The sequence below is a fragment of the Edaphobacter lichenicola genome (assembly GCF_014201315.1).
Classification (GTDB): Bacteria; Acidobacteriota; Terriglobia; order Terriglobales; family Acidobacteriaceae; genus Edaphobacter; species Edaphobacter lichenicola_B.
Map to the genome: position 1 here is coordinate 1,152,308 of NZ_JACHDY010000001.1, position 55,096 is coordinate 1,207,403.

62 protein-coding genes and 2 pseudogenes (2 of these 64 cut by a window edge) are annotated in these 55,096 nt (G+C 59.6%); 44 read left to right on the plus strand and 20 right to left on the minus strand.

Features of this window, described 5'->3' with window-relative positions:
• Positions 1-263: the 5' end (the start) of a tyrosine recombinase gene (locus tag HDF09_RS04865; protein ID WP_183762241.1), read on the minus strand. It extends 721 nt beyond the left edge of the window; only the first 263 of its 984 coding nucleotides appear in the window; the start codon lies at positions 261-263; the stop codon falls past the left edge of the window.
• A 338-nt stretch (positions 264-601) separates the two neighbouring features.
• On the opposite strand from HDF09_RS04865, the gene HDF09_RS04870 reads away from it, so the two are divergent.
• The 8 genes from HDF09_RS04870 to HDF09_RS04905 all read left to right on the plus strand — a co-directional run bounded on the left by HDF09_RS04870 (position 602) and on the right by HDF09_RS04905 (position 6,738).
• Positions 602-1,888 carry a POTRA domain-containing protein gene (locus HDF09_RS04870; RefSeq protein ID WP_183762244.1) on the plus strand — a complete coding sequence of 429 codons (1,287 nt, stop codon included), beginning with the start codon at positions 602-604 and terminating at the stop codon, positions 1,886-1,888.
• Positions 1,889-2,147: 259 nt separating this feature from the next.
• Positions 2,148-3,542 (plus strand): signal recognition particle protein, encoded by a 1,395-nt coding sequence (gene ffh, locus HDF09_RS04875; protein WP_183762247.1) that lies wholly within the window; start codon positions 2,148-2,150, stop codon positions 3,540-3,542.
• 12 nt (positions 3,543-3,554) lie between these two features.
• Complete coding sequence (locus HDF09_RS04880) at positions 3,555-4,328, plus strand: DUF3800 domain-containing protein (RefSeq protein WP_183763388.1); 774 nt, start codon at positions 3,555-3,557, stop codon at positions 4,326-4,328.
• Positions 4,329-4,470: 142 nt separating this feature from the next.
• Positions 4,471-4,761 (plus strand): type II toxin-antitoxin system Phd/YefM family antitoxin, encoded by a 291-nt coding sequence (locus HDF09_RS04885; RefSeq protein ID WP_183762250.1) that lies wholly within the window; start codon positions 4,471-4,473, stop codon positions 4,759-4,761.
• Complete coding sequence (locus HDF09_RS04890) at positions 4,745-5,068, plus strand: type II toxin-antitoxin system RelE/ParE family toxin (protein WP_183762254.1); 324 nt, start codon at positions 4,745-4,747, stop codon at positions 5,066-5,068. The genes HDF09_RS04885 and HDF09_RS04890 overlap by 17 nt, the downstream gene beginning before the upstream one ends.
• A gap of 311 nt (positions 5,069-5,379) precedes the next feature.
• Positions 5,380-5,592 (plus strand): cupin domain-containing protein, encoded by a 213-nt coding sequence (locus HDF09_RS04895; protein WP_183762256.1) that lies wholly within the window; start codon positions 5,380-5,382, stop codon positions 5,590-5,592.
• 492 nt (positions 5,593-6,084) lie between these two features.
• Positions 6,085-6,228: a DUF3309 family protein gene (locus tag HDF09_RS04900; protein WP_123488522.1), complete on the plus strand. Its 144-nt coding sequence runs from the start codon at positions 6,085-6,087 to the stop codon at positions 6,226-6,228.
• A gap of 123 nt (positions 6,229-6,351) precedes the next feature.
• Positions 6,352-6,738, plus strand: coding sequence for a Fur family transcriptional regulator (locus HDF09_RS04905; protein ID WP_183762259.1), 387 nt, complete (start codon positions 6,352-6,354; stop codon positions 6,736-6,738).
• 6 nt (positions 6,739-6,744) lie between these two features.
• Here the strand turns inward: HDF09_RS04905 and HDF09_RS04910 are convergent, their stop codons facing one another.
• Positions 6,745-8,262: a helicase HerA-like C-terminal domain-containing protein gene (locus HDF09_RS04910; RefSeq protein ID WP_183762261.1), complete on the minus strand. Its 1,518-nt coding sequence runs from the start codon at positions 8,260-8,262 to the stop codon at positions 6,745-6,747.
• A 17-nt stretch (positions 8,263-8,279) separates the two neighbouring features.
• Positions 8,280-8,843 (minus strand): GNAT family N-acetyltransferase, encoded by a 564-nt coding sequence (locus HDF09_RS04915; RefSeq protein WP_311718852.1) that lies wholly within the window; start codon positions 8,841-8,843, stop codon positions 8,280-8,282.
• A 76-nt stretch (positions 8,844-8,919) separates the two neighbouring features.
• Between HDF09_RS04915 and HDF09_RS21250 the strand changes: the two are divergent.
• The 5 genes and pseudogenes from HDF09_RS21250 to HDF09_RS04935 all read left to right on the plus strand — a co-directional run.
• Positions 8,920-9,024 (plus strand): annotated as a pseudogene (locus HDF09_RS21250) (NAD-dependent epimerase/dehydratase family protein); the annotation flags it as partial.
• A 50-nt stretch (positions 9,025-9,074) separates the two neighbouring features.
• A complete protein-coding gene (locus HDF09_RS20470; RefSeq protein WP_221269996.1) occupies positions 9,075-9,491 on the plus strand; it encodes an NAD-dependent epimerase/dehydratase family protein in 417 nt (138 codons plus the stop codon).
• A gap of 445 nt (positions 9,492-9,936) precedes the next feature.
• Positions 9,937-10,881: a dienelactone hydrolase family protein gene (locus HDF09_RS04925; RefSeq protein ID WP_183762267.1), complete on the plus strand. Its 945-nt coding sequence runs from the start codon at positions 9,937-9,939 to the stop codon at positions 10,879-10,881.
• Positions 10,882-10,883: 2 nt separating this feature from the next.
• Positions 10,884-11,570 (plus strand): peroxiredoxin-like family protein, encoded by a 687-nt coding sequence (locus HDF09_RS04930; protein ID WP_311718693.1) that lies wholly within the window; start codon positions 10,884-10,886, stop codon positions 11,568-11,570.
• Positions 11,571-11,726: 156 nt separating this feature from the next.
• Positions 11,727-12,590, plus strand: a complete 864-nt coding sequence (locus HDF09_RS04935) for an IclR family transcriptional regulator domain-containing protein (RefSeq protein ID WP_183762269.1) — start codon at positions 11,727-11,729, stop codon at positions 12,588-12,590.
• Between the two features lie 47 nt (positions 12,591-12,637).
• Here HDF09_RS04935 and HDF09_RS04940 read toward each other — a convergent pair whose 3' ends face one another.
• Both HDF09_RS04940 and HDF09_RS04945 read right to left on the minus strand, forming a co-directional pair.
• Positions 12,638-13,189: a DUF1697 domain-containing protein gene (locus tag HDF09_RS04940; RefSeq protein WP_183762272.1), complete on the minus strand. Its 552-nt coding sequence runs from the start codon at positions 13,187-13,189 to the stop codon at positions 12,638-12,640.
• 20 nt (positions 13,190-13,209) lie between these two features.
• The gene (locus HDF09_RS04945) at positions 13,210-14,121 is read right to left on the minus strand and encodes a type I phosphomannose isomerase catalytic subunit (protein WP_183762275.1); all 912 of its coding nucleotides are present in this window, start codon (positions 14,119-14,121) and stop codon (positions 13,210-13,212) included.
• 128 nt (positions 14,122-14,249) lie between these two features.
• On the opposite strand from HDF09_RS04945, the gene HDF09_RS04950 reads away from it, so the two are divergent.
• The 5 genes from HDF09_RS04950 to HDF09_RS20650 all read left to right on the plus strand — a co-directional run bounded on the left by HDF09_RS04950 (position 14,250) and on the right by HDF09_RS20650 (position 18,011).
• Positions 14,250-15,239 (plus strand): acyl-CoA desaturase, encoded by a 990-nt coding sequence (locus HDF09_RS04950; protein ID WP_183762278.1) that lies wholly within the window; start codon positions 14,250-14,252, stop codon positions 15,237-15,239.
• Between the two features lie 173 nt (positions 15,240-15,412).
• Positions 15,413-16,114, plus strand: a complete 702-nt coding sequence (locus HDF09_RS20475; RefSeq protein WP_221269997.1) for a DUF3011 domain-containing protein — start codon at positions 15,413-15,415, stop codon at positions 16,112-16,114.
• Between the two features lie 185 nt (positions 16,115-16,299).
• A complete protein-coding gene (locus HDF09_RS04960) occupies positions 16,300-16,809 on the plus strand; it encodes a DUF3011 domain-containing protein (RefSeq protein WP_183762281.1) in 510 nt (169 codons plus the stop codon).
• A gap of 61 nt (positions 16,810-16,870) precedes the next feature.
• Positions 16,871-17,647, plus strand: coding sequence for a HipA family kinase (locus tag HDF09_RS20645; RefSeq protein WP_183762283.1), 777 nt, complete (start codon positions 16,871-16,873; stop codon positions 17,645-17,647).
• Positions 17,625-18,011 carry a DUF3037 domain-containing protein gene (locus tag HDF09_RS20650; RefSeq protein ID WP_183762286.1) on the plus strand — a complete coding sequence of 129 codons (387 nt, stop codon included), beginning with the start codon at positions 17,625-17,627 and terminating at the stop codon, positions 18,009-18,011. The genes HDF09_RS20645 and HDF09_RS20650 overlap by 23 nt, the downstream gene beginning before the upstream one ends.
• A gap of 25 nt (positions 18,012-18,036) precedes the next feature.
• Here HDF09_RS20650 and HDF09_RS04975 read toward each other — a convergent pair whose 3' ends face one another.
• The gene (locus HDF09_RS04975; protein WP_183762289.1) at positions 18,037-18,807 is read right to left on the minus strand and encodes a class I SAM-dependent methyltransferase; all 771 of its coding nucleotides are present in this window, start codon (positions 18,805-18,807) and stop codon (positions 18,037-18,039) included.
• A gap of 76 nt (positions 18,808-18,883) precedes the next feature.
• On the opposite strand from HDF09_RS04975, the gene HDF09_RS04980 reads away from it, so the two are divergent.
• The 4 genes and pseudogenes from HDF09_RS04980 to HDF09_RS21255 all read left to right on the plus strand — a co-directional run.
• Positions 18,884-19,810, plus strand: coding sequence for a sensor histidine kinase (locus HDF09_RS04980; RefSeq protein WP_183762292.1), 927 nt, complete (start codon positions 18,884-18,886; stop codon positions 19,808-19,810).
• 204 nt (positions 19,811-20,014) lie between these two features.
• Positions 20,015-20,698 (plus strand): MarC family protein, encoded by a 684-nt coding sequence (locus HDF09_RS04985; RefSeq protein ID WP_183762296.1) that lies wholly within the window; start codon positions 20,015-20,017, stop codon positions 20,696-20,698.
• 34 nt (positions 20,699-20,732) lie between these two features.
• The gene (locus HDF09_RS04990) at positions 20,733-21,488 is read left to right on the plus strand and encodes a response regulator transcription factor (RefSeq protein ID WP_183762299.1); all 756 of its coding nucleotides are present in this window, start codon (positions 20,733-20,735) and stop codon (positions 21,486-21,488) included.
• A gap of 103 nt (positions 21,489-21,591) precedes the next feature.
• Positions 21,592-21,957: pseudogene (locus tag HDF09_RS21255) on the plus strand (GNAT family N-acetyltransferase); the annotation flags it as partial.
• A 209-nt stretch (positions 21,958-22,166) separates the two neighbouring features.
• On the opposite strand, the gene HDF09_RS05000 reads toward HDF09_RS21255, so the two are convergent.
• Positions 22,167-22,646: a response regulator gene (locus HDF09_RS05000; protein WP_311718702.1), complete on the minus strand. Its 480-nt coding sequence runs from the start codon at positions 22,644-22,646 to the stop codon at positions 22,167-22,169.
• A gap of 204 nt (positions 22,647-22,850) precedes the next feature.
• On the opposite strand from HDF09_RS05000, the gene HDF09_RS05005 reads away from it, so the two are divergent.
• Positions 22,851-25,238: an LptF/LptG family permease gene (locus HDF09_RS05005; protein ID WP_183762305.1), complete on the plus strand. Its 2,388-nt coding sequence runs from the start codon at positions 22,851-22,853 to the stop codon at positions 25,236-25,238.
• 60 nt (positions 25,239-25,298) lie between these two features.
• Here HDF09_RS05005 and HDF09_RS05010 read toward each other — a convergent pair whose 3' ends face one another.
• Both HDF09_RS05010 and HDF09_RS05015 read right to left on the minus strand, forming a co-directional pair.
• The gene (locus tag HDF09_RS05010) at positions 25,299-25,805 is read right to left on the minus strand and encodes an SRPBCC family protein (RefSeq protein ID WP_183762308.1); all 507 of its coding nucleotides are present in this window, start codon (positions 25,803-25,805) and stop codon (positions 25,299-25,301) included.
• Positions 25,771-26,151 (minus strand): ArsR/SmtB family transcription factor, encoded by a 381-nt coding sequence (locus tag HDF09_RS05015; protein WP_183762311.1) that lies wholly within the window; start codon positions 26,149-26,151, stop codon positions 25,771-25,773. The genes HDF09_RS05010 and HDF09_RS05015 overlap by 35 nt, the downstream gene beginning before the upstream one ends.
• A 120-nt stretch (positions 26,152-26,271) precedes the next feature.
• On the opposite strand from HDF09_RS05015, the gene HDF09_RS05020 reads away from it, so the two are divergent.
• On the plus strand, positions 26,272-27,009 hold the full coding sequence (locus HDF09_RS05020; protein ID WP_183762315.1) for an FKBP-type peptidyl-prolyl cis-trans isomerase: 738 nt from the start codon (positions 26,272-26,274) through the stop codon (positions 27,007-27,009).
• Positions 27,010-27,053: 44 nt separating this feature from the next.
• A complete protein-coding gene (locus tag HDF09_RS05025) occupies positions 27,054-28,820 on the plus strand; it encodes an ABC transporter ATP-binding protein (RefSeq protein WP_183762318.1) in 1,767 nt (588 codons plus the stop codon).
• 140 nt (positions 28,821-28,960) lie between these two features.
• Here HDF09_RS05025 and fliS read toward each other — a convergent pair whose 3' ends face one another.
• The 3 genes from fliS to HDF09_RS05040 all read right to left on the minus strand — a co-directional run bounded on the left by fliS (position 28,961) and on the right by HDF09_RS05040 (position 31,808).
• Entirely contained in the window at positions 28,961-29,434 is a 474-nt protein-coding gene (fliS, locus tag HDF09_RS05030; protein WP_183762321.1) for a flagellar export chaperone FliS, read from the minus strand.
• 4 nt (positions 29,435-29,438) lie between these two features.
• Positions 29,439-30,809: a flagellar filament capping protein FliD gene (gene fliD, locus HDF09_RS05035; protein WP_183762323.1), complete on the minus strand. Its 1,371-nt coding sequence runs from the start codon at positions 30,807-30,809 to the stop codon at positions 29,439-29,441.
• Between the two features lie 153 nt (positions 30,810-30,962).
• Positions 30,963-31,808, minus strand: coding sequence for a flagellin (locus tag HDF09_RS05040; RefSeq protein WP_183762326.1), 846 nt, complete (start codon positions 31,806-31,808; stop codon positions 30,963-30,965).
• A gap of 265 nt (positions 31,809-32,073) precedes the next feature.
• On the opposite strand from HDF09_RS05040, the gene HDF09_RS05045 reads away from it, so the two are divergent.
• The 13 genes from HDF09_RS05045 to HDF09_RS05105 all read left to right on the plus strand — a co-directional run bounded on the left by HDF09_RS05045 (position 32,074) and on the right by HDF09_RS05105 (position 44,172).
• Positions 32,074-32,364, plus strand: a complete 291-nt coding sequence (locus HDF09_RS05045) for a flagellar FlbD family protein (protein ID WP_183762329.1) — start codon at positions 32,074-32,076, stop codon at positions 32,362-32,364.
• A gap of 27 nt (positions 32,365-32,391) precedes the next feature.
• The gene (locus tag HDF09_RS05050) at positions 32,392-33,177 is read left to right on the plus strand and encodes a flagellar motor protein (RefSeq protein WP_183762332.1); all 786 of its coding nucleotides are present in this window, start codon (positions 32,392-32,394) and stop codon (positions 33,175-33,177) included.
• Positions 33,174-33,947: a flagellar motor protein MotB gene (locus HDF09_RS05055; protein WP_183762335.1), complete on the plus strand. Its 774-nt coding sequence runs from the start codon at positions 33,174-33,176 to the stop codon at positions 33,945-33,947. Before HDF09_RS05050 ends, HDF09_RS05055 begins: the two co-directional genes overlap by 4 nt.
• A gap of 70 nt (positions 33,948-34,017) precedes the next feature.
• Complete coding sequence (locus HDF09_RS05060; protein ID WP_183762338.1) at positions 34,018-35,520, plus strand: AlkA N-terminal domain-containing protein; 1,503 nt, start codon at positions 34,018-34,020, stop codon at positions 35,518-35,520.
• Positions 35,513-36,076 (plus strand): methylated-DNA--[protein]-cysteine S-methyltransferase, encoded by a 564-nt coding sequence (gene ogt, locus HDF09_RS05065; protein ID WP_183762341.1) that lies wholly within the window; start codon positions 35,513-35,515, stop codon positions 36,074-36,076. Before HDF09_RS05060 ends, ogt begins: the two co-directional genes overlap by 8 nt.
• Positions 36,077-36,154: 78 nt before the next feature.
• Positions 36,155-36,484, plus strand: a complete 330-nt coding sequence (locus tag HDF09_RS05070) for a hypothetical protein (RefSeq protein WP_183762344.1) — start codon at positions 36,155-36,157, stop codon at positions 36,482-36,484.
• Positions 36,485-36,646: 162 nt separating this feature from the next.
• Positions 36,647-38,044 carry a hypothetical protein gene (locus HDF09_RS05075; protein ID WP_260180923.1) on the plus strand — a complete coding sequence of 466 codons (1,398 nt, stop codon included), beginning with the start codon at positions 36,647-36,649 and terminating at the stop codon, positions 38,042-38,044.
• 470 nt (positions 38,045-38,514) lie between these two features.
• Positions 38,515-39,153, plus strand: coding sequence for a non-canonical purine NTP pyrophosphatase (locus HDF09_RS05080; protein WP_183762351.1), 639 nt, complete (start codon positions 38,515-38,517; stop codon positions 39,151-39,153).
• A gap of 165 nt (positions 39,154-39,318) precedes the next feature.
• Entirely contained in the window at positions 39,319-40,134 is an 816-nt protein-coding gene (locus tag HDF09_RS05085) for a succinate dehydrogenase/fumarate reductase transmembrane subunit (RefSeq protein ID WP_183762354.1), read from the plus strand.
• 424 nt (positions 40,135-40,558) lie between these two features.
• Positions 40,559-42,331 (plus strand): succinate dehydrogenase flavoprotein subunit, encoded by a 1,773-nt coding sequence (gene sdhA, locus HDF09_RS05090; RefSeq protein WP_183762357.1) that lies wholly within the window; start codon positions 40,559-40,561, stop codon positions 42,329-42,331.
• A 303-nt stretch (positions 42,332-42,634) separates the two neighbouring features.
• On the plus strand, positions 42,635-42,835 hold the full coding sequence (locus tag HDF09_RS05095) for a hypothetical protein (protein ID WP_183762360.1): 201 nt from the start codon (positions 42,635-42,637) through the stop codon (positions 42,833-42,835).
• A gap of 95 nt (positions 42,836-42,930) precedes the next feature.
• Positions 42,931-43,695, plus strand: a complete 765-nt coding sequence (sdhB, locus tag HDF09_RS05100; protein ID WP_183762363.1) for a succinate dehydrogenase iron-sulfur subunit — start codon at positions 42,931-42,933, stop codon at positions 43,693-43,695.
• Positions 43,696-43,704: 9 nt separating this feature from the next.
• Complete coding sequence (locus HDF09_RS05105; RefSeq protein WP_183762367.1) at positions 43,705-44,172, plus strand: energy transducer TonB; 468 nt, start codon at positions 43,705-43,707, stop codon at positions 44,170-44,172.
• 58 nt (positions 44,173-44,230) lie between these two features.
• On the opposite strand, the gene HDF09_RS05110 is transcribed toward HDF09_RS05105, so the two are convergent.
• Both HDF09_RS05110 and HDF09_RS05115 read right to left on the minus strand, forming a co-directional pair.
• Entirely contained in the window at positions 44,231-44,656 is a 426-nt protein-coding gene (locus HDF09_RS05110; RefSeq protein ID WP_183762369.1) for a type II toxin-antitoxin system VapC family toxin, read from the minus strand.
• Complete coding sequence (locus tag HDF09_RS05115) at positions 44,653-45,243, minus strand: hypothetical protein (RefSeq protein ID WP_183762371.1); 591 nt, start codon at positions 45,241-45,243, stop codon at positions 44,653-44,655. Before HDF09_RS05115 ends, HDF09_RS05110 begins: the two co-directional genes overlap by 4 nt.
• A gap of 241 nt (positions 45,244-45,484) precedes the next feature.
• Here HDF09_RS05115 and HDF09_RS05120 point away from each other — a divergent pair, with 241 nt between their 5' ends.
• Positions 45,485-45,880, plus strand: coding sequence for a GlcG/HbpS family heme-binding protein (locus HDF09_RS05120; RefSeq protein WP_183762373.1), 396 nt, complete (start codon positions 45,485-45,487; stop codon positions 45,878-45,880).
• Between the two features lie 86 nt (positions 45,881-45,966).
• On the opposite strand, the gene HDF09_RS05125 is transcribed toward HDF09_RS05120, so the two are convergent.
• On the minus strand, positions 45,967-46,167 hold the full coding sequence (locus tag HDF09_RS05125; RefSeq protein ID WP_183762374.1) for a hypothetical protein: 201 nt from the start codon (positions 46,165-46,167) through the stop codon (positions 45,967-45,969).
• Between the two features lie 344 nt (positions 46,168-46,511).
• Between HDF09_RS05125 and HDF09_RS05130 the strand changes: the two genes are divergently transcribed.
• Positions 46,512-47,741, plus strand: coding sequence for a dipeptidase (locus HDF09_RS05130; protein ID WP_311718716.1), 1,230 nt, complete (start codon positions 46,512-46,514; stop codon positions 47,739-47,741).
• Between the two features lie 24 nt (positions 47,742-47,765).
• On the opposite strand, the gene HDF09_RS05135 is transcribed toward HDF09_RS05130, so the two are convergent.
• Positions 47,766-48,095, minus strand: a complete 330-nt coding sequence (locus tag HDF09_RS05135) for a putative quinol monooxygenase (protein WP_433977777.1) — start codon at positions 48,093-48,095, stop codon at positions 47,766-47,768.
• Positions 48,096-48,145: 50 nt separating this feature from the next.
• Here HDF09_RS05135 and HDF09_RS05140 point away from each other — a divergent pair, with 50 nt between their 5' ends.
• The 4 genes from HDF09_RS05140 (at position 48,146) to HDF09_RS05155 (ending at position 50,991) form a co-directional block, all read left to right on the plus strand.
• Positions 48,146-48,703 carry a DUF1440 domain-containing protein gene (locus HDF09_RS05140; protein ID WP_183762375.1) on the plus strand — a complete coding sequence of 186 codons (558 nt, stop codon included), beginning with the start codon at positions 48,146-48,148 and terminating at the stop codon, positions 48,701-48,703.
• A 64-nt stretch (positions 48,704-48,767) separates the two neighbouring features.
• Positions 48,768-49,523, plus strand: coding sequence for a peptidylprolyl isomerase (locus HDF09_RS05145; protein ID WP_183762377.1), 756 nt, complete (start codon positions 48,768-48,770; stop codon positions 49,521-49,523).
• A gap of 79 nt (positions 49,524-49,602) precedes the next feature.
• Positions 49,603-50,124 carry a peptidylprolyl isomerase gene (locus HDF09_RS05150; protein ID WP_183762380.1) on the plus strand — a complete coding sequence of 174 codons (522 nt, stop codon included), beginning with the start codon at positions 49,603-49,605 and terminating at the stop codon, positions 50,122-50,124.
• Positions 50,125-50,229: 105 nt separating this feature from the next.
• Positions 50,230-50,991 carry a class I SAM-dependent methyltransferase gene (locus tag HDF09_RS05155; RefSeq protein ID WP_183762383.1) on the plus strand — a complete coding sequence of 254 codons (762 nt, stop codon included), beginning with the start codon at positions 50,230-50,232 and terminating at the stop codon, positions 50,989-50,991.
• A 536-nt stretch (positions 50,992-51,527) separates the two neighbouring features.
• Here HDF09_RS05155 and mdh read toward each other — a convergent pair.
• From mdh to HDF09_RS05175, 4 genes are all read right to left on the minus strand, one after another.
• Entirely contained in the window at positions 51,528-52,457 is a 930-nt protein-coding gene (gene mdh, locus HDF09_RS05160) for a malate dehydrogenase (RefSeq protein WP_183762386.1), read from the minus strand.
• Positions 52,458-52,491: 34 nt separating this feature from the next.
• Positions 52,492-52,857 (minus strand): VOC family protein, encoded by a 366-nt coding sequence (locus HDF09_RS05165; RefSeq protein ID WP_183762389.1) that lies wholly within the window; start codon positions 52,855-52,857, stop codon positions 52,492-52,494.
• A 10-nt stretch (positions 52,858-52,867) separates the two neighbouring features.
• Entirely contained in the window at positions 52,868-54,271 is a 1,404-nt protein-coding gene (locus HDF09_RS05170; RefSeq protein ID WP_183763402.1) for an NADP-dependent isocitrate dehydrogenase, read from the minus strand.
• Between the two features lie 87 nt (positions 54,272-54,358).
• A protein-coding gene (locus HDF09_RS05175) for an SIMPL domain-containing protein (RefSeq protein ID WP_260180925.1) crosses the window boundary here: on the minus strand, positions 54,359-55,096 show its 3' portion. Its footprint extends 36 nt past the window's final position; 738 of the gene's 774 nt are visible here — the last part of the coding sequence; its start codon lies beyond the right edge, outside the window; it ends in the stop codon at positions 54,359-54,361.

Here is a 55,096-nt window from a genome sequence, read left to right on the forward strand (position 1 = left end):
AACCCACGCAGACAACTCAGCTTGCGCGCAATCGACCGCGACTCCACCGCATGCCCCCGCAGCCTCTCCATAAACCCGCTCACATCCGCCTGAGTCGCCCCCACCAGCAACCCATTTCTTCGCTCGACATGCTCCGCAAACTGCTCCATGTCCCGTTGGTACGCCTCACAGCTAGCCGGCCGAAGGCCCTTTTCCACCCGCAGATACGCCACAAACTCCCGCACCGTTCGCGCATTCCCGTCGGCCTGACCAATCTCGTGCATAGAAGTCGATTATCCCGCTCCGCAAACCTCCGTGCCTGCCGACTCGCAACCCGAACCAACCTAACTACGCACCAAGCCCGTCACTTGCGTCCTGCCGGACGAGCCTCCTGCGCGGAGGGCGGTCACTTCGTGACGTGTATACCGGTCGTGGCAGCATCATCTGCAACGGTCCTCCCGTTGGTCGGCGCAATCTCTCCTCCGACCAACGGGAGGACCACGCGAAGCAGTAAAAAGGCGTGCGAACGCCCGCCCCACGCGCAGTGGGCCCGTCCGGCAGGACAAGCTTCCCTAAAAAAGTCTCTTCTCTCCCATCGCGGCATGGGGTATCTTCCATTCAAATGCGTTCTACCACTTTCAGGCCCGCTCTCCTCGCTCTCTGCCTCTCCGTCCCCACCCTCCAACTCCCCGCCCAGTCCTTCCTATTGCCCCCAATCACCTTCACCGGCGCGCCGGCCTTCTCTCAGGCCGAACTCCTCAAAGTCAGCGGCCTGCAGCCAGGCGCCACCGCCACCCAGGCAGACGTTCAATCCGCCGCCCAGCACCTCAGCGACACCGGCCTCTTCACCGACATCCGCTTCGAGTCCAACGCCACCGGCCTGGTCTACGATCTCAAGCCGATGCCGCCAGAAAATCTCCTCCCCGCCACCTTCACCAACTTCGTCTGGTGGTCTCCCGCCGAACTCACCTCCGCCCTCAAGGCCCGTGTCCCCCTCTACACCGGAGTCGTCCCCACCGCAGGCAACCTCCAGGACAGCATCTCCTCCGCCCTCAAAGCGATGGTCGCCGAAAAAGGAGTCACCGCCAACGTCGTAGCCATCGCCCACAGCGACCAGCCCGGCGCCACCCCATCTTCCATAGCGTTTGCAATCGAGTCCCCCGCAGTCCGCGTCCATTCGCTGACCCTGGTTCACGCCTCTCCGTCCATGCAGGAAAAACTCGACAAAGTCATCAAAGAGCAGACCGGACAACCCTTCACCAGCGACATCACCCGTCCCGCCATCACCACCGCACTCACCTCGGCCTACCACAACGAGGGCTACCTCGACATGGCCGTCCTCAATCTCACCCAAGCCCCACCCCAGGTCACCCCCACCGGCGTCGATCTCGACTTCACCGCCACGCTCAAAGAAGGCCAGCCCTACCAGCTCTTCGAGCTCACCTGGCCCGGCTCCGATATCATCAGCACCGCCGACTTCAACAAACAAGTCAAGATGAAGGCCGGAGACATGGCCTCCGAAGCAGCCCTCCGCCAAAGCCTCGCCATCATCGCCGGCGCGTACTTCGCTAAAGGCTTCGAGGACGCCAAGGTCAAAGCCCCCGCCACCTTCGACCACATCAGCCACCGCGTCTCCTACAACATCACCGTCGACCCCGGCCCCCAATATCACATCCACAGCATCAAAGCCCTCGGCCTCTCCACCGAGCAGCAGAAGCAGTTCGACTCCGCCTGGCATATGAACCCCGGCGACTTCTACGACACCACCTACCTCACCGGGTTCCTCCACAACAACAGCGCCATCCAGTCGCTCGCCGGCTACTCCGCCACCTACAACGCCATCGCCGACCCCAACACCCACCTCGTCGATCTCACCATCACCTTCGCCAAGGGCGGCGTCCTCAACTAGAGCCCACTTCGTGGGGTGTATACCGGCTTCGCCCCGAGCCTTCCGATGGTCGGCAGAGAATTTCATCGCGACCAACGGGAGCGCCAACCGAAGGAGTATACAAGTCACGAAGTGACCGCACCGCGCGTAGCGGACCCGGCCGGTAGGCCATTCTCTTCACCAAAAAAAGAACTTCCCACCAGAGAATATGTCGACACGCCGTAGTCGATCAGCCCGCGCTCACCATCCGCCCCCGCTTCCCTGTAAACTTGAAGCAGTCATGTTTGAAAACCTAAGCGACAAACTCCAGCGTTCCTTCAAGACCCTCCGCGGCCAGGGCACCATCTCCGACGAGAACATCTCCGACGCCATCCGCGAGATCCGCCTCGCCCTCCTCGAGTCCGACGTCAACCTCACCGTCGTCAACGAGCTCGTCGAGCACATCCGCACCCGCGCCATCGGCGAAAAGGTCGCCACCGCCCTCAGCCCCTCCGAGCAGATCGTCAAAATCGTTCACGACGAGCTGGTCAACCTCCTCGGCCGCGACACCGCCCGCTTCCAAAAAAGCTCCCAGCCGCCGAGCGTCATCCTCATGGCCGGCCTGCAAGGCTCAGGAAAAACCACCACCAGCGGCAAGCTAGCTCAGTGGCTCAAAAAAGCCGGCCACCGCCCCATGCTCGTCTCGGTCGACGTCTACCGTCCCGCCGCCCGCGAGCAGCTCGCCATCGTAGCCCGCTCCATCTCCGCCCAGCTCTACGAGGGCAAGCTCACCGACTCCGATATCGCAAAACCCGGCACCGAAGCCGTCCTCCGCCTGGCGCGCGAAGCGCGCAAAGACGCCGCAAACTTCGGCTGCGACATGCTCATCGTCGACACCGCCGGCCGCAACCAGATCGACGCCGCATTGATGCAGGAGATGGCCGAGCTCAAAAAGCTCCTCAACCCCTCCGAGATCCTCTTCGTCGCCGACGCCATGACCGGCCAGGACGCCGTCAACTCCGCCAAGGCCTTCAACGATCTCCTCACCATCACCGGCGCCATCCTCACCAAGATGGACGGCGACGCACGAGGCGGCGCTGCCCTCTCCATCCGCCACGTGACGGGAGCGCCGATAAAGTTTTTGGGAACTGGAGAAAAGCCCGACGCCTTCGAGCCCTTCCACCCCGACCGCATCGTCTCCCGCATCATGGGCCACGGCGACATCGCCACCCTGCTCGAGCGCGCCGAATCCACCCTCGACCGCGGCAAGGCCGAGCAGTTCGCCAAGAAAGCCCTCTCCGGCGACGGCTTCACCCTCGATGACTTCCGCGACCAGCTCCGTCAGATCAAAAAGATGGGCTCCATGAAATCGATCTTAAAAATGTTGCCCTCCGTCGGCCCCTTCGCGGGCATGCAACAAGCAGTAGAAAACGTAGACGAAGGCCAGTTCACCCGCGTCGAATCCATCATCAACTCGATGACGCAAAAAGAGCGCCTCGACCACGAGATCATCAACGGCAACCGCCGCAAGCGCATCGCCAAAGGCTCAGGCACCACAGTCCAGGACGTCAACAACCTCCTCCGCCAATATGCCCAGATGCGCAAGATGTTCAAGTCCATGGGCGGTGGCGGCGGCATCAAAGCCCAGCAACGCATGATGAGCCAAATGCAAGGCCGCCAAAAATTCGGACGGTAATAAGGAGTCTCCATCGCACTAAGAGTTTACTTAGATGGAAGCGGAACCTTAGCGGATGACTACATCACTCTCGCTGCATTTGCGGCAGAGGATAATCTGTGGTCAGAATTCGACAACCAATGGTTACAAATGCTTTCGACTCATTTACCAGCCGCTTCATACATACATATGAAGGAGCTGGCGCACCAGCAGAAAGCTTTCGGAAAAGAACTCGGTTGGGACGACAAATCTGCTTTTGGCCTTGCAATCAAGTGCTTGATGTACATGCAGACCTTGGATAAAAAACGGTTTCGAATGTTCTACTGTGCGGTCGATCTCAAAGCATGGAGACGACTAAAGGCGCTGACATTTGATCTGGTTGATCCGATCGATATTTGCAACACCTGTGTGCCAGAACTAGTTCTTGATTGGTACGCCAAAACTTACCCGTCGTTGACACGTCCTGGAATCGATGTTTTCAAATACTATTTTGATCGCGGCGAGCTGTTCTTGGAAGCCTTCAAGCGGAAATGGATTGCGGAGAGAGATAGACCACATAGCAATTCAGAGCTAAACCTCTGGAGCCTCGTGGAATCTGTAAATGAGACTGACATGAGGCTAGCGCCTGGGATTCAAGCGGCAGACATGCTTGCTTGGTCTCACAATCGTGAGACTAGAAGTCCTGGATCTAAGGGCAACCACTTGTGTCACTTGATGAGAACCGTCATTCCATCACTGCATATCATTTGGGATGAGGCAAAGCTACGTCAGACTTGCCGGCCGCTCATCTACTTACCTCCATTCTAAAAAAGGTGGCCGGTGGCGGGTGGCCCATACATCGGGTGCCCCATTCATGCGGTGTCATAGCATGAGTGGGCATTCGCGCTAAGCGCGAACCGTTCTTTAAATCAAACGGTACGATAAAATACCTCTAAGACGGAGGCCACACATGATCGACATCACCAAAGACATCCAGCCCCTAACCACCTTCCGCAACAACTCCGTCAAGATGATGCAGCGCCTCAAGAAGACCCGACGCCCCATCATTCTCACCGTCAACGGAAAACCCGAAGCCGTCGTCCAGGACGCCTCCGCCTACCAGCGCCTCCTCGACCTCGCCGCCGCAGCCGATGCCAGCGAAGGCATCCGTCAGGGAATGGAAGAGATGCGCCAGGGCAAAGGCCGTCCAGCCACAGAGTTCTTCGAGGAGATGCGCCAGAAACATGGCATACCTCGTTAGAACCATGCCCCGCGCCGAACGGGATTTAGAGGCAATCTTTCTTTACATTCAAGCCGAGAGCACGCCGCCAGCTGACAAGTGGTTCAGAGGACTTGTCGAAGCCCTCGAAAGTCTCGCTCACCATTCCCAGCGTAATCCCATCATCGCCGAAGACCGTACCCTGCGCCATCTCCTCTACGGCAACAAACCGCACATCTACCGCGTCATCTACTCGATCGACGTCTCTAACGCGGAGGTGAACGTAGTTCATGTCCGTCACCGCGCCCGTAATACTTTCGAGCCGTTTGATAGCGATCAGCAAACCTGAATACGGCAGGTGGCCCACACGTGACATAGCGCCGATACCGCGGGTGCCCCATTCATGCAGTCTCATCGCATGAGTGGGCATTCGCGCGAAGGCGCGAACCGTCTCACCCCGAGTGCTACACTCATCGCCAAAAGGAGACATCCATGAAGTCCCTCACCTGAGCCGCGCTGCTCGTCGTTGCTTCGCTCAGCACCTCTGCCGTCATCTCGCAGGTCGCAAACAAAGCGGCCCAGACCCAGCGAACCCCGCAATTCGAAAACGAAGATGTAAAAGTCTGGAAGACAGTAGTCTTTCCCAACCAGCCCCTCGCCATGCACCACCACGATCATCCCCGCGTCATCATCGCCCTCACCGGCGGCACCATGAACATCGTCGAGCCCTCCGGCGCAAGCGAGACCCACGTATGGGAGACAGGCAAAGCCTACTGGCTCCCCGCCATGGCTCCCAACACCCTCCACTCCGACATCAACGCCGGAGACAAGCCAATGGAGGTCATGGTCGTCGAGCTCGAAAAGGAAAAATAGCCGGCAACAAGAGGAGACCATCTTTCATCCATCCAAACTTGGGAAAACAGCCCATAAATCGCATGTCAAGCCCCATACACGCGAAAACCCGCTCCAGACGCGGCTTTTCACGTGGCGTATCCCCCGCTTCAAACAGTTATCCTGTTAACAGGGGTCGTAGAAGTGGCAGCGATGAAGTTGCGCCTAAGTGGGCGAGGTAGGTATTTGGCGCGACAGAATCTCCTGTAACTCATTCAAAACAAGTATTTTACACACAACCAATTTCGTTTGAATACTTTACAGACATAACACCCCTGTAACCATATGCAAACAAACAACTTCCGTACAAGATACCCTAGGGGGAGGGGGAGGGGGAGGGGGACCACCACTCCAAACCCACCCGAAGACAATCGGGATGAGAAGGGGATATGAGAGAAATTGTTATTGCGTCTGTAACAAGATCTGCATCACACCTCCATCGGGCGAAAATTCGCCGAATGGAGAAAACTAAAGATGCTTATCCTTCTGCTCATTCTGATTCTGGTGTTCGGCTTTGGCGGCTATCGCATGGGACCTGGCCTCGGCTACTACGGTGGCGGCGGTATCAGCCTCATCCTGCTCATCGTTCTCATCCTGCTTCTACTGAAAGTGATCTAGCCGGGCAGGCTCATTCCGCGCAGCCTCAAGCTACGAATGGGCCAACCCAGCCTCCGCGCTCTGCCCCTCTAGTTGAGACTATCTTCGCAACACGCTAGGATAAGACGCTAGCGAAGCCTGCTCATGCCATCCACCATCCAGACCCGCAACACCCGCCAGAAAGACGCCATCCGCGCCGCCTTCCTCGAGGCCAATCGCCCCCTCTCCCCGGACGAAGCCCTCGCTCTCGCCCAGAAAGATGTCGACGCCCTCAGCATCGCCACCGTCTACCGCAACATCGGCAGCCTGGTCGACGACAAGTGGCTAACACCAGTCGACGTCCCCGGCCACTCCACCCGCTACGAGGTAGCCGGCAAGGCCCACCACCACCACTTCCAGTGCAACACCTGCGGCACAGTTCATGAACTCGAGGGCTGCGAGATGCAGTCCAGACCGAAGCTCCCCCGCGGCTTCAAGTACTCCAGCCACGAGTTCTTCGTCTACGGCACCTGCTCCTCCTGCGCCAAATAGCCGCCCTTACCTCTTCGATCCACCCAGCAACGATCCCAGTACCCCGCGGATCAGCTGTCTCCCCACCGTGCTCCCCATCGTCCGCGCCGCGCTCTTCACCGCAGCCTGCAGCACCGTATCCCCGCGCCGCGAACTCCCCTGCCCCAGTACCCCGCCCAGCGCAGTCCCCGCCGCCTCCAGACTCCCCATCCAACCCGAGCCCGAACTCGCCGGTGCGCCCGCTGGACCAGCAGCCCCACCCCCCGACACCACAGCCTTCCCCTTCAGCCGCTCATACGCCGACTCCCGATCCACCACCGTCTCATACACCCCCGCCACCACCGAATTTTTAATAATCGCCGCTCTCTGCTCCGGAGTAATCGGCCCAATCTGGCTGTGCGGAGGGCACACCATCGCACGCTCCACAATCCCAGGAATCCCCTTCTCATCCAGAAACGAGATCAGCGCCTCCCCCATGCCCATCTCCGTAATCACCGTCTCCACATTCAACTTCGGATTCGCCCGAAACGTCTGCGCCGCCGCCTTCACCGCCTTCTGATCCCGTGGCGAAAACGCGCGCAGCGCATGCTGAACACGATTCCCCAACTGACTAAGCACCGTATCCGGCACATCGACAGGATTCTGCGTCACGAAGAACACCCCAACCCCCTTCGACCGAATCAACCGCACCACCTGCTCGATGCGATTCTGCAAAACCGAAGGCAGATCGTTGAACAGAAGATGAGCCTCATCGAAGAAGAACACCAGCTTCGGCTTCTCCTGATCTCCAACCTCCGGCAGCTTCTCAAACAGCTCACTCATCAGCCAAAGCAGAAACGTCGCGTACAGTTGTGGCGACTGCAACAATTGATCCGCCGCCAGAATATTCACCACGCCCTTGCCACTCGAATCCACCTGCAGCAGATCATCGATATTCAACGCCGGCTCGCCGAAGAAAAGATCTCCTCCCTGCTGCTCCAGCGCCACCAACCCACGCTGAATCGCGCCGATACTCGCCGCCGAAATATTTCCATACTGCGTCTGATACTCCTTCGCAGCTTCACCGACATGCTGCAGCATCGCCTGCATATCTTTCATGTCCAGCAACAGCAACCCACTGTCATCGGCAATCTTGAAGACAAGAGTCAGCACGCCCGTCTGCGTATCGTTCAGATTCAGAATCCTGCTCAACAGCAGCGGCCCCATCTCACTGACGGTAGCTCTCACAGGATGTCCCTGCTTGCCGAAGACATCCCAGAACACCACGGGACACCCCGCAAAGCTCCACTCCCCCAGACCCATTGCCGCAACCCGCACATCGAACTTTGGCGAACTCTTCCCCGCTTGCGAGATTCCCGACAGGTCTCCCTTCACATCCGCCGCAAACACTGGCACCCCAATCGAACTCAATGCCTCCGCCATCACCTGCAGCGTAACCGTCTTGCCCGTACCTGTGGCCCCCGCCACCAGACCATGTCGATTCGTCATTCCCGGCAACAAGTAAAGTTCATCCGTGCCCTTCGCAATCATCGGCATCTCAATCATCGGTTCACTCCCAACTCTCAATCTGCCTGAAGACTACACGGCGTCGTGCCAACATCAAAGCCATGCCGCTTCACCATCCGCACCACCTCAATCGCCTCCCCACTGCCAACCGGAACCTGCCTCCGTTCCACCTCTCGATATCCCCGTCGCGCATACAGGGACACACCGGTCAAGGTACTGCCCATCTCAAACTGGGTGAAACCTTCCGCCACCGCCGCCTCCTCAGCAGCCGCAAGAATCAGCCCCCCCAACCCCTTCCGCGCATAATCAGGATGCACAAAGATCGCCCGAATCTTCGCCGCATCCACCACCGGATTCAACCTCTCCGGAGCAATCTTCTCCACCTGATGGTCGCCTCCATACAGCGTCTTCCGGAAGCTCCATCCACCACACCCTGCAACCTTACCGCCTTCAGCAATCGCGACAAAGTAAGTACCATCCGCAATCAACTGGCTGTCCACCGTAAACACCGTCGCCAGCGCGCCCTCCCTCTGCACCGCGGAATAATCCTCCACTTGCAGTCCGCGCACCGAAGCCTTGATTAGCTCGCGAATCGCCGCCACATCCTCCGCTGTAGCCACTCTCAATTGAAATCGCATCGTCAGCCAAGTATAAAAGCCCAGAACTAACCTTGGTCATGCACCGGAACGACACTTTGTGAAATTTCTAGTCACGGGAAGTTCAGGTCACCTGGGTGAGGCTCTGGTTCGAACTTTGCATAGTTTGAATCACGAGGTGGTGGGACTCGATATTTTGGAATCTCCCTTTACGACTCACATCGGCTCGATATCGGAGCGGTCTGTCGTAATGCATTGCATGAGCCCAGTCACGTTGCAACCCATAGCCGACAGGAGTTTGTCGACACCAATATCACCGGTACGCTCAATCTGCTGGAAGCCGCTGTCTCCGCAGGCGTCAAGTCCTTCGTCTACACGAGCACAACCAGTGTGTTTGGTGACGCTCTGGTGCCCCCTCCTGGACTTCCCGCCGCATGGATCACCGAAGAGGTAACGCCCGTACCCGAAAATATCTACGGCGTGACCAAGGCAGCCGCCGAGGACCTCTGTCAGCTATTCCATCGCAATCAAGATCTCCCATGCATCGTGCTAAGAACATCTCGATTCTTCCCCGAGGAGGATGACAACAAGGAAGTGCGGGGAGCCTTCTCGGAAGAGAATTTGAAGGCGAACGAATACACCTCTATAGGCGTGTTGATATCGAAGATGTAGTGAGCGCACATTTGCTGGCTGCAGAACGCGCACCGGCTCTCGGGTTCCGAAGATATATCGTCAGCGCAACAACCCCATTCCACCAGGGCGATCTCGAACGCCTCCGAGACGATGCACCCGAAGTCGTACGTGAGCGTGTTCCAGGCTACGAGGTCCCATACCGTCAACGAAGCTGGAAGATGTTTCCAGGTATCGAACGGGTTTATGTGAACGAACGTGCCCGCAACGAACTGGGATGGTTGCCGCATATGATTTCAGCTCTGTCATCAGTCACCTCAACGCCAGGGCTGATCTGCAAAGTCCCCTCGCAAGAGCAATTGGAGCCAAGGGCTATCACCACGAAGCATTCTCTCAGGGACCATATCCCGTGGATGAGGTCCCCACCAAAGCCTGACGAAAACCCCTGCGCCTTGTCGAGTCCTTAGCGCAGGACTAAACTCCTCCCATGCGCCGACCTGCTCTGCACCTCCTAGCCCTCGCTCTGCTCCTCCCCCTCACCTCTACGATCCACGCGCAGGACTGGGCCAAGACCCGTCTCGAAGCCTCACCCCGCCACCACGAATACGTCCCGCTCAAACACGGCGACCGCACCGTTCAGGCCTTCGTCGTCTATCCCGAGGTCAAAACGAAGGCCCCCGTCGTCATTCTCATCCACGAGATCTTCGGGCTCAGCGACTGGGCCAAAGAGATGGCCGACGAGTTAGCCGCGCAGGGCTTCATCGTCATCGCTCCCGACCTGCTCACCGGCTTCGGCCCCAACGGCGGCGGCTCCGACGCCTTCCCCAATCAGGACGCCAGCGTCAAAGCCGTCTCCGGTCTCGATCCCGTCGTCGTCAACGCAGACCTCGACGCCGCCGCAGACTACGGCAAAAAGCTCCCCGCAGCCAACGGCAAGCTCGCCGTCACAGGCTTCTGCTGGGGAGGCGGCAAATCCTTCGCCTTCGCCGCTCACCGCAAAGATCTCTCCGCCGCCTTCGTCTTCTACGGCCCCGGCCCCTCGGACGTCACCACAATCACCGCCCCTGTCTACGGCTTCTACGCTGGCAATGATGCCCGCATCGGTGCAACCCTGCCCGCCACCACCGAGGCTATGAAGGCTGCCGGAAAGAAATATGAACCCATCACCTACGACGGTGCAGGCCACGGCTTCATGCGCGCCGGCGAAGACCCCGGCAACACCGTCCCTGGCAACAAAACCGCACGCGAACAGGCCTTCACCCGTCTCGTCACGCTTATCAAGGAGATGAAGGCAGCCCCCGTTGCCGCCAACGCCAGCCACAGCAAAACCGTAGCGCAAAGATCACAGCCCGCCGTCTCCTGCCACGCCACCACGAATACGGCGAAAGCCAGCCCAACATCACAACCCACAGAGACAGCTGCAATAATGTAACTGTGGCCGCTGCTCTCAACATCTCGCTTCAGGATCAACTGGATCGCATCACACAGAATACGCGTGCCCTCGTCCAGCCAGAACGCCTCGCCATCTCGGAACGGGCGACCGAAGACCTCTTCAACACCGGCATCGAAGACCGCATCCTGAAAGCCGGGGCACAGGCTCCGTCCTTCACGCTCGAAGACGCCCTCACTCACAAGCCCGTCAGCTCAGCCGATCTCCTCGCCCTCGGCCCGCTCGTCGTCAACTTCTTTCGTGGCCGCTGGGACCCCTACTGCGTCACCGAACTCGAAGCCTGGCGCGACCTTCACACCGACCTCCGCAGACGCGGCGCCATCTTCGTCGCCATCTCTCCGCAAACCACCCGCCAAAACAACTTCACCCTCGAGCAGCATGGCCTGCAATACCCGCTCCTCTCCGACCCCGGCGCAACCACTGCAGAAAAATTCGGCATAGCCCACACCATTCCACAGGACCTCCGCAGCTACTACCAGTCCATCCTCATCAATATCCCCTTCAACAACGCCGGCCTCAGCTATCACAACGCCACCGAAGCCAGCTGGCGCCTCCCGATCCCTGCCGTCTTCGTCATCGACCAGACCAACACCATCGTCTTCGCCGAAGGCCACGCCGACTTCCGTGTCCGTCCCGAACCTGCCGACATCCTTGTCGCTCTCAATCGCTAATCAATTCCTCCGCGATTACGACAGCTGGCCAAAATCTTCACGAGGTATCTGAGCCGGCTCACGGCAACATCTTGCGATATTCGAAACGTGCGTTTATCGTAGTGATAGTCCGTCTATCGAACGCCTGGTTTGGTAACGTCACGGAAAGGGAACCGCATGAGCCTCACCCCCCGCCACCCCCTCGCACCGTCCACTGAATCCCTCCCACCCGCTCCTCCCGCAGCACCCAAACCCACCCCCGCCTCCTCTCTCGACATCTTCACCGGCGATCCCAACTTCATGACCTCGTTAGCCCGCGGTCTCATCGTCATTCAGGCCTTCACCCAGCAATCCCCGCAGATGACCATCTCGCAACTCAGCGTAAAGACCGGCCTCTCTCGCGCCGCAGTTCGCCGCTGCCTCTACACCCTCACCAAGCTCGGCTTTGCCGGCGCAGAAGACGGCTCGCGCTACTCCCTCCGTCCGCGCATGCTCACCCTCTCCCACACCTACACCACTTCAAACACTCTCTCCACCGCCGCCCAGCCCATCCTCGAGCGCATGTCCGCCGCTCTCCGCGAGTCCTTCTCCGTCGCCACGCTCGACGGCGAAGACATCGTCTACATCGCCCGCACCCAGGTCAACCGCGTCATGGCCGTCGACCTCCACATCGGCAGCCGCCTGCCCGCCTACTGCACCAGCATGGGCCGCATTCTCCTCGCCTATCTCCCGCCTGAGCAACTCGAGCAGTATCTCGCCAAAGCTGTCCTCACCCCCCACACCACGCGCACCATCACCTCCGTCGAGAAGCTCCGCCTCACCCTGCGCAACGTGCGCCGCAACGGCTACGCCCTCGTCGACCAGGAGTACGAGGTTGGCCTCCGCTCTCTGGCCGTCCCCGTCTTTGCCGCCTCGGGCCGAGTCGTCGCCACGCTGAACCTCAGCGGCAACGCCCCCCGTCTCTCCGTCCTCGAGATGCAAAGCCGCTTCCTCATCCACCTCCGCAATGCCGCGAACGAGCTAAGCGCCTTCCTCAACTAGCATCGGCAACTAGCATCAGCAAAACTCCGGCGAACGAAGCTCGCGCGTCAAGCCATCATCTCCGCAAGCTTCAAGACCGTCCGCCAGTTTCGCATCGTGCTCACGGTCTTCAGCTTCGAGTCAAAATACGCATTCGTCAGCTTCGTCTTCGCCGCTCCGGTCACGAGCTTCATATAAATCTCCCTCCCGATGACTGCAAACTCGTCCGGGGCTGACCGCATCGCATCTAGCCCAGCCACCAGATCCGGCCCCGGCCGATCCGCCAGAAATGAAACATGCAGCATCTCTTCCGCAGCTCCAGCCTTCAAGAACGGATTTCCCCGAATCGCCGCCTGCATCTCCGAAGCCCTTCGCAGCACCACCGGCACCTTCAATCCGAACTGTAACTCCACCTGTTGCGTAATCGCGCTCTGCAGTCTCCCCACCACGTTGTCGTCAGCGCAGAAGACCACATTCCCACTCTGAATGTAGGTCGCCACCTCGCCACATCCAGCAGCGACGAAGAGCCCCGCAAGCTCCTTCATCGGCAGCATATTCTTACCGCCAACGTTGATGCCGCGCAGCAAAGCAACATATTTGCCAGTCGCTTTCGCTTTCATCACGTCACCTCTTAAACCTCTTAGACCGGCGCCACGCAGCGCGCAAACGAAACTCCGGCCTTCGTCTCCACAACCACATCCCCATCTCCCATCGGCACCACCACAGCCCTCCCGGGAGTCAACTCCAACTCTCCGTCCGGTGTCCTCACCACGCCGCTCCCCGCCAGGCCAACAAGACAACCCGCTCCCGCAAAAGCAACCGTCCGTTCCCTCGTCGCAGAGATCTCAAATCGATCCACCACAAAATATCTCTGCTCAATCAACCTCGTAAAGCCGCCCATCTCCTGCGGCACCACCTTACCCGCCTGTGTCTCAGCCTTGATCACCTGCAAGCCCTTCTCCAGATGCAGCTCCCGAGGCCGTCCATAGTCATACAGCCGATAGGTCACATCGCTGGTCTGCTGTGTCTCCAGCAGCACCACCCCAGGCCCGATTGCGTGCACGGTCCCAGCATCCACAAACAGCATGTCCCCCACCGACACCGGCACATGCTCCAGCAGCAACTCCATCGTCCCGCTCTCCACCGAAGCCGCAACCTCCCTCGCGCCCACGCCCGCCTTCAACCCCAACGCGACCGTCGCACCCGGCTCCGCCTCCAGCACGTACCAGCACTCGGTCTTTCCCCGCGTCTCCCCCATCGCCTTCGCCTGCGCATCATCCGGATGCACCTGCACCGAAAGCTTATCCGCCGGAAACAGAATCTTTACCAGCAGCGGAAACTCGCCCCCCATCTTCTCCGCAACCGAAGCCAGAGTCTGCCCCTTTAACGGTCCACTCTCCACCAGACACTGCGGCCCAGTCAGCCAGGCCTCCCCTACCAGTTCCGTCGTGCCGGTCTCTTCATACCAGGGCTTCAGATCGCTCTTCCCCCACACTCTTTCGCTAAACCACGGCTTCAATCCAAACGGCGCAACTCTGGTCCCAATTGTCATACTTCAAGGGTATCAACTCCCACCTTTGGGTGGCATTACAAAAGTCTTACACCACGTCTCCCTTCACCCCTGATAGCGTCAGTATTAGCAGTTCAGAAGCACTCGAAACACAAGGACAGCGATACCATATGACCCCCCTTAGCACCATCGAAGAGGCCCCGGTAAAGGCGCCCAAGCTCGCCGCCGTAGTTCCAGCCGTCGCCGAAGTCACCCATAAGATCAAGCAGGACCTCCGCATGGGCCGCGAGCACCAGGAAGGCCGCATCAACTGGATCACCACCATCGCCATGGGGCTCTTCCACGTCGGAGCCATCGCTGCCCTCTTCTTCTTCTCCTGGAAAAATCTCGCCGTCTTCCTCGTCATGTACTTCTTCGCGATCAACGTCGGCATCGGCGTGGCCTATCACCGCCTGCTCACCCATCGCGGCTACAAAGTTCCCAAGTGGGTCGAATACTTCGTCACCATGTGCGGCTGCCTCGCGCTCGAGGGAGGCCCGATCTTCTGGGTAGCCACCCACCGCGTCCACCATCAGAACTCCGACCAGGAAGGCGACCCGCACACGCCGCACGACGGCACCTGGTGGGCTCACGCCGGCTGGATCCTCTCCGGCCGCGCCCTCCACTCCGAGACCGCTCTCCTCGGCCGCTATGCCCCCGACCTCACCAAGGACCCCGTCCACGTCTGGCTCAGCAAATACCACTACGTTCCTCTCGTCGCCACCGGTCTCCTCCAGGTAGCACTCGGCGCAGCCCTCGCTCCGGCAGGCCATCACGCAGTAGGTGCGCTCGGTATGGTCCTCTGGGGAACCTTCCTCCGCGTCACCATCGGTCTCCACGCCACGTGGCTGGTCAACTCCGCCACCCACCTCTGGGGCAAGCGCCGCTTCGAGACCAAAGACGACTCCCGCAACAACTGGTGGGTCGCCATGCTCACCGGCGGAGAAGGCTGGCACAACAACCACCACGCCCATCCCGTCAGCGCCCGCCACGGCCTCGCCTGGTACGAGTTCGACATCAACTACTACTGCATCTGGCTCCTTGGCAAAGTCGGGCTCGCAGAAAAAGTCCAGATCGCCAAATTCGATCCCAAGAATCCCAAACCCGCCGGCGTCCTCTAAAGCGGTCTTCTAAACCGAACGTCAGCAAAACAAAAAGGCCGTCCTCCGAAAGGGGTGACGGCCTTTTAAATCTCTGCATCCAATCTCGACAAGCATCCAACTCCGCGCTATCCTCATCCGGAACTGCAACCGCTTCAAGGGCCACTGACAATCTTCAACGCGAAAGAGGCAAAATGAAGCGCACAACGAAGCTCCTCCTGACAGCCATCTTTCTTATCGCCGGCGCCTGCGCCACACCCACCCCCGCAACCGCGCAACCTGGTTACGGCGGCCCACCCCCCAGGATTACTTGCTCCTCCGACGACGGCCGCAGAAACTGGTGCGATATCGGCCCCTCTCGCGACGTCCGTCTGGTCCGGCAGATCAGCGACTCCCCCTGCGTCCAGGACGACACCTGGGGCGTCGAACGCCGTGGCCTCTGGGTCGACCGTGGCTGCCGCGCCGAGTTCTTCATCGGCCGCAGAGAACCACCTCCTCCTCCCATTACCGTCACCTGCTCCTCCAACGATGGCCATAGAAACTGGTGCGACATCGGCCCCTCTCGCGATCGCGATGTCCGCATGGCCCGACAGATCAGCGGCTCCCCTTGTATCCAGGACGACACCTGGGGCGTCGATCAACGCGGCCTCTGGGTCGACCGTGGCTGCCGCGCCGACTTCCTCGTTGGTCGCTTTGAACCGCTACCTCCTCCCGTCACCGTCACCTGCTCCTCCAACGACGGAGAAAGAAACTGGTGCGACATCGGCTCCCGAAGCGAAGTTCGTCTCATCCGGCAGATCAGCGGATCTCCCTGCGTCCGCGGCCAGACCTGGAACGTCGACAATCGCGGTCTGTGGGTAGACCGAGGCTGCCGCGCCGACTTCGAAGCCCGCTAGCCGCAATGCTTCGCACCATTCCTCTAGCCAAGCATCAGCAAACCAAAAGGCCGTCCTCCGAAAGGTGTGACGGCTTTTTAAAATCTCTGCAACCAATCTCGACAAGCATCCAACTCCACGCTATTCTCATTCGGAACCGCAACCACTTCAAAGACCGTGCCAATCTTCAACTCGAAAGAGGCAAGATGAAGCTCACAACCAAGCTCCTCCTGATAGCCACCCTCCTGATCGCGGGCACCTGCGCCACACCCACACCCGCAGCCGCGCAACCCGGCTACGGCGGTCCACCCCCGAGAATTACCTGCTCCTCCGACGACGGCCGCAGAAACTGGTGCAATATCGGGCCGTCTCGCGACGTCCGCCTGGTCCGCCAGATCAGCGGCTCCCCCTGCGTTCGCGACAGCACCTGGGGCGTCGATCGTCGTGGCCTCTGGGTCGACCGAGGCTGCCGCGCCGAGTTCATCGTCGGCCGCGCAGGTCCACCACCTCCGCCGCCTGGACCAGGCTCCGGTGCTATCGTCACCTGCTCCTCCAACGACGGAGGCAGAAGATGGTGTGACATAGGCCGCAGCCGCGATGTAAGACTCGTCCGGCAGATCAGCGGTTCACCCTGCGTTCGTGGCCAGACCTGGGATGTGGACCGACGAGGCCTTTGGGTTGACCGAGGCTGCCGCGCCGACTTCCGAGTCCGCTAACGCTCGCCCGCAGGAAGTCGATTACACCCGAATCGGCTTCCTGCGGCTACACTAAGCAGCAATGCTTCGCACCATTCGCGCCACTCAGTATGTCACCGCGCTCCGCGAAGGCGGCTCTCTTCCCGCAATTATCGAGGCCGACGACCTTGGCCTTTACGTCGTCAAATTTCGCGGCGCCGGTCAGGGTCCCCTCGCGTTGGTGGCCGAACTCGTCGCTGGCGAAATCGGCCGCACCCTCGGTCTCAACATCCCCGAGCTTGTCTTCGCTCACGTCGATCCCGCCCTCGGACGCAACGAGCCCGATCAGGAGATCCGCGACCTCCTTCGCGCCAGCGCCGGACTCAACCTGGCCCTCGATTATCTCCCCGGCTCCTCCATGTTCGACCCCGCAGCCGGCGACAAAGCCAACCCCCACACCGCCTCGCTCGCCGTCTGGTTCGACGCCTTCACCCTCAACGTCGACCGCACCCCCCGCAACGCCAATCTCCTCAACTGGCACAGCCAGCTCTACTTCATCGACCACGGAGCCGCCCTCTACTTTCACCACAACTGGCCCGACGCCAGCCGCCTCGCCGACTCTCCCTTCGCCGACATCCGCAACCACATCCTTCTGCCCTGGGCATCGAAGCTCGAAGAAGTCGCGGCTCAAGCAACCACCCGCCTCAACTCTTCGGTCCTCAACAAAATCCTCGCGCAGATCCCCGACGAGTGGCTCCAGTCCAGCCATCCCACCCCTGCCGAGGCACGCGCAGCCTATCTCGATCTCCTCACCCGCCGTCTGGCAGCATCCCCCATCTTCACCCAGGAGGCCATCCGTGCTCGCGCCCATCTCATTTGACTACGCAGTCATTCGCGTCGTCCCCCGTGTCGAGCGCGAAGAGTTCCTCAACGCAGGGGTAGTCGTCTTCTGCCTGCAGCAACGCTTCCTCGAAGCCCGCATCCACATCGACAATCAACGCCTTCGCGCCCTCTGGCCAGACCTCAACCTCGACCTGGTCCGAACTCACCTTGAAGCCTTCCCTCGCATCTGTAGCGGAGATCCCACAGCCGGCCCCATCTCCCAACTCAGCCAACGCGAACGCTTCCACTGGCTCGTCTCTCCGCGCAGCACCATCATTCAGGTCTCCCCCGTCCACACCGGTCTCTGCAATGCCCCAGAAGACCTCATGGACAATCTCGCCCGGCGTTATCTGGTCCTCTAGACCCAATGCCTAAAGCACTCAAACATCACGAGGCACGGTGCAACCTGTACGCCCGACTCTCATCCTTCGGGTCTGCCACCAGATCCGCCACCCGGTCGTCCTCTGACATCTCAATCGCCTCACACCAAACCATCTCAAATCCGTCTTCAAAGACCGCCGCCTGCTCTGGCTTCTGATATATCACTTCGAGATCACGCGGCCTCTCGGCAAATCGACTCCTAAGCCTGTCAACCAGGTGCCGCATCACCTGTCCTTGAAATGGGTTGTACAGATACACCACGCAAGGCCCCGCCGGCCACTCCAGTTCCAACGCATCACCACACACAATCCGTATCGGCGACAGCGCCTTACCAGCCTTCGTCCACACCTCTGCATTTTCCTGCGCGAGTTCAGCCAGTCCCGTATTCAACTCCACCCCGACGACCTCGCGAAATCGCATCTCCGACGCAAGCAGCACCGCGCGCCCCTTCCCACATCCAAAGTCGATAAAGGTGTAGTCCTTGATTGCATGCGCAGGCCCAGACTCAAGCCATTTCTTCATCGCTCCTCGAAAGCGCGAAGGTGGGATCGCCGCGTATCCCGCAATAAATCTGTCGTTGGCATGCCCGACCGCCAGATCATGCCCGGGGATCAATCCATCGGTCCTCACTCCGTGATGTACGTCAAACGGATGAGCCGCTCGCACCTCAGGCCGCCTCAACTTGCGTCCTATGCTCTTGGCGGCCGACGTCACCGTTCCTGCCATTCCACGGTTTTCCAGCGACCACCGAACCTTGTCGAAGACTCCCACTGCCACCTCGCCGAAAGCATCCTCTCCACAAACCAAGCCGCAACCGACCCATGAGACTTACCAGTTATATTCTCATGTAGCTATGAACATCACCCGACGCCGCGGAGCTATCGCTTTCTTCATCACCCTCGGCGCTCTTCTGGTCGGTGGCCTCGTCACTCTCAACATCACGTGGATCATTCTCAACAAGCGCACCGTAGCCATCGCCGTCCTCGGCGTGATCCTCTTCGCCGCACTCATCGCAGGCGTCGTCCTCAACACCGTCTTCCTCGTCCGCGAGATCCGCCGCAACGAGCGTCAGGACTCCTTCCTCAACGCCGTCACCCACGAGCTTAAAACCCCCATCGCCAGCATCCGACTCTATCTCGAAACCCTCCAGCGCCGCCCCATCGAGGAGCCCCAGCGCCAGGAGTTCTACAAGATCATGCTCTCCGACTCCGACCGTCTCCTCGCCACCGTCGAGCAGGTCCTCAAAGCCGGCCAGCTAGGCCAACGCCACCGCCAGCAAAATCGCACCCTCATCGACATGCAGTCCCTCGTAGCCGACTGCATCGCCATCACACTCCAGCGCCACCACCTCCCCGCTGAAAGCATCATCCTCGAACCCCTCCCCGGAGTCGTCCGCCCCTACACTCAGGGCATCGCCGAAGACCTCCGCACCGCCGTCCTCAACGTCCTCGACAACGCCGTCAAATACTCCCCCGAAGGCGTTGCCATCCGCTGCTCGCTCGCCATCTCCAACTACACCTGGGTCGCCCTGCGCGTCACCGACACCGGCGTCGGTCTGCCCGCCAACCAGTTCAAGCGCATCTTCACGCGCTTCTACCGCGTCCCCGGCCGCGCCATGGCCAAGATCAAGGGCACTGGTCTCGGCCTCTTCCTCGTGCGCAACATCGCCCGTCAGCACGGAGGCGAGGCAACTGCCACAAGCCCCGGTCCCGGCCTCGGCACCACCATCTCCATTTCCCTTCCCCTCGCCGCTCCAGCCTCTTCCGCAACTCCTAACTAGAGCATCTCCGCTACTTCGTCTCAGGATAAAAACAAAGCAGTCATCTCGACCGACGCTACTCACAGTCTCATAGTGAGTCGCGCAGTGGAGAGATCCCTGTATTTGTCTGCTTTGCACCCATTCACCATTTCGATCGCACTATCGTCACCCAACGTACAATCACATCAAAGCTCGTAGTTCATCTCAACCGACTTCGTGACCTCCATGTTTCTGCTCTGGAAATACTTCGCCCTGGGATTCAGCGCGCTTCTCCCGCTCGTCAACCCCCTCGGCTCCGCGCTTATCTTCCTGGGCCTTGTCGGCGCTGCGCCCATCGACATCTACCGCGGCCTCGCCCGCCGCATCGCCATCAACACCGTCATCTTCTTCGCCGTTATCCAACTCATCGGTTCTTATCTGCTTGGCTTCTTTGGCATCTCTCTTCCCATCGTTCAAGTCTCCGGCGGCATGGTCATCGCAATGATCGCATGGTCGCTCCTGAATCAACCGGACAGCACCCCGAGCCCGGAGAAGACCGAAGCCGCGGTCCCTGCCGTCACACCCGCAGAGATCGACAGCCTTCAACAAAAAGCCTTCTATCCCTTTACCTTCCCGATCACCGCCGGCCCTGGCTGTATCGTAGTCATGCTCACCCTCAGCGTGCACAACGAGCAGACAACCCTCGAAGACAAAGTCCTCGCCCACGTAGGCCTCTTCATCGCCGTCCTCGTGCTCAGCGCTCTCATCTATCTCTGTTACGCCTATGCGCCAAAGATCGCCCGCACCATCTCACCTGCCACCGCGCACGGCATCCTCCGCGTCGTCGCCTTCATTCTCCTTTGCATCGGAGTTCAGATAGCATGGAACGGCCTCAGCGACCTCCTCACGCCTCTACTGCAAAAATCGTGACTACAACAGTTACATAAAGAAAATCGGAAACACCATGACCGAACCCATCGCCCCACTCATCGTTCTCGTCGAAGACGAAGAGCATCTTGCCCAGGGCCTCCTCTTCAACCTGCAGGCCGAAGGCTACCGCACCCGCCACGAATCCGACGGCGATGCCGCCCTCGCCTATCTCCTCGCCGAAAAACCCACCCCCGAAGAACGCATCGCCGCCATCATCCTCGACGGCATGCTCCCTGGCGCCGACGGTTTCACCATCGTCCGCGCCCTCCGCGAAGCCCACCACTACACACCCATCCTCATGCTCACCGCCCGCTCCCGCCCCGAAGAGGTTCTCGAAGGCATCGAAGCCGGCGCCGACGACTACCTCGCCAAACCCTTCGACCTCAACATCCTTCTCGTCCGCCTCAAATCACTCCTCCGCCGCACCGCCTGGCAGAACGCCTCAACGCCAGAGACCCCACCACCTGCTATCGCCGATCAGACTGACGAGTACGCCTTCAATCACCGCACCATCCGCTTCGACACTCTCGAACTCATCGCCCCCAACCGCATCACCCACCTCACTCTCATGGAGGCCGATCTCCTTCGCTACCTCACCGAGCGGGAAGGCCAGATCGTCTCGCGATCCGCCATCCTCGAAGACGTCTGGCGAGTCCACGAAGACACCGATACCCGCGCCATCGACAACTTCATCGTCCGTCTCCGCCGCTACATCGAAGACGATCCCGCCGATCCCCAACACCTCGTCACCGTCCGCGGCATCGGCTATCGCTTCCTCGCCAACCCCTAGAGCATCTAAATTAATGGGAGCCGTGAGGCCCACAGACGATGCTCACAGAAAACGTCCGACAGTCTGCCGCCAAGTCCTCCCCGAAACCCAGTCAGGAAAAAACATGAGCCTGCTCCAAACAGAGAACACACTCGCCGGTCTGCGGCTAGCCACCACCGAGGACGCCGACCGGCTGGTCCCTTTCATCAACCGCACCTTCGCCCCCGACAACTACTTCAAGAGTACCGAGCGCACCAATCCCTCGCAGGTCGCAGAGTACCTCCGCAAGGGCTTCTTCCTGCTCCTCGAAGACGCAGGCGGGTTGTTCGGTCTGGTCTACACCGAACTGCGCGAGAACAGCCGAGGTTATATCGGAATGATCGCGACCGATCCCGACCGTCAGCGCGGCGGAATCGGAACGCATCTACTGCAGATTGGCGAAGAGTTCTGCCGCAACCGTGGCTCCTGTGTCATCGAGATCTCCGTCGTCAATCTCAGGCCAGACCTCGTCGCGTGGTATCAGCGGAATGGATATCAAATCGTCGGCGAAGCCGCCTTACGTCCGCCCCGAATTTCTTATCCTTCCCTGCCACTTCATCCTCATGGAAAAAAGTCTCGCTCCGACTTCCAACGCCGGCGCAGAAAACTCCAACTAACGCCGCCAGGTAAACGCCAATCGGCAGCCCAACCAAGGAAAGCCTACCGCGCTTCCTTCCACCTTCGCGCCTCCGCCGGTGCAAGAATCCGATGCACTTTGCTTAGCAACTCCGGCAACCGGAAGGGCTTCGCCAGGAAGCTCCAACCCTCCTGCTCCAGCCGCAACTTCTGCGCGCTGTCCACCATCCCACCCGAGATCATCAACACCGGCAGCCCGTTACGGATTGTCTTCAACTCCCGCGCCAGCTCCATCCCCGACTTGCCCGGCATATACAGATCCGTCACCAGCAGATCGATCTCGGGCACGCTGCGAAAGATCTGCGCAGCCCGCTCGGCATCGCTGGAGCTAAAGACTCCATAGCCTTCGTGTTCTAAAAACGTTCGCGTCAGCGCTCGCATATCCGGATCGTCATCCACCAGCAAAATCCTGCTCGGCGAAAGCTCAGTGGCACGACGCTCAGAGGCAAAAATATCTAACGACATCGGCGAATCATCATAGTTGTTCTGAATCTTTGCTCCCACTTCCACCCTCAAACTCTCGGCTCGCATTCGGCGTCAACAGCCACGCGAAGTCCTCGCATTCAGCATGTTGCTCTCAGAGGATGGAGTGCACAATCTCTCCGCGAGTTGCCTAGGCCCAAACACAATGCCTAACTCCTTCTCTCTCAATCAGTAATTTTCCACACACGCGATACACTTGAACCAGCTTCACCAAGCAGCAAACAAATGCGCATCATCACCCGCTACATCCTCCGCGAAGTAATCTCGCACGCCCTCCTCGGCGGAGCACTCTTTACCTTTGTCATCTTCATGCGCGACCTGGGGCGCATCCTCGACTTCGTCGTCCGCGACTCCGCCACCATGGGAGACGTCGCACGCATCATCCTCTTCACCCTCCCCCCAGCCCTCACCGTCACCATCCCCATGGCCGTCCTGGTCGGCATCCTTCTCGGTCTCTCCCGCCTCGCCGCCGACAGCGAGATCACCGCCATGCGTGCCAGCGGCATGGGTGCCATCGACTTCGTCCGCATCGTCTCCATCGTCTCCGCCGTCGCCCTCGCGCTCGGCCTCTTCAACTCCCTCTACCTCGCCCCCCGCGCCGCCTCCGGCCTCATCGCCTTAGGCGAATCTCTAAAGTCCTCGCAAGCCTCCTTCGAGGTCCAGCCCCGCGTCTTCTACGAAGAGTTCAAAGACCGCGTTCTCTACATCCAGGACGCCAGCCCCGCAGCCGGAGCCGCTCTCTGGCATCACGTCTTCCTCGCCGACCTCACCGAGCCGGCCGACCCGCACATCACCACCGCCGACCAGGCCATCGTCGTCAACGGCACCCCCAACTCGCCCGACGCCCAGACCATCCGCCTTCACCTGCTCAACGGCGGCCAGCACGACACCTCCTCCACCGACCCCAACCAATACAACATCTCCACCTTCACCAGCACCGACGTCCCCATCGAGACCGAAGCCCCCGAAGAAGCCCATCTCGGCCGCGTCAACACCCCCATCCAGGCACTCTCCCTTCCCGAACTCTGGCGTCGCGCCAAAGCCGCCCAGGCCACCAGCGGCCACGAGTCCTCCATCTACCGCATCGAGTTCAACAAGCGCTTCTCCTACCCCTTCGCCTGTCTCGTCCTCATGCTCGTCGGCGTTCCGCTCGGCATCTCGTCCAAGCGCGGAGGCAAATCCACCGGCTTCGTCCTCACCATCCTCCTCGTCTTCATCTACTACTTCCTCTCCTCCGTAGGAGTCGCCTTCGCACAATCAGGCAAGCTCTCGCCCTTCCTCGGCGTCTGGGGAGCGAACCTTCTCTTCGCCGCCGCCGGTGCGCTTCTCCTCTATCAAATGTCCCGCGGAGGCATCGCCCTCAGCCTCGTCTCCACCGTCGGCGTCTGGCTCGGCAAGCTCATCACCCGCCTCACCAGCAACGGCCACGAATCCGCCAACGCCCGCTCCAACCACGACGTCGCCACCCTCCTCCGCCGCTTCCGCAGCATCGTGCGCATCCAGTTCCCTCTTCTGCTCGACGACTACGTCATGCGCGAGTACGCCACCAACTTCGCCATCGTCCTCAGCTCCTTCTCCACCCTCTTCCTCATCTTCACCTTCTTCGAGCTCATCGGGCCCATCTTCAAAAACCGCACCCCACTCATCACCGTAGGCGAATACCTCGTCACGCTCATCCCCTACATCCTCTACAACATCACGCCCCTCTGCGCGCTCGTCGCCGTCCTTGTCACCTTCGGCTCCCTCAGCCGCACCTCCGAGCTCACCGCAATGAAGTCCAGCGGCATCAGCCTCTACCGCATCATCACGCCAGTCCTCATCGTCACCATCCTCATCTCCGCCGGCCTCTTCGTCTTCGACGAGCTCTACCTCCCCGCCGCCAACCGCCGCCAGGAAGCTCTCCTCTCCATCATCAAAGACAAGCCCACCCAAACCTTCTCGCGCCCAGACCGCCAGTGGATCTCCGGCCAGACCAACAACGCCGGCGAACCCTCCCGCATCTTCTACTACCAGTACTTCAACGCGGAAAAAGACACCTTCGCCAACCTCACCGTCTTCGAGTTCGACCCAGCCTCATTCACACTTCAACGACGCATCTTCGCCGCAACCGCCCAATGGGACCCCAAAGTCAACAACTGGGTCTTCGACAACGGCTGGCAGCGCACCTTCTCCGGCGAAACCATCGCCAGCTACCAGCCCTTCACCGTAGCCACCTTCCCCGAGATCCGCGAGCAACCCACCTACTTCAAAAAGGAGTACATCCCCTCGCAGGAGATGAGCTACACCGAGCTCTCCCGCTACATCACCGATCTCAAGCAATCCGGCTTCGACACCAAGCGCCTCAGCGTCCAGCTCAACAAAAAGATCGCCTACCCACTCATCACCCTGGTCATGGCCATCCTCGCCATACCCTTCGCCTTATCCATGGGTAAAAAAGGCTCCCTCACCGGCATCGCTACTGCCATTGGCCTCGCCATCACCTACTGGGTCGTCGCGCTCATCTTCGAGTCCCTCGGCAACGTCAACACCCTACCCGCAGTCCTCGCCGCCTGGACGCCCGATCTCCTCTTCGGCATCACCGGCACCTACCTCCTCCTCCGCACACCCACGTAACTTCAGCAACAGTACAAGTCAAGCAGCAGCGGACCCACCCGTCCGCCGCCGCTCTTTTCATCAGGCCTCGATAGCTGCGGCCAGCTTGTTAAACAAGCTCTCCCAGCCCATCGCATGACCATCTCGCGAGCCTTCCGTAGCGAACTGTTCATGCCGCAACCGAATCTCCGTTCCGCCCTCGACATCTCTCAGAAACACCGTCACCATCGAGGTCTCCGTCGGAGCCCAACTTCCGTTCCACGTAAACTGCAGCAGCTCGTTCGGAATTACCCTTAGATACTCCCCGCGAACAGCTACCTGACGTTTTCTCTCTTCCTCCGTCATCCCCTCCTTGGCACACATCATCCCCTGCGATAAAACTTCGTAAGTTCCTCCCTCACGCACATCGAGCGTGGCGCTCACAAAGTTCATATCTCCCGGCGCATGCCATTTCTGCAGAATCTCCGGCCGCGTCCACGCCTCGTAGACCTTTGCCCGGCTCGCCCGGATCACTCGCGTCAACTCAAGCTTCAAAGCGCTGCTCTCACGCCCATCATCCTTCTTCTGTTCCAGTTCCAGAGTTGCCATTCCGCACATCCTCTCCCGGCGTCTCCGCCGTCTCCAGGTAATTCTGAAGGGCATCCAACTGGCCCGTCCAGAAGGTTTCGTAGTAGGCAAGCCACTCCTGCGCCGCCCGTAAAGTATCCGCGTTCAACCACACGAACCGGTAGTTGCCCTTCTTCTCCCGCCGAACCAGCTCCGCCCGTTCCAGCACCTGCAGATGCTTCGAAACGGCCGCCAGCGACATGCTGTAGGGCCCAGCAATCTCCCCAACAGTCTTCGCCTCCCGGCTAACATCCCGCAAAATCGCCCGACGCGTAGCGTCCGACAGAGCATGAAACACAGAATCCAAAGCAACCGTTGATTCAACCATGTGGTTGAATATATACGAACACTAAAAACTATTCAACCAAATAATTAAATAGATTGACCACAGCACTAAAAACCACCAGTTCACCTCCGGCTCGTCCAAACGTCCTAAACTGGAAGCACAATGACTGCAAAGCTCTCCTCGATCGCCCTCCTGGCCGCTCTAACCACCGCCGCCACCGCCCAAACCACCCCGAAGGCAACAACGACCACCCCGCACCACACCACCACCGCCGCAAAAACCTCCGCCACGCCTCCCAACATCCCCAAGGTAGTCGGCCTCCCCAGACCCCTCTACACGCTCCGGTACATCGACACCAAGATCGGCACCGGCGCACCCGCCGAAGAGCGCAAGTACTACACAGTCCACTACACCGGCTGGCTCACCAACGGCACCAAGTTCGACTCCTCCTTCGACCACCCAGGTGGCGAGCCGATCACCTTCCCCTACGGCGCACACCGCGTCATCATGGGCTGGGACACAGGTTTTCAGGGCATGCATATCGGAGGAAAGCGCCGCCTGTTCGTCCCATACCAGTTGGCCTACGGCGAATCTGGCCGTCCCCCCGTCATCCCGGCCAAAGCGGACCTCATCTTCGACGTCGAACTAGTCTCCATGTCCGACACGCCGCCCCAACCCAAGACACCTCCTGCCGCACCAACTGCGCCCGAATCCCCTCAAAAGACCGTACCGACTACTCCGTCGACTCCAACCACTCCGACTACTCCGTCGACTCAAACCACCCCGACAACCCCAACGACTCAAACTACGCCGACAACTCAAACCACCCCAACCACACCAACTGCTCCAAGTACCCCAACCACTCCAACCACCAATCCTCCGCACCCTGAGACCCTATAACCTCATCTGATCCCTAGGAATCCCAAGGACACTCAGAAACCAATATGTTGGAACGACTTAAACCGCTAGCACCCTACCTCAGGCGATACTGGAAGAATCTCGCCTGGGGCGGGGTTGCAGTCATCCTCTACAACACCATCAAGGTGCTCATCCCCATCGTCATCGGCCACGCCATCGACGACATGCAGCACGGCATCACCGAAACCAAAGTCGTCCACCACACCCTTCGCCTGCTCCTCATCGCGGTCCTCTCCGCGATCTTCCTCTACATCACCCGCCAGGTCATCATCGGTGCCTCCCGCGAGATCGAGTTCGACCTCCGCAACGACCTCTTCAGCAACCTTGAGCGCCAGGCCCCCAGCTTCTATCACACCACCCGCACCGGCGACATCATGGCGCGCACCACCAACGACCTCAACGCCGTCCGCCAGCTCCTCGGCCCTGCGATCATGTACAGCGCTAACACCATCGTCTTCACCGCGGCCGCGTTGCCCTTCATGTACCGCATCAGCCCCCGGCTCACCTTCTTCGCCTTCGTCCCTCTCCCCATGGCCTCGGTGCTTGTCCAGTACTTCGGCAACCGCATCCACCGCCGCTTCGAGCGCATCCAGGCCATGTTCTCCGACATCTCCGCCAAGGCCCAGGAGAACTTCTCCGGCGCCCGCCTCATCCGAGCCTTCGCGCAGGAAGACGCCGAGATCGACTCCTTCGAGACCGCCAACCTCGAGTACATCAAACGCAGCCTTCATCTCGTCCGCCTCATGGCCATGCTCTGGCCCACGCTCGAATTCGTCCTCGGCCTCTCGCTGATGATCACACTGCTGGTAGGCGGCCACGAGGTCGTATCCCATCACATCTCCGTAGGCCAGTTCACCTCGTTTAACGTCTACATGGTGCAGCTCACCTGGCCCATGATCGCCGTAGGCTGGGTCGTCAACCTCTTCCAGCGCGGCACCGCCTCAGTCGTCCGCATCGACGAGCTCCTCAAGCAGCAACCAGCCATCACCGATCAGGACGTCACCCCGCAACAACTCCGTCGCTTCGAAGACGCAGAAGAGATCACAGGCGACATCGAGTTCCGCAATCTAACCTTCGCCTACCCCGACGCGCCTGCGGTCTTGAAGGACATCAACCTCCGTATCCCCGCCGGATCCTCTCTAGCCATCGTCGGCCCCACGGGCTCCGGAAAATCAACCCTCGTCGGCCTCATACCACGCCTGCACGACGCAGCTCCCGGCATGGTCCTGGTAGACGGCGAACCCATCCGCTCCTACCCCCTCGCCGACATCCGCCGCCAGATCGGCTTCGTCCCGCAAGAGACCTTCCTCTTCTCCGACACCATCCGCCAGAACATCGCCTTCGGCAGACCCGACGCCTCCGAGAAGCAGATCCAGGACGCAGCCAGCGTCGCGCACATCGGCAACGAGATCCTCGAGTTCCCCAAAGGCTTCGAAACCATGGTAGGCGAGCGCGGAATCACCCTCTCCGGCGGTCAGAAGCAACGCACCGCCATCGCCCGCGCCATCATCCGCGAGCCACGCATCCTCATCCTCGACGACGCCCTCGCCAGCGTAGACACCTACACCGAAGAGCGCATCCTCAACGGCCTCCGTCAAGGCATGGGCACCCGCACCACCATCTTCATCTCCCACCGAATCTCAACCGCCCGCAACGCCGATCAGATCGCCGTCCTCGTAGCCGGCCGTATCGCAGAGCTAGGGACCCACGAAGAACTCATCGCGCGCAATGGCTACTACACCAGCCTCTTCGAAAAGCAGCGCCTCGAAGAAGAACTAGCCGTAGCCACGTAGCAGCGAGTTAGCGAGTTAGCGAGTTAGCTAGTCAGCATGTTGGCAAATTCAGCATATTGGCAAACGCGATTCGTCTTCTCGTCAGGCTCACAGCTAACTAGCTGACTTGCTGACTAGCTAACTCGCTGACTCGCTGAGCCTCAAGCCGACCAACCCGAAGCCGCAGCCTCGCCAGCAGGCGCATACACCTCCGCCTGCGGAACAAACCGCTCCTCCCGCGTCCGCAGCTCTCTCGGCAGCACCTTGCCGGCCTCCGGATCGCGTGCCACTACCATCCATGCCTGACGAACATTGCGAACAAACCCAATCACCTCTTCAAACTGCTCCTTCGACTCCAGATGCGACGCCTCCAGTGTCATCGTGAACATCGTCGCGTAGAAGTCTGCCAGCGAAGCAGCCACCGTTCCACCCAGATCCGGACGCAGCCGCGCCTGAAGATACGTCAGGATATCCAGCACCTTCTTCACCGCGATGCGCCGCCCCCGAACGTCGTCCTCCTCCACACACTGCATCGCCCGATAAAGAAACCGAACCGTACCATCGTAAAGCGCAACGATCTGCTCGACTCCGGTTGCGCCCGCCAAAGACTGCTGCTGATAGTTTCTTTCGCTCATTGATTTATCTCGGATTCTGGTTGAAGCCGGTAACGGCGCTGTAAATCTCATTCACCTGGTTCAGTTGGCTGGGAATGGACTGCAGGATCTGGTTCGCAGCATTCAGCTCATTCGTAAGCTGTGTCTTCTGCTCCGACAGCAATGTATTTTCGTTAGTGATGTCTGCATTCAGCGCCTTCTCCTGTGCTGCATTCTGCTGCTGCGCAAGATAGATCGCGCCATTGGGAGCCTGCGTGCCGAGATTATTCACCGCCGTTGTGAGCGTCTGGCCGAAGCTGCCTGAATTCTGAAAAAACCCGGTAACGTCGGAGAGATTCGAACTGAGCGCGCTGGTGAGCGTACTCGAGTCCAGCGTCAGAGTCCCGTCATTGTTCATACTGATTCCCAACTGGCCAAAATTGTTGATCGAGCCGCTCGCCGACCCTCCGAAGAGCGCCCCTGTAAGCTGGCTCTGCAACTGAGCCAATATCGGACTCCCCAGAAGAGCTGGAGCAGTGCCAGTAGAGCTATTCGTCTCCTCGGTATTAATGTCCTTGATCACCGTGTTATAGGCGGAGACGAAGTTACTCACAGCCGTTCCTATGTCTGTCGTGTTGTCGGTAACCTGCACTTGTACCTGCGTTCCCGGAGAGGCAGACGAAAGCAGCTGAAAGGTCACCCCGGAGATCGCTCCGGTCACCGTGTTGGACGGACTCGTGACCTGAACTCCATCCAAGGTTATTTGAGCGTCTTGTCCCTGCTGGCCGCTATTGGGAGGACCTGGAAACGTTATGCTGGTGCCACCATCGGCCAGGGTGCTGGTGATGGTGGCCAGCTGTCCAGCCGCACCGCTGGTTCCGCTTACAAGCGAGAGCCGCGACCCGGAAGAATCCGTAATCACACTCGCTTTGACACCGATGGCAGCCGAGTTGATCGCGGAAGCCAGGCCCGTAAGCGTATTGCTGCCGCTGGTGCCGGTGTCAAACACTTTGCCCTGAATCGTCACGGTGCCGGTAAGGGTATCGCTGGCACTCGGAATCGCGGTCGAAACATCTGATGAGGTCTGCGCCAATTGGGTAATCGTGACCGTGTGACTACCGGCCACAGCCGACGAACCGGCAGAGGTGAGACTTAACAAATCGGTATTAGAACTCGATCCCAACTTCTCCGCAAAGACTCCGTTAAAATCCGTAAGCGCCTGCAAGGCTGTCGTGAGGCTTCCAAGGTCAGTCCCAAGCCCGCTGAAGACCGTATCCTGGGCCTTTAACGTAGTCAGTTGATTATTCCACGGAGTTTCAATCGCCTGTTCCGACGCCTGAATCGCCGTGACGGTTGACGCTACGTCAAACCCCTGGCCGCTCGTCGCCGATCCGAAACTTAATCCAACTGTACCCATGTCATCTTCCCGCTTTCCTACACGGCAATAAGCAATCACCGAGCCAGCCTGACGGCCCGTGAATTAGAGATCTCTAAGCGTGATCATCGGAGGCCCATAACCGAAGAAGCGGCGACCGGACCATCTCATCCGGCCGCCGCCTGCTTCCACGTCTTACTGCAGCAGTTTCAGAATCTCCTGCTGCACGCTGTTGGCCTGGGCCAAAGCGCTGATACCGGTCTGGCTCAGCACCTGGAACTTCGCCAGATCGCTGGTCGCCTGACCGTAGTTGGTCGAACGGATGCTGCTCTCAGCAGACGAGAGATTCACCTCTTCGGTGCTTGCAACGTTCGCAGCGGCGTTCAACTGGTTGATGTTCGCGCCGATCGCACCACGCTGGTTCGACACGTCGGTGATAGCAGAGTTCACCGCAGCCAGAGCAGCAGCCGCGCCCGTCACCAGGGACAAGCCGGAGAGAGTCGCTCCCGCACCGCCTCCGGTTGCCGTACCGACACTCGCTGTGGTCAACGCACCGGTCGTAGCAGCAATCGTCGTAGTTCCGGTTGCCGTCCCGTCGGTCACGACGAAGTTCGTCGCAGCTGCCGAGAAGACCGCGTTGCTGTTGAAGTTTGTAGCCGTGCCGATATTGCCAATTTCAGTAACGATGCTTTGAAACTCCGTATTCGCCGCAGTCGTCTGAGCAGCCGTCAAGCCGCCGTTCTGCGCCTCGGTCGCCAGCGTCGTCGCCCGGTCCAGCAGGTTCGTCACCTGCGACAGAGCGCCATCAGCGGTCTGCAGCAAGCCAACACCGTTCTGGGCATTCTGGGCCGACTGGGTCAGAGCCGCTTCGTTGGCATGAAGACCGTCAGCAACCGAAAGGCCGGCCGCGTCGTCCGCCCCGCTGTTGATGCGAGAGCCAGAAGAGAGCTGTTGAAGGACATTCTGGAGACTGCCCTGTGTCTGGTTGAGGTTGTTCTCTGCATAGGTTGCTGCAACGTTGGTAAGAATGCCCAAGGACATGGGTAAACGCTCCTGTACTGCTCGGTTTGAGTTACCGCGACGCCAGTCCCGGGTGTCCGACCGGCGAACTCACCGCCCTGCCGAAGCAGTCTGTGAGATCCGGTTCACCAAGCGGTAGGCTCCGCGTTCAAACCCCTCATCGGCGTCCTCCGCCCCGACTTTACGCAAATCTCATTTCGCTCCACCGTCACAGTCACCTGCCTCCCGCTCCCTATTGACCGCTACTTCCCTGCCGATGAGACATCTGGGAGGAGTCCTTAAACACATGATCGAACTGACACGCCTCAACGGTAGTCCTCTCGCCGTAAACTGCGACCTCATCAAATACGCCGAAGCCTCACCCGACACCGTCCTCACCTTAATCACCGGCGAAAAGCTCATCGTCCTCGAGCCCTGCAGCCAGGTCTCGCAGCTCACCCTCGAGTTCCGCGCCGCCGTCCTTCGCCAGGCCTGGCCCGAGGCCGCACCGGCTCTCATCGCAAGATCCGCGCACGACGCCGACCAGCAGCTTCGCAACGCAGACAAGAATCAAGACCGCAAAGCCTCTCACGAATAATCAACTTCACCCTGGAAGAGGAGACCCATGGACATCGCCAGCATTGGTGGCATCGCTCTCGCCCTCATCGGCATTCTCGCCGGCATGATGGTCGAAGGCGGCAGCATCGCCCAGATCACCCAGCCCACCGCGGCCATGATCGTCATCGGGGGCACACTCGGCGCCGTCATGCTCCAGTTTCCGATGAACATCTTCCTCGCCGCCATCAAGGCCGCCGCAAAAGTCTTCCTCCACAAAGGATCGAACGGCGAAGCCACGCTCGCTCAAATCGTAGCCTTCGCCAACAAGGCCCGCAGAAGCGGCATCGTCTCCCTCGACGCCGACCTCTCCACCGTCACCGATCCCTTTCTCCGCCAGGCTCTCATGCTCGCCGTCGACGGCACCGAACCCTCCGAAGTCCGCAAGATCATGCAGCTCGAGCTCGACAACAAATCCGAGATCGAAGAAAAGATCCCCGCTGTCTTCGAGGCCGCCGGCGGTTACTCTCCCACAGTCGGCATCATCGGCGCGGTCCTTGGACTCATCCAGGTCATGAAGAACCTCTCCAACATCGATGAGGTCGGCCGCGGCATCGCCGTCGCCTTCGTCGCCACCATCTACGGCGTCGCCATGGCAAACCTCATCTGCCTTCCCGCCGCAGGCAAGCTCAAATTCCGTCACCGCGAAGAACAGATGATCAAAGAGATGATGCTCGAAGGCGTCATCTCTATCCTCGAAGGCATGAACCCACGCATGATCGAGACCAAGCTCCGCACCTACCTCTTCGACTCGCATCCACCCAAACCCGGCAAAGCCACAGAGGTTGGCGCATGAGCAAAAAGAAACATCCCGAACACGTCAACCACGAGCGCTGGCTGGTCTCTTACGCAGACTTCATCACGCTGCTCTTCGCCTTCTTCGTCGTCCTCTTCGCCTCCAGCCAGTCGGACAAGAAGAAGCAGCTCAAGCTCTCCGAGGCCATGCAGACCGCCTTCACCCCCCTCGGCACCTTCGACGCCCACTCGAAGACGCCGCCGCTCACCGACATCAACGCCTCCGCCATCACCAACTCCATCCCCTCGCCGATCGTGCGTCCCCTCCCCGCAGCGAGCAGCACAGAGAGCCCACAGGAAACGTTGGAAGAGACCGAAGCCCGCCTGCGCAAACTCATCGCCGAACAGGTCGCCGCCGGTGGCATCCCTCCCGGCGGCATCGCCATGCGCATCACCCCCGATGGCCTCGTCATCTCCCTTCACGAAGCCGGCTTCTTCCCCTCCGGCTCCGCAGAGGTCCGCCCGGCATCGATCCCCATGATCTCGATCCTCGCCAACACACTGCCAGTTGGCCCACTCCGCGTCGAAGGCCACACCGACAACGTTCCCATTCACACCGTGCAGTTCGCCAGCAACTGGGAGCTCTCCACCGCACGCTCCACCGCCATCGCGCGCCTGCTCCTCGAACACGGCCCCATCGACCCCGCCAACCTCGCCGCCGCCGGCTACGCCGAGTTTCACCCCGTCGCCAGCAACGACACCGAAGACGGACGCACCCAGAACCGCCGAGTCGACATCATCCTCTTGCGAAAGCAGGCAGCTTCACAATAACCAGCTTCCAACAAAGTGACCATGTCCGAAAATCGCGAGTTTGCGCCTCTCATCATGAGAGACTTCGTACATGGAACTACCCGACAAAGAGACCTGTTACCGTGCACTCCAGAGCCGTGATCCGCGGTTCGACGGCCTGATGTACGTCGGCGTCAAATCCACCGGAATCTACTGCCGCCCCGTCTGTCCGGCCCGTACGGCAAAATACGAAAACTGCACCTTCTATCCCTCCGCAGCAGCAGCGCACGAGGCCGGCTATCGTCCCTGCCTGCGTTGCCGTCCAGAGACCGCACCCGAATTAGCCTCATGGCGCGGAACCTCCAACACCGTCTCACGCGCGCTCGCACTCATAGCCGACGGTGCCCTCGACGGCGAAGGCAAGACCGTAGAGGCGCTCGCCGAACGTCTAGGCGTCGGCGAGCGTCACTTACGCAGACTCTTCCTTCAGCACCTCGGAGCCTCTCCAATTGCCGTAGCACAGACCCGGCGCGTCCTCTTCGCCAAGCACCTCATCCACGAAACGCAGATGCCCATGACCGAAGTAGCAATCGCGGCGGGCTTCAGCAGCCTGCGCCGCTTCAACGAGCTCTTTCAAACACTCTTCCATCGCCCACCCACTGCCCTCCGGCGAAGGTCCTCCGCAAGCCGCCCAACCACCGAGGCAGGCATCACACTCCGTCTGCGTTATCGCCCACCGTACGACTGGGAGTCCATGCTCAGCTTTCTGCACGCGCGTGCCATCCCCGGCGTCGAAGTAGTCGAGAAAGGATGCTATCGCCGCACCGTTGAGATCGACGGATCGCGTGGAAGCATCGCAGTCACTCACCTCCCGCAGCGACAGAGCCTCAGCGTATCCATTCAATTCCCCGCCGTGCAGTCCCTGCCTGCAATCGTAGCCCGTGTGCGTCGCCTCTTCGACATCGGCGCAGACATCGAGACCATCGACGCGCACCTCTCGCACGATCCGCATCTCGCGCCGTGGGTAGCCCTACGCCCCGGCCTGCGTGCACCAGGCGGCTGGGACGGCTTCGAACTCGCGGTACGCGCAATCCTCGGCCAGCAGATCAGCGTCGTCGCCGCCCGCAAGCTTGCAGGGCAGCTCGTAGCGCTCCACGGCAAGCCGCTCCCAAAGAACCCCAGCACCCCTCCAGGCCTGACCCATACCTTCCCCACGGCGAAGCGCATCGCCACAGCAAAATCAATCGGACTGGGCATGCCAACCGCACGCCTCGCCTCCTTGAAAGCACTCGCGCATGCAGCAGCCGACGACCCCAACCTCTTCCGTCCGCTTGGGACGATCGAAGAGGTCATCGTAAAGCTGCGCACCATTCCCGGCATCGGCGACTGGACCGCGCAATACATCGCCCTCCGCGCAATCCGCGAGATGGACGCCTTCCCCGCATCCGACATCGGCCTGCTGCGAGGAGCAACGAAGCTCGACGGAGCACCCGCAACTCCAAAGTCTCTCCTGCATCGCGCCGAGTCGTGGCGACCGTGGCGCGCCTATGCGGCACAGCATCTCTGGGCCGCCAACACCAACGAAATCCCGCACACCGAGAGACCAAATGCATGAACCCCTGAAACTCCTGACAGATCAACTCGACACGCCGATAGGCGAGATGATCCTCGTGGCCGACCATGACGGCAACCTGCGCGCCATCGACTGGACCGATCACACCGAGCGCCTGCACAATCTCCTCCGGCGTCACTATGGCCGCAACGGCTTCACGCTCGAGCCTGCAAACAATCCGTCCGGCCTCACGAACGCGATCAAGCGTTACTTCGCAGGAGATCTCACCGCGATCTCCACGCTCCCGGTGCAAACAGCCGGCACGCCCTTTCAGCGCGAGGTCTGGCGCGCCCTGCGAGAGATCCCCCACGGCACAACCACCACCTACGGACAGCTCGCCGCGCAGATCGGCCGACCGAACGCAGTCCGTGCAGTCGGACTCGCCAACGGCTCCAACCCCATCGGAGTTGTAGTCCCCTGTCACCGCGTCATCGGATCCAACGGCTCCCTCACCGGCTACGGCGGCGGCCTCGAGCGCAAACGCTGGCTCCTCAATCACGAAGACACGAATCATCAAAACAAAGAACAAACCGCAAGCCTTCCCCTCAAACTCACTTGAGAATACAATCGCAACAGCAAAAATAATTTCCGGCGCAGAGGTATCCCTTGCCCGATCTCTTCGTCAAACCTCACAACGATGAAAAAAACTGTGCACCTCCTCGCAACGCTGCTCTGTCTCCTGACTCTTCTCGTCAGCGCAGCCACCTGCGTCAAGATCGCACAGCCCAAGCAATCCTCCTGCGATCACTGCCCCAGGCAATCGCCCCTCGATCAGCACCTTCCCTCCTGTTGCAGCGCACAGCAGCAAGCACCTGCAGTCGCCTCCACACAGATTGAGCCGCAGCTCCAACTCCACGCAGTCCCAGTCTCTGCACTCAACGACGAGATCCCATCCCCACTGCTCGCACCCGTCCTTCGACTCGCAGCACCGCCCCCACTCCCTCTCCGCACCCCACTTCGTATCTGATTCCCTCTTGAGCCTCCCCGCGTTACAGCGCCTTCACGCTGTCTCCAGATAACGCACGCCTCAAGACAAGGAACTCCCATGCGCTCCCTCCTCACAGCGGCCCTGTTTTCATTGGTCTTTCTCACTCCATCGCGAACCCAGGCTCAGACAAACCAACCCTTAATGCCAAACATGCCCGGCATGCAGATGGACTCCGCTCAACCATCCACGCCTGACAAGACCACCATGCCGATGAACATGAGCATGGACATGATGAAGCCGCCCACCACGCTCATCGACACCATCCTCAATCACACCACCTCCGGCACCAGCGCCGAACCGGCCTCCACGCCCGTCTCCATGCTCATGCGCAGCTATCGCGGCTGGATGCTCATGCTCCACGGCACCGCCTCCATCTCCGACACCCAGCAGCACGCCTCCAACCCCACAGGCGCCATCCCCGACGTCTGCGTGCAAAACGATCCCTGCCCCAACCCAGCAGTCACCCGCGGCGGCAACAAGCTCTTCTCCACCAACTGGATCATGCCCATGGCCATGCGCCAGCTAGGCTCCCACGGCCAGTACGGCCAGCTCACCCTCCGCACCATGCTCTCGCTCGAACCCGCCACCATCACCAGCCGCCAATTCCCCGAGCTCTTCCAGCAAGGCGAGACCGCCTTCGGCAAACCCATCATCGACGGCCAGCACCCGCACGACTTCTTCATGGAGCTAGCCGCCCTCTACGACCTCCGCCTCGGCAGCCACACCCTCCTCAGCCTCTACGCCGCACCCGTAGGCGACCCCGCCATCGGCCCCACCGCTTACCCGCACCGCCACTCCGCCTCCGAAGACCCCATCGCCGCCCTCGGCCATCATCAGGAAGACTCCACCCACATCGCCTTCAACGTCTTCACCGGCGGCATCACCTGGCGCTGGCTCCGCTTCGAAGAGTCCGGCTTCCACGGCGCCGAGCCCACCGAGCAGCGCTGGGGCTTTCAACCCTCCCCCAACGGCCACGCCGTCGACAGCTACTCTTCCCGCATCACCTTCGCCCCAACAAAAAACCTCAGCACCCAATACTCCATCGCCCACATCGTCAGCCCCGAAGCCCTCTACCCAAACGAGAATCAGCAGCGCCAGACCGCCTCCATCATCTACAACCTCCCCTTCGGCCACACCACCGCCGACGGCGACCACACCAACAACTGGTCGAACACTCTCCTCTGGGGCCGCACAAAATCCCTAACTGACAACAGCAAAGAAAATAGCTACCTCCTCGAATCCCTCCTCAACTTCCGCACCCGCAACTACGTCTGGACCCGAATAGAAAACGCCGGCCGCTCCAACGAGCTCCTCATCCCCCCCGGCTCCCCACTCCCCCCAAACTTCACCGAATCTCCCCTAGGCCACGTAGCCGCCTACTCCTTCGGCTACGACCGCGACTACCGCGTAGCCCCGCACCTCCTCGCCGCTCCCGGCGCGCAATTCACCACCTACACCACACCCAGCGCCCTAGTCTCCATCTACGGCTCCCACCCCTTCGGAGCCGTAGCCTTCGTCCGCCTCCGCATAGCCAAATAGCGCAAACAAATCGGGCCCCATCTTCATAGCGCAAACAAATGGGTGCCCCATCCATCGCAGTCTCACCGCGATGGGTGGGAATCCAAAACTTTGCCTCGCCTGCTTTGAAAACCAAAGCCGGGGGCCCCATTCATGCAGTCTCATCGCATGAGTGGGCATCGCGCCACGCGCGAACCGTCTTCCCTCGCACACGTACAAATCCCCGGGTGCCCCATCCATCGCAGTCTCACCGCGATGGGTGGGAATCCAAAACTTTGCCTCGCCTGCTTTGAAAACCAAAGCCGGGTGCCCCATTCATGCAGTCTCATCGCATGAGTGGGCATCGCGCCACGCGCGAACCGTCTTCCCTCACACGCGTACAAATCCCCGGGTGCCCCATCCATCGCAGTCTCACCGCGATGGGTGGGAATGTAAAACTCCAATACCGGGTGACTTCACCCACCATCCCGCAGCGTGTAGCCTAAACCCAAATGCCCGAGCCCCAAAGCCCTCCCATCCTCTACCTCGCCACCACCAACCCAGGCAAGCTCCGAGACTTCGCCGCCACAGCCTCGTCGCAGATCACACTCACTCCCTTACCCAACCTCAACCAAATCCCCGCCCCCGCCGAAGACGAGCCCACCTTCGAAGGCAACGCCCGCCTCAAAGCCATCTACTACTCCCACCACGCCCCCAACGAAATCGTCATCGCCGACGACTCCGGCCTTGAAGTCGACGCCCTCCACGGAGCCCCCGGCGTCCGCTCCGCCCGCTACGCCGAAGACCACCACTTCGCCCCAACAGACTCCGCCCATCTCACACCCGACGAGCGCAACAACCTCTACCTCATCATGAACCTCACGGACATCCCCCTCACCGAGCGAAGCGCCCGCTACCACTGCGTCCTCGCCGCCGCACGCAACGGACACATTCTCGCCATCGGCCACGGAGCCGTCGAAGGCGAGATCCTCGCCGCCCCCCGCGGCACCCAGGGCTTCGGCTACGATCCCCTCTTCTACCTCCCCGCCCAGCAAAAAACCATGGCCGAGCTCGACACCACCACCAAGCTCACCTTCAGCCACCGCGGCCGAGCCTTCGCCGCCCTGCTAAACTCGCTGCGCCCAGACTAGAACCCCCGCAAATTCAGTCGCACTCAACTTAATCGCACAAACCTAACGATAACCGCACAAATTCCCTCACTTTCCTTGACGCTGCTAATCCATGAGCGGAATAATCGCCCTGCTGCACTTTTTCCATCTCCACCAGTGCATCCATCACGATTCCAAGGAGTCCCCATGGCCACCGCCGCCACGCCAGCACCTCCTGCCACCCCGCCCAGCGAGTCCAAGCTCAAAGGCGTGCAGCCACTCCGCGCCGGCGAAGGCCACTCCTACCTCTGGCACAAACTCCACTCCCTCTCCGGCATCGTCCCCATCGGCGCCTTCCTCGTCGAGCACATCATCTCCAACTTCGAGACCCTCAACGGCCCCCTCGCCTACGCCCAACAGGTCAAGTTCCTCAACTCCCTCCCCCTCGTCCGCGTCCTCGAGTGGGCCTTCATCTTCATCCCCCTCGCCTTCCACGCCCTCTACGGACTCTTCATCGCCTTCCGCGGCCGCGTCAGTGTCAACGTCTACCCCTGGGCCTCCAACTGGATGTACGTCTCCCAGCGCATCACCGGCATCATCGCCTTCTTCTACATCGTCCAACACGTCTGGCGACAGCGCTTCAGCGGCATCTCCCTCCCCGAGAACCCCGGCGCCGCATTCCATAAAGTACAGGTTGAACTTTCGAACCCCTGGATGCTCGCCATCTACGTCATCGCCATGATCGCCACCACCTGGCACTTCGCCTACGGCATCTGGCTCTTCGCCGCCAAGTGGGGCATCACCCCCGGCGACAAGGCCCGCAAGCGCTTCGGCTACGTCTGCACCGCCTTCGGCCTCGCCCTCTGCCTCATGGGCCTCGCCAGCATCTACGCGGTCGTCTGGGAGTACCCCAACGCCCCCGCCAACGTAATGCCCGCCCAACCCGCCGGCATCGACTTACCCGCCCCAACAGTCCCCCCACCAAACTCAACAAACCCCGATCAGCCGGGTGAGGTCCGGTGAGCATGAGCACGTTGCGGCTTCTCGCTATCGCACCCTTCGCTCTGCTGCCGTTGGGAGGAAGTACACCTTCGCTGCAAGCTCAGACAGTCGTCGTTCCGGTTAACCTTTCTGTCTCTGAGGCGGAATTTTTCCAACATATGAAGGCACCCTCTTCGGTCTTGACGGATTCTCTTCCCTCCTCGCCACACGACTTCTACGTCGCTGTCAGAGTTGATAAGGACGGGAACGTAACTTCCGTCGTGCCCGATTACCCCTGCTCTCAGGATCACGGATGCGTTCAGATGTGCAACCTCCTACATCAGCAAAAATTTAAGCCTTTTGAAATTAAAGGAAAGCCTGTTCAAGCTATTGCAGACCTGCACTTCACCTCCAAAAAGACATAGCAAGAACGTAGACATCGCACGAAAGTGTAGAGGATAGCCGAATGGCAGCAACACCCAGAATCATCGTAGTAGGCGGCGGCCTGGCCGGTCTCTCCGCCGTCATCAAGATCGCCGAAGCCGGCGGCAAGGTCGACCTCTTCTCCATCGTCCCCGTCAAGCGCTCCCACTCCGTCTGCGCCCAGGGAGGCATCAACGCCGCCAAGGACCTCAAAGGCGAAGGCGACTCCGTCCTCAAGCACTTCGACGACACCGTCTACGGCGGCGACTTCCTCGCCAACCAGACCCCCGTCAAAAACATGACCGCCCAGGGCCCCGCAATCATCGACCTTCTCGACCGCATGGGCGTCCCCTTCAACCGCACCCCCGAAGGCCTCCTCGACTTCCGCCGCTTCGGCGGCACACTCTACCAGCGCACCGCCTTTGCCGGAGCCACCACCGGCCAACAGCTCCTTTATGCACTGGATGAGCAAGTGAGAAGGTACGAAGCCGAAGGCAAAGTCACCAAGTACGAAGGCTGGGAGTTCCTCTCCGCCGTCCTCGGCTCCAAAGGCGAAGCTCGCGGCATCTGCGCCATGGACCTCCGCACAATGGACACCCGCACCTTCCCCGCCGACGCCGTCATCATCTGCACCGGAGGCAACGGAGCCATCTTCGGAAAGTCCACCAATTCAGTAGTTTGCACCGGATCAGCTCAATCAGCACTTTATCAACAGGGAGCCTTCTACGCCAACGGCGAGTTCATCCAGGTCCACCCCACCGCCATCCCCGGCGAAGACAAGCTCCGCCTCATGTCCGAGTCCGCCCGAGGCGAAGGCGGCCGCGTCTGGGTCCCCCGCGACAAGAACGACAAGCGCGTAGCCCGCTCCATCCCCGAAGCCGACCGCTGGTACTTCCTCGAAGAGTGGTACCCGAAGTACGGCAACCTCGTCCCCCGCGACGTCGCCACCCGCGCCATCTTCAAAGTCGTCTACGAGCACGGCATGGGCATCGACGGCCAGCCCATGGTCTACCTCGACCTCACCCACCTCCCCGCAGAACGCCTCAACAAACTCGAAGGCATCCTCGAGATCTACGAAAAGTTCGTCGGCGACGACCCCCGCGAAGTCCCCATGAAGATCTTCCCCGGCATGCACTACACCATGGGCGGCCTCTGGGTCGACTTCGACCAGCGCACCAACATCCCCGGCATCTACGCCGCAGGCGAGGCCGACTACTCCATCCACGGCGCCAACCGCCTCGGCGCCAACTCCCTCCTCTCCTGCATCTACGGAGGCTTCGTCGCCGGCCCCCACGCCCTCGCCTACGCCAAGGCCCTCCCCCCGCAAGAGGGCGACGGAGGCCACGCCGCCGAGCTCGCCCGCCAGAAGGAGTTCAACAACCAGCTCCTCAACAACCCCGGCACCGAGAACCCCTTCAAGCTCTGGCGCGAACTCGGCGACACCATGACCAAGCACGCTACCATCATCCGCTATAACGCCGGCCTCGACGAAGCCGACGCCAAGATCGTCGAACTGCTCGAGCGCTACGAGAACGTCAACCTCTCCGACAAGAGCCAGTGGGCCAACACCAGCTTCGCCTTCACCCGCCAGCTCTACAACATGCTCCAACTAGGCCGCGTCATCGTCCAGGGCGCACGCCTCCGCGACGAGTCCCGCGGAGCCCACTACAAACCCGACTTCCCCGACCGCAACGACGAAAAGTTCCTCAAAACCACCAAAGCCAGCTTCAAAGACAACGCTCCCGCCTTCGAGTTCGAAGAAGTCGACATCAGCCACATCAAACCCCGCCCCCGCCGCTACGACGCCACCGCCTGATAAACGCCGTCCAGAGCATCGCAAACGCAGTTCACAGCCACGCCGTTTCATAGCCCGACAAACGCCGTTCGAAACAAATGCCAGCCTACCCAAAAAAATCGTCATCTCGACCGAAGGCGGCGCACTTTGCCGCCGAAGCGGAGAGACCCCCGTATTTGTATTTGTCGTTGCCCGTTCCTTTGTTGTCATTCCGCAGCGCAGCGGAGAAATCTGCTTTGCGTCCTGTCACCGCACCGGACCAAGCAACAAAAAGACCCAACACGACGGATCACCTCAAAACCCGCCAACACCATCTAACCGGGCATGGAAAACATCACTCTCGTCTACATCGCCCTTGCACTCATATACGCAATGGTCACGACGTATATGTTCCTCTACACCACGCACCTTCACCCCAACGAGCGGACCATGGCCCTCAAAGGCCGCCCTCCCGTCAGCAAAGAAGAAGGCATAGCAGTCGCCACACTGGAAAAAGAACGCCTCCACAAAACAGGCAGCTTCTAATCCACTCCGCACCGACTGCAGTCCTTCGCAACACACGCCTCCAGCTCACCCTCACGCTGAAGGCCCAGGAAATCTGCAGTCGCTAAGGAGCATTCATGGCACCCAGCACCATCAAAGTCGAGATCAAGCGCCAGTCCACCCCGGACGCCCCCTCCACCACCGAGACCTTCGCGATCCCCTACCGCCCGGGCATGAACATCACCTCGCTCCTCGGCGAAATAGCGCTCAACCCCGTCGACGTCTCAGGCAAGCCGACCACGCCCATCACCTACGACTCCAACTGCCTCGAGGAGATCTGCGGCTCCTGCGCCATGTTGATCAACGGCAAGGCCAGCATGGCCTGCTCCGCCCTCGTAGACAAGCTCACCGGACCAAATCACGACCAGACCATCACCCTGGCCCCGCTCTCGAAGTTCCCCGTAGTCCGCGACCTCGCCGTCGACCGCTCCGTCCTCTTCGAAAACCTCAAGAAGGTCAAAGCCTGGGTCCCAATCGACGGTTCGTATGATCTAGGAGCTGGGCCACGCCAAGCTCCGCAAATACAGGAGCAGCGCTACCCCCTCTCCAACTGCATCTCCTGCACCATCTGCATGGAGGTCTGCCCCCAGTTCAACGACGTCACCAACTTCGTCGGCGCAGCCACCATCGCCCAGGCCCGTCTCTTCAACATGGACCCCTCCGGCGCCGTCCTCAAAGAAGAGCGCCTCCGCGCCCTGGCCGGAGACGGCGGCATTCAAGAGTGCGGCTTCGCGCAAAACTGCGTCCAGGCCTGCCCCAAACAGCTCCCCCTCACCGAAGCCATCTCCGACATGGGCCGCGACGTCTTCATCCAACAAGTCAAAGACCTCTTCGCCCGATAGGATGTTTGCATGAGCTTCGGTCACGTCGCACGAATCGCTGGACTGTCCATCGGCCTTTTCTTTCTGCCCTCGCGCGCCCACTCCGAGTTGCTACAAGCAGCCTCCATCGAACCGGGGCCACCAGGTATCCCCGCCCCAGCGCGGACCGATATTGTCCCGCCTGGAAAGAACATGACAGCCCCGATTCTGATTCACTCCGTTGAGCCGCGATATCCCGCATCCGCACAAAGGTCGAGTTCACCTGAGATTGTGATCGTGAACTGCTACATCGAGCTAGATGGAACCACCAGCAACGTTCATGCGGTTCGAATCACGGTTGCCAGAGAAAGCGACGTTAACAATTACGCCAAATCCCTGGAAGACAGCGCCGTCGAAGCAGTAAAACACTACAAGTTCAAGCCCGCCAAAAAAGATGGGAAGCCCGTCCCCGTCGAACTAAATGTTGATGTCACTTTCAGCACCCGCTCTTACCGTTAACTTCCAATAAATCGACCCCTCCACATCAAATCGTGTCCCTTCGATTTGATTCAGTTTGCTACAACGGAACCCGCTCCAACCCAGACACAAAATGTATCCCCGGAACGATCTTGCGGCTCAGCCGATCATCATTCGTTACAAATAGATCGCACTGAGCCGCCGCCGCAATCGACAACTGCATCGCATCCGGAGCCTTGATCCCCTTGTCTAATCGGACTCGCGCATAGATTCGAGCCGCGACCCGGTCAAAGTCCAGCAGATGCACACCCGGCGAAGTCAGAATCCTCTCATATTGATCCGCCAGCTTCACATCCTCCTTCTGCAAGGGCAGTGTAAGCACCTCGCCCAGAGTCAGAGTCGAGGTATAAACAGAGTCCCGCCTCTCTGTCATCCGATCCAGAAGCTCCGCAGCTCTCCGCCCGTTCACGCCACGGTCTTCAATCAAATAGATAAATATGTTCGTGTCGAGAAAGACCTTGCTCATTCCCATCCTTCCCGCAAACCACGAACATAAGCATCGGCGTCAACACCCTTCCATATCCCCTTGCCCATCCCCTTCAATTGGTGCAAACCCTCCAGCCAGCGAGCCGGAGGTCCCTCCGTCTTTTCGTGCCTGCGCCTCGCCCACTCCACCAGCGCGTGATATTTCTCCGGAATATCATCAAGGTCCGGATAGAACTTCTGGTGACGATCAGGATGAACATAGTCTGATGGTGCCAGCAGCCGGATGCGATTATCACGCTCACGAAAGACCATGCGATATTTGCCTCCTCTGCTGTCGGGATCTACATTCGCCGCAGCATGTTGAGAAGCATGAGCACGCAAGCTGCCCGCAGCCGACCCCAAACCCTCCTTGGCTGCGCGCTCCAATATCTGCCCAACGGTGAACGCTTTCTGTTCTGGCTGCTCCTGATGAAGTAACGCAACAATCAAAAACAACTCGTCTGCAACCTTCACATGACTTTTTGTATAAGCCGTTGACATCTTTTCTACCTCACAATAGTTATACCTTTTATACCATTTGTCAAAAAAAAAGAGCACTTTTTTAGATTGATACGCCGGATGCCCCATCTTCGTGACGCCGCCTCGTCGCTAAGCCGGGGTCCGACAGCTTGCTGACGGGGTGGCATGGTGGGCCTTTGCGCCACGCGCGACCCGTTCTCCTTCATGCGCCACGATTCTCCGGGTGCCCCATCCATCGCAGTCTCACCGCGATGGGTGGAAATGTAAAATTCCTCCCCGCCCGCGTCAAAACCCAAGCCATCCACACGCAAGCAAGCGTCAAACCGATAAGCTCACATCAGGAGAAAAAATGATCCAACTAGCAGACGCCCGCCGCATCATCGCCGCAGCCGAAAAGAAGGCCGAAGAACTAGGCCAGCCCATGAACGTAGCCGTAGTCGACGAGGGCGGCAACCTCATCGCCTTCGAGCGCATGACCAACGCCTGGCTCGGCTCCATCGACATCGCGCAGAAAAAAGCCTGGACATCTCGCGCCTTCGACATCACCACCAAAGACCTCGGTGACAACTCCCAATCCGGCAACCAGTTCTTCGGCATCCACGCCTCAAACGACGGCAAGGTCATGATCTTCGCCGGCGGCATCCCACTCAAAAAAGAGGGCAAGGTAGTTGGAGCCATCGGAGTAAGTGGAGGCTCAGGAGCCCAGGACCACGCCGTAGCCGAAGCCGGCGCAGCCGCCCTCTAAGCGCAAACAAAAACGGAGATGCCCCGCCGGCCCGCGGGGCATCTCCGCCTCGTTACTGCTCTGCCTAGGAACCTGTTTGTCGAAAGTTACTTCGAGAATATCGAGTTAGCCGGAGTCCTCTCCTCGTTCGAGTGAATCCGGTTCTGAGCGCGTTTGGCACTCTCCATCGCAGCATGATCCATCTTTTGCTGATCGGTCTTGCCAACCTCTGTCGCGGTACTCTCCACTTCAATCGCTTCGTGCGAAGGACGTGCGCCGGTCTTCGAAGAATTCATACCCTGTGCCATAACATTACCTCTCCCTCAACAGATGACATCGCAGACCATGAAGGTTGCTCCAATACGCCATCCATCTCTCAACAAAAAAGAAAATAAATTTGGAAAAACTGGCACATTTTCCGACGCACAAAAATGTGGTGCAACAACACCACGTTAGCCACGCAATTCACCACGCTCTCACCACAAAAACACCACGCCAATCACACGCTTTTTCCTAAAATCCCACACAAAAACACCTTTACCCATGCAAAGAAAAAAATCGCAAAACTATCGCCTTCAAAAACCACAAGCAAGGAAAAAACACCCACTTGCTACAATCGGCTATCCCGCAACCGAAAGAGTGGCGAGCCAACATGCACAAACGCGGCATCTTCGTCTCTACCCTTCTCCTCCTCACCATGCAGGCCCACACCCAAACAAACTCCCCAAAATCAATGACTGATCCCACCGCCGTCCACCAATCCTCCATCGTCATCGACACCCACGCCGACACCCCCCAACGCTTCGTCGACGAACACTGGGACTTCACCGATCCCCTCAACGGCGGCATGCTCAACTATTCGAGCGCCAAACAAGGCAATCTCGACGCACAGTTCTTCTCCATCTGGGTCGATCCCAACCAATACCCCGCCAACGTCAGTGCCCACCGCACTCTCTCGCTCATCGACGGCACCCTCGAGCAGGTCCGCAAACACCCCGACAAACTCGCCCTCTGCCTCTCCTCCGACGACATCCTTGCCACCCATGCACAGGGAAAGTTCGCCGTCCTCATGGGCATCGAAGGCGGCCACTCCATCGAAAACGACCTCGGCCTCCTGCGCGACTACTACCGTCTAGGCGTTCGTTACATGACCCTCACCTGGTCCAACACCAACAACTGGGCCGACTCCTCTGGCGACATCGACGACGAAAAAGTTCATCACCACAACGGCCTCACGCCCTTCGGCAAACAAGTTGTCGCCGAGATGAACCGCCTCGGAATGATGGTCGACATCTCCCACGTCTCCGACAAAACCTTCTGGGACGTCATCGCCACCACACGCACTCCAGTCATCGCGTCACACTCCTCCGCCCGCGCCCTCACTCACGCCGCCCGCAACATGACCGACGAGATGCTCCTCGCCATGAAGAAGAACAACGGCGTCGTCATGGTCAACTTCTTCCCTGCCTTCATCGACGAAAACTGGCGCAAAGCCTGGGCCGCGCAGGAGCCCGAACGGAAAAAAGCGCAGCAAGCGCTCGAAGCCGAATACAAAGCCAAGGGCTCGCCCGTCCCCTACACCGCCTCCGACAAAGTTGACCGCGAGTTCGCCGCAAAGATCGGCCGCGCGCCCTTCAACTCCCTCATCGATCACTTCGACCACGTCATCAAGGTCGCCGGCATCGATCACGTCGGCATCGGCACCGACTTCGACGGCATCCCCGTCCCACCCGCCGGCATCGACTCCGCAGCCGACCTTCCCAAAATCACCGCCGCCCTCATGGCTCGCGGCTACTCCGCCGACGACATGCACAAACTACTCGGAGGCAACCTGCTCCGCGTCTTCCGCGAAGTTCAAGCCGCCTCCGATCACAACCCATAACCGATTCGATGCAAAGGCTAAGGACTATACCTTCTCGCCTACCAACTCAATCTTGTGAATCTTCGGAGCTTCGGAGAAAAGTGTCTCCGCATTCGCCATCAAAGCCTTCGCAATCTCACCATTCAAATGAGCATCGCGCCCAACCTCATCATTGAAGGTGTCAAACACCCCAAACACCCCACCTTTATCTTCCTTGAACCCATACCAGTGCACAGTCCCAGCCTCTGCCTTCGCCATCTCTGCACCCTGTTTCAGAAAAGCCTCAACATCCGCTTCTTTCCCCGGCTTCGCCTTCAACTCCGCATACAACGCAAACTTCGCCATCTTGTAGATCCTCCACTGGGTGAGATGCATAAAACATTACTTGGTTACTGTCTTTTGCATCTCAATCGCTTGAGGAAAACATGCGCAAAGATAAACCTTCCGTTCTTCGTGGAATCGTCACAGGCGTCGCAGCCGGCATCGTTGCCACGCTCATCATGGATCAGTTTCAGAAGTTGAGCACAGCTGGCGGGAAAACACTCGAAAAACAAAAGAAACTAGCCGAGGGAGAGTCCCCATCGCAGATCGCTCAGGAGCAGGCTGCCTCCGAACAAAAAGCCGCTTCGCAGGAGGGATCCACCGAGATCGTAGCGCGGAAGATTGCCGAAGCGACCGGCACCCATCTCAACAAAGAAGACAAAAAGACAGCAGGTCAGGCAGTCCACTACACCTTCGGCACTTTGATGGGCGTCGTCTACGGCGTCTCCTCCGAACTCCTGCCCGAAGTCACTACCGGTGCAGGCACAGCCTACGGCACACTCCTCTTCCTCGCCGCAGATGAGATCGCAATCCCAGCCTTCCAACTCTCTCCTTCTCCCGCAAGCACGCCGGCCACCGATCATCTCCAACATTGGGCAGCTCACGTCGTCTACGGAGGCTCTCTCGAACTTGTTCGCAGCCTCCTCAGACGCATTCTCTAAGACCATCCCCACATTGCCCCCGCCGCCCGTCTGCGATAGCCTGTTTGTTGGAGCTACTAACCGCATGATGCTTCGTACTCTCGCACTCTCCCTGGCCCTCGCCGCATCCGGCCAGGCACAATCGACCCCAGCGCAGTCCACCCCAACGCCCCCGGCCGACGCTCTACCCGACGCCCCCAGCACCACCAGCAACATCAAGGCACCCGTCGTCCCCACCGGCCCCACCGCCGTCATCGACACCACCATGGGCCGGCTCACCTGCAAGCTCTACGACAAGCAGGCCCCCCTCACCGTCGCCAACTTCATCGGTCTCGCCGAAGGCACCAAAGACTGGACCGATCCCAAGACCCTCCAGAAGATGCGCCACCAGCCCTTCTACAACGGCACCACCTTCCACCGCGTCATTCCCAACTTCATGATCCAGGGCGGCGACCGCGTAGGCGACGGCACCGGAGACCCCGGCTACTTCTTTCAGGACGAGATCGACCCCGACCTCACCTTCGACACACCCGGCCTCCTCGCCATGGCCAACGCCGGCCCCGGTCCATCAGGCGGCGGCACCAACGGCTCGCAGTTCTTCATCACCGAAACCGAAGTTCCGCAACTCAACGGCAAGCACACCATCTTCGGCCAGTGCGACGCCCACACCGCCCTGCTCGTCGCTTCCATCGCGCGCGTAGAACGTAACTCCAACGACAAGCCAATCACACCAGTCGTTATCAATCGCATCACCATCGTGCGCGACGGCCAGCCCATGCCCCCGCTGCCAGTGGCGCCCGCTGTACCTGCGACACCAGCCGCCGCTGCACCACCCCAATAATCTTCCGGCCTCCGCGATCTCAACGGAAACGCCTCTCTGCTAACAAAGCACTCAACCAGTCACTGCAAGGAGATTTCGAATGCCAACCAAACCAGGCACCTACGCCACCTTCAAGACCACCGAAGGCACCATCGTCTGCGAGCTCTTCGAAAAAGACGCACCCGAGACCGTAGCCAACTTCATCGGCCTCGCCGAAGGCTCCAAGGAGTGGAACAGCCGCAGCAAGAAGGGCGCCAAGCTCTACGACGGCACCATCTTCCACCGCGTCATCCCCCAGTTCATGATCCAGGGCGGCGACCCCGAAGGCACCGGCATGGGCGGCCCCGGCTACAAGTTCGCCGACGAGACCAAGGGCTCCAAACACGGCTTCCAGGAGAAGGGCAAACTCGCCATGGCCAACGCCGGTCCCAACACCAACGGCAGCCAGTTCTTCATCACCGTAGCCGACACCAGCTGGCTCACCGGCAAGCACACAATCTTCGGTCAAGTCGTCGAAGGCTACGACATCGTAGAAAAAATCTCCAAGGTCAGCAAAGACGGCATGGACCGCCCCAAAACCCCAGTCGTCCTCGAGTCCGTCACCGTCGAACGCATCGCCTAACCAACCATCTCGCAATCCAACAAAGGCCCGCTCACAAAGCGGGCTTTTTTCTCGTGAAGCAAACATCATCGCCGACGCATGATATCTTCGCTTACCAAGAAGCCTATGGACACGCCGACGGACACCTTCTATGACGATTTAGCCGACCACTACCATCTCATCTTCGAGGATTGGAGCCAAAGCATCGAGAGACAGGCAGCAACTATCGGCCCGTTGTTGGAGCGATACACAAATCAAGTCGCGCCTCGTGTTCTGGACTGTGCCTGTGGAATAGGAACTCAAACCCTCGGCCTATCCATGCGAGGGCACAGCCTCGTCGCCTCCGATCAAAGTCGTGCCTCCGTCGCACGCGCAGCAAGAGAAGCCAACCTTCGAGGACTGAAGATTCAGTTTCACGTAGCGGATATGCGTAATCTCAGCTCCATCCCGGAAGAAAACTTTGATGCCGTTCTAGCCGCAGACAATGCACTGCCCCACCTGCTCCTCAGAGAAGATCGCGATCAGGCACTACACGAGATCGCTGGCAAACTGAGACCCGGCGGCATATTGATAGCGACGATTCGAGACTACGATCACCTGATCCAAACGCGTCCGTCCATACAAGCCCCTCTAATGTACGGGCCAAGAGGCCAGCGCCGCATCGTCCATCAGCTCTGGGATTGGGACGGCGAGGAATACGACGTCCATCTCTACCTCTCCTTCGAAAGATCAGCACAATGGACTGTAAAACATTACGTCTCCCGTTATCGCGCCTTACTCCGAAACGATCTCTCCACCTCTCTTCACGATGCCGGCTTCACCGCGATTCAGTGGCTTGAACCCGCAGATACAAATTTCTATCAACCTGTTCTTATTGCAAGAAAGTAGAGAGTGCTCTCCTCATCCTGGGCATGATTTCAAAAGAACGATCCGTTTAGCGGACCGCCGGGTGCCCATGTCTCGAGTTTTGAAACATGGGTTTCGAGCTGGGCCCCGAACTCTATACCCCAGAGGACCCACTCTAACGAGCGACTAGTGAATAAAACTCGCAAAGATTAGCAGCCCGATCGCCACCACTGCCGCCACCTGCATCCACAACACTGCAAGAAAAAACCACGCGGACGATCGTTCTCTCCTATCCGCCGTATCCAGAATCTGATGGAAGCTCTGAGCGCCGTCCAAATTAAACCTTCGTTCTGTACGATTCCCTGAAGCCTCGCACGTCTCAAAAACGATCTCTTCAACGCGAAGATAGCGCAGGCCTGTTGTTATCTGCCTTGAGAGAATATCGACGCAATCCCTTCGGCCCATTAGTTATCTTTCGTATTGACCGCCAGCTCTTTTCCCAAATCAGAACCCGTTGTCTTCCAAGCAACAGAAAAGGCCTGCTCGATGAGCAGGCCTTTTCCGTCGACTAAAAACTTCTAAGCCACACCAATCACCGTGCATAGCTCCTTCACCGAATCCGCGCTCTTCTGCAGCGCAGCCTGCTCCTCCGGTGTCAGCTTGATCTCGATGATCTGTTCCAGTCCCTTAGCCCCAAGCTTGCAGGGCACGCCGACATACAAGCCCGAGATCCCATACTCCCCCTGCAGATAAGCCGCGCAGGGCAGAATCTTCTTCTTGTCCTTCAGAATCGCCTCCACCATCTCCACCGCAGCAGCCGAGGGAGCATAGTAAGCCGACCCCGTCTTCAGGTGCTTCACAATCTCCGCGCCACCATTGGCCGTTCGCGTCTCCAACTCTTTCAGCCGAGTCGGCTCAATCAACTCCGTAATCGGAATCCCCGCCACGGTCGAGTACCGCGACAGCGGCACCATCGTGTCGCCGTGTCCACCCAGCACAAACGCCGTAACGTTTTCCACCGACACCTTCAGCTCTTCCGCGATGAACGTCCGGAACCGCGCCGAATCCAGCACGCCAGCCATTCCAATCACACGCTCGCGCGGAAACCCGGCCTGCTTGAACGCCGTCTGCGCCATCGCATCCAGAGGATTCGACACCACAATGATGATCGTATTCGGCGACGCCTTCACCACCTCGCCCACAACCTTCGACATGATCCCATGATTCGTCGTCAGCAAATCATCCCGGCTCATCCCCGGCTTACGCGCAATCCCCGCCGTAATCACCACCACATCGGAGTTCGCCGTATCCGCATAATCATTGGTTCCGATAATGCTGCAGTCGCGCTTCTCAATCGGCATCGCCTGCAGCAGATCGAGCGCCTTGCCTTGCGGCACACCCTCCACCACATCGAGCAGCACCACATCCGCAAGCTCCTTCGCCGCAATCCAATGCGCCGCCGTCGCTCCAACATTTCCCGAACCAACAATCGTTACCTTCTTCCGCATTCCTTCTCCTTAGCTTGTCTACTCAAAAAATCTCTTATGACCACTTCTGCGATTCCCAAAGATAAAGTTCGTTCCCATCCAGATCATGAAAATGAACGAAGCTCCCACCCTGGTCGCGCTGCACCTCGCCGACATTCTTGACACCACTAGCCTTCAAGCTCGCCGCAGCGACATCGATCGGCTCATCGATACCCAGCCCAATCATCATTGCCCCACACGTTCCTGGCGCAGGATACTTGTCGGACTTCGGATGCAAACCAATCGTGAAGGACCCCGCCTCAACCGAGGCCCAATGGTCTCCATAGTGGCTGCTGATCTTCAATCCAAGAATCTCGTGATAGAACTTCAACGACGCATCCATATTCGCCACAAAGACCGTTGCGTTTCCGCCTGTAATCATCGCAGCCTCCTCAGCCCATATTCTCAATCATACGACTGGCAAACTCGCTCGTCTTGGCCTTCGTCGCGCCCTGCATCCCACGCTCAAAGTCATACGTCACGAACTTCTGCGCTATCGTCTTCTCCATCGAAGACTCGATCAGTCGCGCAGCCTCCGTCCAGCCGAGAAAATCAAACAGCATCACACCCGAAAGAATGACAGACCCAGGATTGATGACATCCTTATCGGCGTACTTCGGCGCAGTCCCATGAGTCGCCTCAAACACGGCATACCCATCGCCGATATTGCCACCCGGCGCAATGCCCAATCCGCCCACCTGAGCCGCAGCAGCATCCGAGATGTAATCCCCATTCAGATTCGTCGTTGCCAGCACGCTGTAATCCTCGGGCCGCAAAATAATCTGCTGAAAGATCGAGTCCGCAATCCGGTCATTGATTAGGATCTTCGTCTTCCACTTACCACCGCCGTGCGACTCTCCGATCGAAGCCAGAACCGACTTCACCTCGGCGATCACCTCTTCCCCAAACTCCTTGGCGGCGAACTCAATGCCGGGCTCAATCAGCGCAGCGTTCTGCTCCGGCGTCAGCTTCGGATTCGCCTCCACGTTCCCCAGAATCCAACTCTCCCGTTCCGTGACGGTCTGTGCGCGGAACTCCTGCGACGCAACCTCATACCCCCACTCGCGAAACGCCCCTTCGGTGAACTTCTGAATATTCCCCTTGTGCACCAGCGTCACCGTCTTGCGTTTGTTGTCCAGCGCATACTGAATCGCCGCCCGCACCAACCGCTTCGACCCCGTAATCGAGATCGGCTTCACGCCCACACCCGAGTCCAGCCGAATCTTCTTCTTGGTCCCCTTCAGCATGTCATCGTTCACAAACGCGATGAACTTCTGAGCCTCCGGCGTCCCCTCACGAAACTCAATCCCCGCATAGATGTCCTCCGTATTCTCCCGAAAGATCACCACATTCAGCTTCTCCGGAGCCTTCACCGGACTCGGCACGCCCGCATAGTACTTCACCGGACGCACGCACTGGTAAAGATCCATCAGCTGCCGCAGCGCCACATTCAGACTGCGAATCCCCCCGCCCACCGGCGTCGTCAGCGGCCCTTTGATCGACACGCGAAAATCCATCGTAGCTTTCACCGTGTCATCGGGCAACCAGTTCTTCGTCTGGCGATAGGCCTTCTCCCCTGCCAGCACCTCGTACCAGGCAACCGAACGCTTCCCGCCATAAGCCTTCGCCACGGCAGCATCGAACACTCGCTGCGACGCCTTCCAGATATCCCGCCCCGTTCCATCTCCTTCGATGAAAGGAATAATCGGATGATCGGGAATCGTAAACTTTCCGTTGTTGTACTCGATCGCCTGCCCATTCGCCGGCACTGGAATTCCGTTGTAGCTTGTTTGCATCGTCATCGTCTCCGCAGAAGAAATCGAAGACCGAGGCTACCATCCGCGCAAGACGAGTGGCAACCGGTATGCGGCATACGCGTTCGTTTATCGAACCAGGTAATAATCCACCGTCGCAACTACCCGTACTTTCTTCATGATGCTCGCGTCAGCATTGGTCCCGCCACCATCGCCCTCATCGCCCGCAGCCGCACCACTCTCCGCAGCCGAGATCGAAAACACTCCCTGATTCGCCGACCGAATCGATCCCACCTGGCTCCCCGAGTCCGCCGCAAACCGATCCGCCGAAGCCCGCGCATTCCGCGTCGCCTCGGTAATCATGTCCGGCTTCAGCGCATTCAGCCCCGTGAATTCATACCGAATCCCGCCCTGCTGCCCGTTCCCTCCGCCCACCACGATCCCCGCCTGCACCAACTCCGCCGTCTTCTGCCCGGCCTTCGCAATCTTATCCACGTCCTTCGACTGCACCGTCACCGTCTGCTCCACGATGTACCGCGGCCCGGTATTGTTTCCGCCGTACTCATTCGCCAACTTGTCCGTCACCTTGATCTGCCCTACCGAGATCTCGTTCGGCTGCACTCCCTGCGCCGCAAAGAACTTCAGCACCGAGTTCTTATCCGTCTCGCTCTTCGCAAACACCTGCGGCAGATCGTTCCCCGCCTCCTTGAAGCTCACCGGCCAGATCGCCGTATCCGACTTCACCGTCCGCTCCACCAGCCCCTTCACCGTCACATACCGGTCCGCCAGCTTCAGGTCTTTGATCTGCGACCCCAGCACCCATCCACCCAACACCAGCCCCAGCAGCAGACAAACTCCAACCATCGC

What these genes read in the sequence shown, in the direction of transcription:
- HDF09_RS04870 (WP_183762244.1), top strand. Translation starts at nt 602, where the DNA reads ATGCGTTCTACCACTTTCAGGCCCGCTCTCCTCGCTCTCTGCCTCTCC.
- ffh (WP_183762247.1), top strand. Translation starts at nt 2,148, where the DNA reads ATGTTTGAAAACCTAAGCGACAAACTCCAGCGTTCCTTCAAGACCCTC.
- HDF09_RS04885 (WP_183762250.1), top strand. Translation starts at nt 4,471, where the DNA reads ATGATCGACATCACCAAAGACATCCAGCCCCTAACCACCTTCCGCAAC.
- HDF09_RS04890 (WP_183762254.1), top strand. Translation starts at nt 4,745, where the DNA reads ATGGCATACCTCGTTAGAACCATGCCCCGCGCCGAACGGGATTTAGAG.
- HDF09_RS04895 (WP_183762256.1), top strand. Translation starts at nt 5,380, where the DNA reads ATGCACCACCACGATCATCCCCGCGTCATCATCGCCCTCACCGGCGGC.
- HDF09_RS04900 (WP_123488522.1), top strand. Translation starts at nt 6,085, where the DNA reads ATGCTTATCCTTCTGCTCATTCTGATTCTGGTGTTCGGCTTTGGCGGC.
- HDF09_RS04905 (WP_183762259.1), top strand. Translation starts at nt 6,352, where the DNA reads ATGCCATCCACCATCCAGACCCGCAACACCCGCCAGAAAGACGCCATC.
- HDF09_RS04910 (WP_183762261.1), bottom strand. Translation starts at nt 8,262, where the DNA reads ATGATTGAGATGCCGATGATTGCGAAGGGCACGGATGAACTTTACTTG.
- HDF09_RS04925 (WP_183762267.1), top strand. Translation starts at nt 9,937, where the DNA reads ATGCGCCGACCTGCTCTGCACCTCCTAGCCCTCGCTCTGCTCCTCCCC.
- HDF09_RS04935 (WP_183762269.1), top strand. Translation starts at nt 11,727, where the DNA reads ATGAGCCTCACCCCCCGCCACCCCCTCGCACCGTCCACTGAATCCCTC.
- HDF09_RS04940 (WP_183762272.1), bottom strand. Translation starts at nt 13,189, where the DNA reads ATGAAAGCGAAAGCGACTGGCAAATATGTTGCTTTGCTGCGCGGCATC.
- HDF09_RS04945 (WP_183762275.1), bottom strand. Translation starts at nt 14,121, where the DNA reads ATGACAATTGGGACCAGAGTTGCGCCGTTTGGATTGAAGCCGTGGTTT.
- HDF09_RS04950 (WP_183762278.1), top strand. Translation starts at nt 14,250, where the DNA reads ATGACCCCCCTTAGCACCATCGAAGAGGCCCCGGTAAAGGCGCCCAAG.
- HDF09_RS20475 (WP_221269997.1), top strand. Translation starts at nt 15,413, where the DNA reads ATGAAGCGCACAACGAAGCTCCTCCTGACAGCCATCTTTCTTATCGCC.
- HDF09_RS04960 (WP_183762281.1), top strand. Translation starts at nt 16,300, where the DNA reads ATGAAGCTCACAACCAAGCTCCTCCTGATAGCCACCCTCCTGATCGCG.
- HDF09_RS20645 (WP_183762283.1), top strand. Translation starts at nt 16,871, where the DNA reads ATGCTTCGCACCATTCGCGCCACTCAGTATGTCACCGCGCTCCGCGAA.
- HDF09_RS04980 (WP_183762292.1), top strand. Translation starts at nt 18,884, where the DNA reads ATGAACATCACCCGACGCCGCGGAGCTATCGCTTTCTTCATCACCCTC.
- HDF09_RS04985 (WP_183762296.1), top strand. Translation starts at nt 20,015, where the DNA reads ATGTTTCTGCTCTGGAAATACTTCGCCCTGGGATTCAGCGCGCTTCTC.
- HDF09_RS04990 (WP_183762299.1), top strand. Translation starts at nt 20,733, where the DNA reads ATGACCGAACCCATCGCCCCACTCATCGTTCTCGTCGAAGACGAAGAG.
- HDF09_RS05005 (WP_183762305.1), top strand. Translation starts at nt 22,851, where the DNA reads ATGCGCATCATCACCCGCTACATCCTCCGCGAAGTAATCTCGCACGCC.
- HDF09_RS05010 (WP_183762308.1), bottom strand. Translation starts at nt 25,805, where the DNA reads ATGGCAACTCTGGAACTGGAACAGAAGAAGGATGATGGGCGTGAGAGC.
- HDF09_RS05015 (WP_183762311.1), bottom strand. Translation starts at nt 26,151, where the DNA reads ATGGTTGAATCAACGGTTGCTTTGGATTCTGTGTTTCATGCTCTGTCG.
- HDF09_RS05020 (WP_183762315.1), top strand. Translation starts at nt 26,272, where the DNA reads ATGACTGCAAAGCTCTCCTCGATCGCCCTCCTGGCCGCTCTAACCACC.
- HDF09_RS05025 (WP_183762318.1), top strand. Translation starts at nt 27,054, where the DNA reads ATGTTGGAACGACTTAAACCGCTAGCACCCTACCTCAGGCGATACTGG.
- fliS (WP_183762321.1), bottom strand. Translation starts at nt 29,434, where the DNA reads ATGAGCGAAAGAAACTATCAGCAGCAGTCTTTGGCGGGCGCAACCGGA.
- fliD (WP_183762323.1), bottom strand. Translation starts at nt 30,809, where the DNA reads ATGGGTACAGTTGGATTAAGTTTCGGATCGGCGACGAGCGGCCAGGGG.
- HDF09_RS05040 (WP_183762326.1), bottom strand. Translation starts at nt 31,808, where the DNA reads ATGTCCTTGGGCATTCTTACCAACGTTGCAGCAACCTATGCAGAGAAC.
- HDF09_RS05045 (WP_183762329.1), top strand. Translation starts at nt 32,074, where the DNA reads ATGATCGAACTGACACGCCTCAACGGTAGTCCTCTCGCCGTAAACTGC.
- HDF09_RS05050 (WP_183762332.1), top strand. Translation starts at nt 32,392, where the DNA reads ATGGACATCGCCAGCATTGGTGGCATCGCTCTCGCCCTCATCGGCATT.
- HDF09_RS05055 (WP_183762335.1), top strand. Translation starts at nt 33,174, where the DNA reads ATGAGCAAAAAGAAACATCCCGAACACGTCAACCACGAGCGCTGGCTG.
- HDF09_RS05060 (WP_183762338.1), top strand. Translation starts at nt 34,018, where the DNA reads ATGGAACTACCCGACAAAGAGACCTGTTACCGTGCACTCCAGAGCCGT.
- ogt (WP_183762341.1), top strand. Translation starts at nt 35,513, where the DNA reads ATGCATGAACCCCTGAAACTCCTGACAGATCAACTCGACACGCCGATA.
- HDF09_RS05070 (WP_183762344.1), top strand. Translation starts at nt 36,155, where the DNA reads ATGAAAAAAACTGTGCACCTCCTCGCAACGCTGCTCTGTCTCCTGACT.
- HDF09_RS05075 (WP_260180923.1), top strand. Translation starts at nt 36,647, where the DNA reads ATGCCAAACATGCCCGGCATGCAGATGGACTCCGCTCAACCATCCACG.
- HDF09_RS05080 (WP_183762351.1), top strand. Translation starts at nt 38,515, where the DNA reads ATGCCCGAGCCCCAAAGCCCTCCCATCCTCTACCTCGCCACCACCAAC.
- HDF09_RS05085 (WP_183762354.1), top strand. Translation starts at nt 39,319, where the DNA reads ATGGCCACCGCCGCCACGCCAGCACCTCCTGCCACCCCGCCCAGCGAG.
- sdhA (WP_183762357.1), top strand. Translation starts at nt 40,559, where the DNA reads ATGGCAGCAACACCCAGAATCATCGTAGTAGGCGGCGGCCTGGCCGGT.
- HDF09_RS05095 (WP_183762360.1), top strand. Translation starts at nt 42,635, where the DNA reads ATGGAAAACATCACTCTCGTCTACATCGCCCTTGCACTCATATACGCA.
- sdhB (WP_183762363.1), top strand. Translation starts at nt 42,931, where the DNA reads ATGGCACCCAGCACCATCAAAGTCGAGATCAAGCGCCAGTCCACCCCG.
- HDF09_RS05105 (WP_183762367.1), top strand. Translation starts at nt 43,705, where the DNA reads ATGAGCTTCGGTCACGTCGCACGAATCGCTGGACTGTCCATCGGCCTT.
- HDF09_RS05110 (WP_183762369.1), bottom strand. Translation starts at nt 44,656, where the DNA reads ATGAGCAAGGTCTTTCTCGACACGAACATATTTATCTATTTGATTGAA.
- HDF09_RS05115 (WP_183762371.1), bottom strand. Translation starts at nt 45,243, where the DNA reads ATGGGGCATCCGGCGTATCAATCTAAAAAAGTGCTCTTTTTTTTTGAC.
- HDF09_RS05120 (WP_183762373.1), top strand. Translation starts at nt 45,485, where the DNA reads ATGATCCAACTAGCAGACGCCCGCCGCATCATCGCCGCAGCCGAAAAG.
- HDF09_RS05125 (WP_183762374.1), bottom strand. Translation starts at nt 46,167, where the DNA reads ATGGCACAGGGTATGAATTCTTCGAAGACCGGCGCACGTCCTTCGCAC.
- HDF09_RS05130 (WP_311718716.1), top strand. Translation starts at nt 46,512, where the DNA reads ATGCACAAACGCGGCATCTTCGTCTCTACCCTTCTCCTCCTCACCATG.
- HDF09_RS05135 (WP_433977777.1), bottom strand. Translation starts at nt 48,095, where the DNA reads ATGCATCTCACCCAGTGGAGGATCTACAAGATGGCGAAGTTTGCGTTG.
- HDF09_RS05140 (WP_183762375.1), top strand. Translation starts at nt 48,146, where the DNA reads ATGCGCAAAGATAAACCTTCCGTTCTTCGTGGAATCGTCACAGGCGTC.
- HDF09_RS05145 (WP_183762377.1), top strand. Translation starts at nt 48,768, where the DNA reads ATGATGCTTCGTACTCTCGCACTCTCCCTGGCCCTCGCCGCATCCGGC.
- HDF09_RS05150 (WP_183762380.1), top strand. Translation starts at nt 49,603, where the DNA reads ATGCCAACCAAACCAGGCACCTACGCCACCTTCAAGACCACCGAAGGC.
- HDF09_RS05155 (WP_183762383.1), top strand. Translation starts at nt 50,230, where the DNA reads ATGGACACGCCGACGGACACCTTCTATGACGATTTAGCCGACCACTAC.
- mdh (WP_183762386.1), bottom strand. Translation starts at nt 52,457, where the DNA reads ATGCGGAAGAAGGTAACGATTGTTGGTTCGGGAAATGTTGGAGCGACG.
- HDF09_RS05165 (WP_183762389.1), bottom strand. Translation starts at nt 52,857, where the DNA reads ATGATTACAGGCGGAAACGCAACGGTCTTTGTGGCGAATATGGATGCG.
- HDF09_RS05170 (WP_183763402.1), bottom strand. Translation starts at nt 54,271, where the DNA reads ATGCAAACAAGCTACAACGGAATTCCAGTGCCGGCGAATGGGCAGGCG.